Below are 41,472 nucleotides of genomic sequence, written 5' to 3'. Positions count from 1 at the left end.
TGCGGCGAGATCGGCAGGTACATCAGCCACAGGGCACGCTCTCTCACAGTCCCACGAATGTGTGATTCTCAGGACGGGCGGGAAGGAATCGGAGTTCAGTCACGGTAGTCAGGGCGGGCCTGGGGATTCAAGTTGTTGTCCACAGGCTGTGCATAGTGTGTCCTGGCGAGGGGCGTCCGCGCTGCCATAGAGCCGGTTTGACCGGATGGCGTAGCCGCGCGTACCGTGACCAGGTCGAGTTGTCGATGGCTGCTGCCGCCTGCCTCCGATGGGCAAAGATCGCGCTCATAGTGATCGTGTAGCGGTGCACTCAGGCGTTGCGAGCTACTCGTGGGCGCACGGTGACAGCCAGTCGACGCCCCACATCTGTCTCGTAGAGACAACAAGGATTCCTGGAGCCCCCGAGTGAGCAAGCGCACCTTCCAGCCGAACAACCGCCGTCGTGCGAAGACCCACGGCTTCCGTCTGCGCATGCGGACCCGTGCCGGCCGCGCGATCCTCGCGTCCCGCCGTGGCAAGGGTCGCGCCCGCCTGTCGGCCTGAGCAGCCTGAACCTAGGTCCATGACGTGCTGCCTACCGAACATCGGCTGAGGCGGCGCGAGGACTTTGCGACCGCGGTACGCCGGGGACGCAGGGCCGGGCGCCCGCTCCTTGTCGTTCATTTTCGTAGCGGTGCAACGGACCCGCACGCAGCGGGGGAATGTGTTCCCCCGGCGCGTGCGGGTTTCGTCGTCAGCAAGGCTGTTGGCATCGCCGTCGTTCGCAACAAGGTCAAGCGGAGGCTTCGCCACCTCATGCGCGATCGGCTGGACCGGCTGCCCGCCGGTAGCCTGGTTGTCGTACGGGCCCTGCCCGGCGCGGGTGACGCAGATCACGACCAGCTGGCCCGCGACCTGGACGCCGCGCTCGCGCGGCTGCTGGGTGAGGTGTCGAAAGGCTGCAATCCCCCAGGGGCTGTGACCGACGGCGGCTCCGCCGCGGGCCCCCGGAACCCCGGACGGGACCCGGGAGGGAGCGCACAGTGAAGTACCCGCTGCTGCTTTTGATCAAGATTTACCAGTGGACCATCAGCCCTCTGCTGGGGCCGGTCTGCAAGTACTACCCGTCGTGCTCGCACTATGGCTATACGGCCATCGACCGGCACGGCGCGGTGAAAGGGACTGCGCTCACAGCCTGGCGCATCCTGCGGTGCAACCCGTGGTCGCTCGGTGGCGTCGACCACGTCCCTCCCCGGAAGCGTCCGGTTTGGCATCAGCGGCTGAGGAGCCGCCTGGGCGGGCCCACCGTCCCTGAGCCTGTCGCCCAGCCCGAGACTCAGCCCAACGCCCAAGGAGCCTGATTCGTGGACACGATCCTCGGTCCTCTCTATTACGCAGTTTCCTGGATCATCGTCCAGTTCCACTCGTTCTACAGCCTCGTCTTCGACCGGGACAGTGGAGCTGCGTGGGGTCTGTCCATCGTTTCGCTGGTGGTGCTGATCCGTGTCTGCCTGATCCCGCTCTTCGTGAAGCAGATCAAGTCGACGCGGAACATGCAGGCGCTCCAGCCGAAGATGAAGGCGATCCAGGAGCGCTACAAGAGCGACAAGCAGCGCCAGTCCGAAGAGATGATGAAGCTCTACAAGGAGACCGGCACCAACCCGCTCTCCAGCTGTCTCCCGATTCTGGCCCAGTCGCCGTTCTTCATCTCGCTGTACCAGGTCCTCAGCCACATCGCCCAGAACAAGACGGTCGGCTTCATCGACCCGTCGCTGCTGGCGAGCGCGCAGAAGGCGCACATCTTCGGTGCCCCGCTCGCGGCGAAGTTCATGGACAGCGCGGCGAAGATCCAGAGCCTCGGCGCATCGGTGACCGACGTCCGCGTCGTCACGATCATCATGATCGTCCTGATGTCGGCGTCGCAGTTCTACACCCAGCGTCAGCTGATGACCAAGAACGTCGACCTCACGGTGAAGACGCCGTTCATGCAGCAGCAGAAGATGCTGATGTACGTCTTCCCGGTCATGTTCGCCGTCTTCGGTATCAACTTCCCCGTCGGTGTTCTCGTCTACTGGCTGACCACCAACGTGTGGACCATGGGCCAGCAGATGTTCGTCATCCGCCGCAACCCCACCCCGGGCAGCAAGGCGTTCACCGAGCGTCAGGAGCGGCTGCGCGCCAAGGGCAAGATCGTGGAGAGCCCCGCCGAGATCGAGGCGAAGAAGGCCGCCGACGAGGCCCGCCAGAACCGCCAGCAGCCCAAGCGCCAGACGAAGGCCAAGCGGCAGTCCGGTACGGGTGCCCCGACGGGCGGCGCGCAGAACCGTACGCGTGCCGGCTCGGCGTCGGGTGATACGGCAGCCGGGTCCTCGAAGGCGTCCGCGCAGGACAGCGAGGGGACCGGCGACACGTCCGACAAGGGCGGCTCCGCCTCCGGATCTCGTACCACCAAGTCCGGGCAGCGCAAGGGCCAGCAGCGCCCCAAGCACCCGTCCAAGAAGTAAGAAGGAGTCCTGACGTGACGGACACGACCCCTGCCACCAAGGGCACCGACACCCTGACCCGCCTGGAGCAGGAAGGCGAGATCGCGGCCGACTACCTGGAAGGTCTGCTGGACATCGCGGACCTCGACGGTGACATCGACATGGATGTCGAGGCCGACCGCGCCGCGGTGTCGATCATCAGCGACTCGACCAGCCGCGACCTCCAGAAGCTGGTGGGGCGGGACGGCGAGGTGCTGGAGGCGCTGCAGGAGCTGACGCGGCTGGCCGTGCACCGCGAGACCGGTGACCGCAGCCGTCTGATGCTGGACATCGCCGGCTTCCGGGCGCGTAAGCGCGAGGAGCTCACCAAGATCGGCGCGAATGCGGCGGCGGAGGCCAAGAGCACCGGGCAGCCGGTGAAGCTGGACCCGATGACGCCGTTCGAGCGCAAGGTCGTGCACGACGCGGTGGCCGCGGCCGGGCTGCAGAGCGAGTCCGAGGGCGAGGAGCCGCAGCGCTGCGTGGTTGTCCTCCCGGCCTGATCGCTCAGCGCTCAGTCTTTCTTTGGCCCCGTCTGCTCGCAGGCGGGGCCAAAAGTTGTCAGCCTTCTGTGATACCCCCGGGAACAGCCCGGGGCCCCGGCAGGAAAAGCAGTCCAGAGGAAGGGCGGTTCCCGTGACGGAGGCAGCAGCGGAGCTCCCTCCCGCGCCGAAAGCGGCGCAGGAGGTATTCGGCGAGCGCTTTCCCGAGGCCGTACGGTACGGCGAACTGCTCGCCGACGCCGGTGTGAAGCGCGGGCTGATCGGTCCACGCGAGGTTCCGAGGTTGTGGGAGCGGCACCTGCTGAACTGCGCGGTGCTCTCCGAGGTCGTTCCGGAGGGCGTCTCGGTCTGTGATGTGGGTTCAGGGGCAGGGCTGCCCGGTATCCCGCTGGCGCTGGTGCGCCCGGACCTGAAGATCACGCTCCTGGAGCCGCTGCTGCGGCGGACGAACTTCCTTCAGGAAGTGGTCGAGCTGCTCGGGCTGGACCATGTCACGGTTGTCCGGGGCCGGGCTGAAGAGGTCATGGGCAAGCTTCCGCAGGTGCATGTGGTGACTGCGCGGGCGGTCGCGCCGCTGGACCGGCTGGCCGGCTGGGGTGTACCGCTGCTGCGTCCGTACGGCGAGATGCTGGCGCTCAAGGGCGACACGGCGGAGGAGGAGCTCAAGGCGGCCCGTGCGGCGCTGAGCAAGCTCGGTGTGGTCGAGACCTCGGTCGTGCAGGTGGGCGCGGGCGTGGTGGATCCGCCGTCGACCGTGGTGCGGGTCGAGGTGGGCGAGAGCCCGGGCGGGGTGCGCTTCGCTGCGAAGAGGGCGAAGGCTGCGCGTGTCAGCCGGGCGGCGAGGGGCCGCCGGCGTTGATGCCCTGACGCCGGAGACGTCCCGGTCGGCTGCAATGCGGTGGGCGTAGCTATCCGCGAAATAGCGGATAGGGCGAATTCCGCAAGCGCCATAAAAAGCCACAAGACGGAGTGTCGCGACTTAATCGGACGCGGCGCTGGCATCGTGTTTCACGTGAAACGTCGTTCTCTGCTGCAAGGGATCATCGGCCGTGGTCGTGCGGCTGCCGCGCCGCGCGACCGGAAACCCGCAAGGGTCACGAAAGTATCCACAGATGTGGATTCATCCACAGGAGAACGGACCTCACTGGTTCACGGTGCCGAAAGCATGGCAGGCTCTGACCATTGCGAGCCTGATGTCGAGGAGAGTGAATCCTTGCGGTCCGACGCCAACATCGCGGGACCGATGACCGATCCGGTCCCCGGTCCCCGTAGCGAGTCGTTCGGGGACGACGTTTCACGTGAAACGCCGCCCCCGATGGACAACACCCCGATCGGTCGTGCAGCTCAGCTGGCGGTAGAGGCAATCGGCCGCGGGGGTGAGGCGCTGCCCCGACCTGAACAGACCCGGGTCATGGTGGTCGCTAACCAGAAGGGCGGGGTCGGCAAGACCACCACCACGGTGAACCTGGCGGCCTCACTGGCGCTGCACGGAGCCCGGGTTCTGGTCATAGACCTTGACCCCCAGGGCAACGCGTCGACGGCTCTGGGTATCGACCACCACGCCGAAGTGCCGTCCATCTACGACGTGCTGGTCGAGAGCAAGCCACTCTCCGACGTGGTGCAGCCGGTGGTGGAAGTGGAGGGCCTTTTCTGCGCCCCCGCCACGATCGATCTGGCCGGGGCCGAGATCGAGTTGGTCTCACTGGTCGCGCGCGAGAGCCGGCTGGACAGAGCCATCAAGGCATATGAGCAGCCGCTGGATTACATCCTCATCGACTGTCCGCCCTCGCTCGGGCTGCTGACCGTGAACGCCCTGGTCGCCGGCGCCGAGGTCCTGATTCCAATTCAGTGTGAGTACTACGCGCTGGAGGGCCTGGGGCAGCTGCTCCGGAACGTCGACCTGGTGCGGGGGCATCTCAACCCCAAGCTCCATGTCTCGACGATTCTGCTCACGATGTACGACGGGCGTACCCGGCTCGCGTCACAGGTCGCCGATGAGGTGCGTAGCCACTTCGGTAGCGAGGTGCTCCGTACGAGCATCCCGCGCTCGGTGCGCATCTCCGAGGCACCCAGCTACGGGCAGACGGTGCTCACCTACGACCCGGGATCCAGTGGCGCGCTTTCGTACCTCGAAGCGGCCAGAGAGATCGCGTTGCGTGGCGCTCCGCAGACGGGGGGCCAGGGCCTGAGTGTGAACTATGAAGCACAGCACAGCATCTCGGAGGGGACTCAGTGAGCGAACGACGTAGAGGGCTGGGCCGTGGGCTCGGTGCGCTGATCCCCGCGGCACCGCAGAACACGGACCCTGCCGGGCCCACGGTGGGACGGGGAGCGACGTCACCGTCGTCCGTGCCGGTTCTGGCCCCGGATCGAGGAGTAGCGGCTGCCAAGGTCGCTTCGCTGCCGACGCCCGGTGTTTCACGTGAAACAGAGGCACCGGCCGAAGCGGAGAAGACCGCGGAAGCCGTGTCAGAGGTAGCGGGTGCCCACTTCGCCGAGGTGCCGCTGGACGCGATCCGGCCGAACCCGCGGCAGCCGCGTGACGTTTTCGACGAGGATGCCCTCGCGGAACTGATCACCTCCATCAAGGAGGTGGGGCTGCTCCAGCCGGTGGTGGTCCGTCAGACCGCGCCCGGCAGCTACGAACTCATCATGGGCGAGCGGCGCTGGCGGGCATCCCGTGAGGCCGGGCTGGAGAAGATCCCCGCCATTGTGCGGGCCACGGAAGACGAGCGGCTGCTGCTCGATGCGCTGCTGGAGAATCTGCACCGGGCTCAGCTCAACCCGTTGGAAGAGGCTGCCGCCTACGACCAACTGCTGCAGGACTTCAAGTGCACGCATGACGAGCTGGCCGACCGGATCGGGCGTTCGCGTCCGCAGGTCTCCAACACGCTGCGGCTCCTGAAGCTGTCGCCGGCCGTGCAGAAGCGGCTAGCGGCCGGGGTGCTCTCCGCCGGACATGCCCGTGCCCTGCTGTCCCTGGAGGACTCGGAAGAGCAGGACCAGCTTGCGCGCCGGATCGTGGCGGAGGGACTGTCGGTCCGCTCGGTCGAGGAGATCGTCACGCTCATGGGCTCGAACCCCAAGAGCGCGAGCAAGGCGAAGGGGCCGCGAGCCGGTGCCCGGGTGTCCCCCGCGCTCACCGGTCTTGCCTCTCGGTTGTCTGACCGCTTCGAGACCCGGGTGAAGGTCGACCTCGGCCAGAAGAAGGGAAAGATCGTCGTCGAGTTTGCCTCCATGGACGATCTGGAGCGGATCCTCGGCACCCTCGCTCCCGGCGAGGGATCGGTGCTGGGAAAGTCGCTGTCCGAGGAGAGCGGCGAAGAAGAGTGAGCTGATCCATTCGGCCCCAGGGCGGGCCGTGTTCCGGAGTGGATACCGGAACACGGCCCGCCCTTTGCTTTCCGGCAGTACCCGTGCCCGTAAAGGGTGGATACGATGCGATCGGGTATGGCACGCATCCACGTGGAGAGACCTCACACTGAGGAGAGGGCCATGCGATCAGTGAGCCGCACCGGACTGCTGGCGGCGGGCTTCGGCCTTGCAACCATCGGAGGGTTCGTGGGTGGTCTGCTCAGGGAGCAGGCGGCGCTGACTGCGCTGCGTGGTGCGGCAGGCGAGGGAAGCGAGGACCTGGTTCCATGGGCCGTCGGCTCGTACCGCTTACGCTGGACAACCTTCCGGATCTCCCCAAGCGCTGCCGCTCCTGCGTCTTCTGGGAGCTCGACCCCGTCAGCGGCGAAGCCGCGGTAAGGACGGGCCGGCCGGAGCTGGAGAAGGAAGCCTGGATCTCAGCGGTACTGCTGGAATGGGGATCCTGCGGGCGCGTCGTGTATGTCGATGAGGTGCCGGCCGGGTTCGTCATGTACGCTCCGCCGGCCTATGTGCCGCGCTCTCTGGCCTTCCCCACCAGTCCGGTGTCGCCGGATGCCGTGCAGTTGCTGACGGCGTGGCTGACGCCTGGTTACCAGGGGCAGGGGCTGGGCCGGGTGATGGTGCAGACGGTTGCCAAGGATCTGATCCAGCGCGGCTTCAAGGCCATTGAGGCGTTCGGCGATGCTCGCTGGACCGAACCGGCATGTGTGCTGCCCGCCGATCATCTTCTCGCGGTGGGCTTCAAGACGGTCCGCCCCCATCCTCGCTTTCCGCGGCTGCGGCTCGAACTGCGGACCACAATCTCGTGGAAGGAAGATGTGGAGCTTGCGTTGGACCGGCTGCTCGGAGCGGTCCAGAAGGAGCCTGTCCTCCGGCCGCTCTAAGTCGCTCTGAGCGTCGCGTTTCACGTGAAACAGGCCCGCCCCCACGGAGGGGGCGGGCCTGTTTCACGTGAAACGCGACGGCGTACCTCAGGCGAGGTAGTCCTCAAGGTCGCGCTCGATGGCGGCCTTCGGCTTGGCGCCGACGATGGTCTTGACGACCTCGCCGCCCTTGTAGACGTTCATGGTCGGGATGGACATGACGCCGTACTTGGCGGTGGTCGCCGGGTTCTCGTCGGTGTTCAGCTTCGCGATGACGATCTCGTCATGCTCGGCGGCAATGGCCTCCAGGGAGGGGGCGACCTGGCGGCACGGACCGCACCAGGTGGCCCAGAAGTCCACGAGGACGGGCTTGTCGCTCTTGAGGACGACCTCTTCGAAGTTGTCGTCCGTCACGGTCACCGTGGCGCCGGCCATGGCTATCTCCTTCATGGGGTGGGTGGTGGGAAAGCTGGGGGTGGGCGGGTCAGGCGGAGGGGGTCTTCTCCGTCTCGGCCGTGGCCTCGCCATCCGAGAGAGCCGCGAGGAACCGCTCGGCGTCGAGAGCCGCGGAGCAGCCGGTGCCGGCCGCGGTGATCGCCTGGCGGTAGGTGTGGTCGACCACGTCGCCGGCGGCGAAGACACCCGGCAGGTTCGTCCGGGTGCTGGGTGCCTCGACCTTGAGGTAGCCGTCGTCATCCAGGTTCAGCTGGCCCTTGAACAGCTCGGTCCGCGGGTCGTGGCCGATCGCGATGAAGAGCCCGGTGACCGGAAGCTCGGACGTCTCACCGGTCTTGACGTTGCGCAGGGTCAGACCGGAGAGCTTGTTCTCGCCGTGGATCTCGGCAACCTCGCTGTCCCACACGAACTTGATCTTCGGGTCGGCGAAGGCACGGTCCTGCATCGCCTTGCTGGCCCGCAGAGCGTCGCGGCGGTGGACGACCGTGACGGACTTGGCGAAGCGCGAGAGGAAGGTGGCCTCCTCCATCGCGGTGTCGCCGCCGCCGATGACGGCGATGTCCTGGTCCTTGAAGAAGAACCCGTCGCAGGTCGCGCACCAGGAGACGCCACGGCCGGACAGCTCGTCCTCACGGGGCAGACCGAGCTTGCGGTGCTGGGAGCCCGTGGCGACGATGACCGCCTTGGCGTGGTGGACCGTGCCCGCAGTGTCGGTGACGGTCTTGATCTCCTCGGAGAGGTCGACCGAGACGATGTCGTCCGGCACAAGCTCGGCGCCGAAGCGCTCGGCCTGGGCGCGCATGTTGTCCATCAGGTCCGGCCCCATGATGCCGTCGCGGAAGCCGGGGAAGTTCTCCACGTCGGTGGTGTTCATCAGCGCACCGCCGGCGGTGACGGCGCCTTCGAAGACCAGAGGGTTCAGGGACGCGCGGGCGGTGTAGAGCGCTGCGGTATATCCCGCGGGCCCGGAGCCGATGATGATCACGTTGCGGACGTCGCTCACGGGTGTCTTCCTTGTCTCTGCCGACGGCTTGCTGGGGTCTCGGAACTCTCACCCCACCCAACGGATCCTAAGGGGCGAGCATTCCCGGAGTGCCACAGCGCACATCCCGTATCTCAGTCTCGCCGATACGAGTGGGTCAGCAGGACCTTCCCGGGTGCCGGCGGCGTGGCTGAGACACACGAGGCAGTGACGATATAGGCGGAGACACTCTTCGGGTCGGACGGATGCGGCAGCACCACCAAGAAGGCGTCCTTGCCGTCGTACGTGCTGCGGCTCGATGCCAGCGGGGTCTCGGGACGTCCGATGCCCTGGCGCACACAGGACGGGACGGTGTCGGCCTCGCCACGCAGCGGTGTCTGGGGAGAGCTGCGGGTCCCGATCTCGGGCACCTTCTGCGACTGCGCGGAGGTGAGCAGCTCGTGGACATGTGTCCCGAGCGATGCGGCAGTTAGCCCGCCCGAACCACCCGCGCCGGCCGGGGACACGCTGTTCTGGTTTCCGGCCTGGGTGCTGCTGGTGGTGGCGCTCTGGATGAGGAGGCCGCCGATGCCGAGCACCGCTGCCGCCGCAGCGGTGCCGAGCAGAACCCGGGACCAGAGCCGTGAGCGCCCCGGGCGCCGCGGCGTCTGACGGCCCGGCCCGGAGGCACCACGGGGCCGCACGGCGGGTCGGGCGGGCGGGGCTTCGCGTCGGGGAGCTTCCGTGTTCGTTTCACGTGAAACGGCGACGGCGGCGTTCGGTGTTTCACGTGAAACCGTCGAAGTTTCACGTGAAACGAGCGACTCGGACCCAGCAGCGGTGGAGTTCAGCAGTGCTTCGGCTGCGAGGGCCGCATCGATGCGGCCGGCGACATCGGCTGGCATCCGCATAGGCCCCGGAAGTGTGCCGAGCAGCCCTCGGATTTCCTCCAAAGAGGCGTAGACGTCTTCGCACAGCGCGCAGGTCGCGAAGTGATCGCGTAGATCCGCAGTGCGAGAGGGGGACAGCAGTCCATCCGTGAGATCGGAGATCTCGGAGACCTCCGGGTGCTCACCTGTGCCGGTCGTCGACGTCACGCTCGCCCACCTCCGCCCTTCACGGCACCTGTTCCCTTCGGTCCTGCCGTCGGTGGGACGGATGTCCCCTGCGCCCGGTTCCTTCCCCCGCTTGCGGGATTGCTATCCCCGCCATCGGCGCGCAGATGGGTGACCAATGGCAGGAGTCGTGCACGGCCCCGTGCGCAGCGGCTTTTCACGGTTCCGGTCGGGACGTCGAGGATCGTGGCGGCCTCCGCGACGGGGTAGCCCTGCATATCGACGAGGACGAGAGCGGCACGCTGTTCTTCGGGGAGTGTGCGCAGCGCGACGAGCAGTTCGCGGTGCAGGTCTTGGCGTTCGGCGGGGAGCGCCGCGGATTCCTCGGGTTCGAGAAGCTGCTCCAGCCGCTCGGTCTCGGCGACGGGCGAGGTGCGCCGGGAAGCAGCTTTGCGGGCCCGGTCCAGACAGGCGTTGACCGTGATGCGGTGCAGCCAGGTCGTCACGGCTGACTGGCCGCGGAACGTATGAGCGGCGCGATAGGCGGAGACCAGGGCGTCCTGTACGGCGTCGGCGGCTTCTTCGCGATCGCCGAGTGTCCGTAAGGCCACCGCCCAGAGTCGGTCGCGGTGGCGTCGCACGATTTCCCCGAAGGCGTCGGGGTCGCCCTTTACGTGCAGCGCAAGGAGATCGGCGTCGGTTGGTGTCGAAGCCTCGTCGCTGTCGGTGGACACGGGCCCCCCGGCCGTAGCTGCCTGATCTCGGTCCCATTGAAGCCCGCCGGGTCAGGAATGTAAATGCCGTCGAAATGCGGCGCTCCGACCGCTGCGGGCCGGTTGTCTGCCAGTGGGCGTGAAGGCGGGGTTCCGGCCGGCTGACCGGCCGGAACCCCGGCTGCTTGCGGACAGTGCCCCCGCACCGTGTCCTCAGCTGGTGAAGGAAACCTCCGTCACGCCCTGCTTGTAGCCTGCCTCGCTGAACTGGTCGGCCGGTGAGTTGGGCAGCGCGGTGAACCACACAACGACATAACGGGCCATCGCCGGCGTCTTGAGACCGACCTTTGCGGTGGTTCCCGAGGTCTGGGCCGTACCGAGCTTGTGCATGGAACTCAGGGGCTCGGACGGTGAGAGGGAATTGGCCGCGTAGAGCGTCACCGTCGTGTGAGCGCCGCCGTAGTGCAGCCCGATCGAGGCGCTGCTTATCTGCTGCTTCGACCCGAGGTCGTAGACCAGGCCGACGCCCTGCTTGAAGGCCGGGTTCAGGTCGGGGCCTTCCAGGTAGCTCATGGTGCGCCAGTAGGTGCTGGGGTTTCCGTCGTAGGTGTTCTTCGCCTGCTCGGGGTGCTGCGGTTTGCCGTCGGGGTAGTACTCCGAGGCGTCCACGATCTTGATCGGCTTGCCGGTCGGCTTCTTGGCCGGGCCGCCGCTGGTCTGCGAGTTGCCCGAGCCCTCCTGGTCGCCCTCCCGCTTCAGCAGGGTGTCCGCCAGCTGCCAACTGCCCAGGCCCAGCGCCGCGATGAGTAGCGCGGAGACGGACCACTTCAGCGCTCGGCCGGTACGGCTCTGGAGCGGGGGCGGCGGCGTGGTGATGGCCTGCGTCGGCCGGCCGGACTGGCCGTTGCGGGCCGACGACTGGCCGTACGAGCCCTGCTGGTGGCCGTTGCGCGGGTACGGCGGCGGGGTGGAGAACGCCGTCTCCGGAGGCCGGATGCGGGGCATCGCGGCCACGGCCTTGGCCAGCTCCTCCGGGGTGGTGCACGGCTGCTCCTGGCGCGAGGCGGTGGCGCCGTCGTTGTTCACCGCGCGCATGGCGAGCTCGGACAGCCCGCGGTGGACCCCTGCCCGCACCTGGTCGGGTGCGATCAGCCCGACGCCCTTCGGGAGGCCGGTGAGGCCGTAGGCGTCGTTCTCGTACGGCCAGCGCTGGGTCAGCGCGGCGTACAGCAGGGCGCCGATCGCCTCGGTGTCCGTGCGCTGCGGGTGCTCGCACGTGATGCCGCGGAGCGCCGCCATGACCGCGAGGCCGCGGATGCGGTACTGCCCGGACTCCGTGCGCAGCACCGAGCCGGGAGTGAGCCGCAGATGGGCCAAGCCCTCGCGGTGCGCGGCGGCCATGGCCTGGGAGACCTGGCTGACGAGCTGGTAGGCGTCGTGCGGCTCCAGCGGGCCGGAGGCGAGCACGGTCGTCAGCTCGGTGGCGTCCGGCAGCCACTCATGGACGACGTAGACGAGGTCGTTCTCCTCGACGGCGTCGAGAACGTGGACGAACCGGGGGTCGCCGAGGAGTGCGGAGGACCGGGCCGCAGAGAGCACCGGGCGGGCCCGTGGATGGTCGGCGGGCAGGATGTGCACGCCGACGGCCCGGCGCAGCTTCTCGTCGACGGCGCGCCAGCTGCTGAATCCGTCCAGACGGGTGACGCACTCCTCAAGGCGGTAGCGTCTGGCGAGCTTGTGGCCGCTGTGCAGTTCCGGTGGCTTGGAATCGGCCGCCTCGGCACCCTTTTCATCGGTGCGTGCGGCGTGCTGTTCCTTGCCGGATACCTTCTCGGCCTCCGCGCCGTCGCTCGTGGCCTGACCCGCCTTGGCGGTCAGCGGCTCTTCGCCGCTCGTGTCGGCCACGTCGACGGCAGCCGTGCTCCGTTCCGCCACCGTCGTTCCTGCCTCCCCATCCGTTGCAGGCTCAATGAGCCAAGACAATTGTGCCCACAGTCCGCCACTATGCACGACACACGGTGGCAGCCGATGGTTGTGCTCGGTCAGCGCCCCAGCTTGGACCGGACCATGCCGACCAGGGCATTCAGCTCTTCGATCCGCATTTTCCGTGCGGCGACGTAGAACACGGCCAGAAGTGCGGCGGCACCGCCGATGAGACCTGCCAGCGAGCCGAGGAATCCGCTGCCGAGGGTCTGCATGACGCCGTACACCACGGCCCCGGAGATGATCGTGGCAGGGATGCTGGCGCCGGCCAGCCGCGCGTACGTCCGCACGACGTGCGCGGTGTCCAGCTCTCCGCCCATCCGCTTGCTCAGCCGGCGCCAGGCCACGCCGACGCCGATGACGTAGGCGAGACCGTAGGAGGCCGCCATGCCGATCACGGCCCAGCGGGCGGGCAGGACCAGGAAGCAGAGGGCGGAGGCGGCGGCGTTGACGGCAGCGACGATCACCGTGTTGTAGAAGGGGGTGCGGGTGTCCTCGTACGCGTAGAAGGCGCGCAGGACGACGTACTGCACCGAGAACGGGATCAGCCCCACGCCGAAGGCCATCAGCATGTACCCCATCGGGATGCCGGCGCCGGACGAGCCGTAGACCAGCGTGCACAGCGGGATGCCGAGGGAGAGGAAGCCGAACGAGATCGGGACGATGGCGACGGCCGAGGTGCGCAGCCCCTGGGACATGTCGTCCCGGACCGCGCCGGTGTCGCCGTCGTGCGCGGACCGTGCCAGTCGCGGCAGCAGTGCCGCCATCACGGAGACGGTGATGATCGCCTGCGGCATGTTCCAGATCAGCTGGGCGCTGGCGTACGAAATGAAGCCGGTGCCCGGGTGGCCCTGTTGGTCCGCGGTGTTGCCGGCCCAGGTCGAGAGCTGGGTGACGACCAGGACGCCCGCCTGGTTGGCGAGCACGAAAAGGACCGTCCACTTGGCGAGCTTGGCGGCCTTGCCCAGGCCGTGGCCGCGCCAGTCGAAGCGCAGCCGGAGCTTGAAGTCGGCGTCGCGCAGATACGGGATCATCGCCAGCGCCTGGACCACGAGGCCCAGGAGGGTGCCGATGCCGAGCAGCCGGATGCCTTCGGCGGGAATGGTGGTGACGCCGATGTGTGAGGTCTTCGCCGTGCCGTAGACCCAGATGAACAGGCCGAAGGTGGCGATCATGACGATGTTGTTGAGGACCGGGGTCCACATCATCGCGCCGAAGCGGCCACGGGCGTTGAGGATCTGCCCCATCACGACGTGCAGGCCCATGAAGAAGATCGTGGGTACGCAGTAGCGGGTGAAGGCGACGGCGACCTCGTTGGCCGCCGGATCACGGGAGATGTCGAACGAGACGAGCTTCACCAGGAGCGGCGCCGCGAACACGGCCAGCACCGTCAGCGCGCCGAGGACCACGATGACGAGGGTCAGCAGGCGGTTGGCGTACGCCTCGCCGCCGTCTTCGTCCTCCTTCATCGCGCGTACCAGCTGCGGGACGAAGACGGAGTTCAGGCCGCCGCCGATGGTCAAGATGAAGATCATCGTCGGCAGCTGGTAGGCGACCTGCCAGGAGTCACCGAGCACCGCGCCGCCGAGCGCCGCGACGATCAGCGCCGAGCGGACGAAGCCGGTGAGCCGGGACACCATGGTGCCGGCGGCCATCACCGCGCTGGACTTCAGCAGCCCGGAGGCGCGGCCACCGGACTGCTTGCCGGCCGCCGCCACGGGGGCGGGCTCGGGCTCCGCCGGGGTCTGCTGCGGTGCGGGCTCTGCGCCGGGCGGCGCGGCGGCCACCGGCTGCGCCACGGGGGACGTCGCCGGACGCGGTGCCTCGTAGGGCTGCTGCTGATCACGGAAGAGATGCGCGAACGCGTCCTGCTCGGGACGCCCGCTCTCGCCCTGGGCGGTCAGCTCCTCGCCACCGGCGAACTGCATCGTCTCGGCGGCGTCGCCGTACGAAAGATCGTGGGCCGGGGCCTGGGGAGCGGGCGCCGGGGGCGTGGACCACTGCTGCGGGCCGGGAGTGGGCTGAGCGGTGGGCGACTGCTGGTAGAGGGCGTGCGCGGGCTGTCCCGGCGGCGGAGGCGCGGCGTGGTCGTAGAACGCGTCAGCCGGCGGATCCTGGCCCGTCGGGTCCTGCGTGTGCTGGAGGTCGCTGCGGTAGGCATCCTGGACAAAAGGGTCCCGATCCGCGGGAAACGGCGGCGTCGGAGGGACCGCCTCCGAGGGATCGCCAGGGGCGCCCCGGCCGCGGCCACCGTCATACGGCGCATTCATCGCTGCCCCACCTCATCCGTCGCCGGCCATCCGGCCCCGTCATATATCAACGGTCCACTTTCTCACCTGTGCCGGACGGGCCGGACTTTTCCGATCCGGTGTCCGGCGAGCGGTCACCCGGCTGCTCGGGCTTGTCGCCGCCCGTTCCGCCGTTGTCGCCGTTCGCGCCTGCTGTGCCGTCGGAACCGTCGTTGTCCTCGTCGTCGGGCCCTTCCTCGGAGTCCTCGGCGGCGGCTCGCTTGCGCTGGAGGTAGATCCGTACGCCGGCGAGGACGAGCAGCAGCACACCGCCCGCGATGACGAGCATCACAGTGGCGGTGATCTCCGTGACGTTCACCTGGAACGTCATGGGGTCACCGTAGGGCTTGCCGTCCGCGGTGTAGAGCTGGGCCGTCACCCAGGCACGACCGTTGGCGTTCGCCGTGGTGTCGAACTTGAAGGACTGGCTGTGCCCGCCGTCCACCTTGATCTGCTGCGACGGCCCCACGTCCAGGCGGTTGGACTGGGACGAGGTCAGCCGCAGCGTCATGCCCTCGACGCCCTGGAGCAGGTTGTTCTGGACCGTCACCGGAATCGTGGCGCTGCGCCCGGAGAGCGTCGCCTCCGACTTCTGGATCAGGTGCACCTTCTTGGTCAGACCGTCGAGGTAGCTGCGCACGGAGTCGCGGAAGCTCGCGGCTCCCTTGGGGTCACCCCGCCACTCCGTCGACATCTCGCGCATTATGGCGTTGCCGAACGGGGTGACCACGCGCTCGGGCTGGGCCAGGATCACCTGGAAGTCGTCGAGCGCGGCCTGGGTGTCCTGGATCTGCCGGAAGGCGTCCGTGGGGAGCTCCTGGCGGCGCAACGACGACGGGTACGTGGCGCGGCTCGGGATCTGGCGGCTGGCGGCGGGGTCGGGCTTGGCCTTGGCCGCATCGCCGAGCTTCAGCGTCTGGGTCCAGCCCACCGACTCCAGATTCCGCAGTGCGCCGGCCATCGTCTCGGCCTGGCTCGCGGACGGCATGCGCTGCGGCGCGACGACGATGCTGCGTTGCTGCTCCGGGTCCTGGAGGCCGATCATCTGAGCCTGGGCGAGGAACTTCTGGATCGCGCGGCTGGCGTTTCCCGACTTCGACATCTCGCCCTCGAAGGCCCGGGAGAGCTGCTCGTCGGTGACGATGGCGGTGTTGCCGCCGCCGATGGGCCGCGCCGCGGTCGGGGTGTAGGGCAGGCCGCTGTCGCCCAGGCTGTCGCTGCGTGTGATGACGTTGTGGGCGCCGGCCGACGTGGCGACGTCGATGATCGAGGAGTCGATCGCGCCGTTCACCGGCCACGTGAAGTCGGTGCGCGGCTTCACGCCGAGGATGGTGTCCACGGTCTTCGAGGCGAGATCGGTGGCCGGACCGAGGTGGCTGAGCGCGCTGGGCACGCTCTTGCCGTGGTGTGCGAGCGAGGCGAGATCGGGGTCGCCGAACGGCAGGGCGACGACCTCGTGCCCCTTCACGGCGTCTTCGAGGTCGTTCAGCCACTGCTTGGCGACGGCCTGGTTCTTGCCCATCGGGCCGTCCGGGCCGTTGACCCGGTACGGCTTGGTCATCGCGTCGGCGGTCGCGAGCAGGTCGGGATCGATGACGAAGGTCACCGGGAGGTTCTTGCCGAGCGTGACCATCTGGTGGAGCCGGCCGCCGGGCGCGATCTCCGCCGCGAGATCGTCGTTGCGGAAAACCGGGGTCTGCTGGGCGTCGGCGCCGGTCTCCGCGGTGAGGTGGGTGGACGAGATCAGCGGCCACAGGTACGTGAGCTGGGTCTTCTTGGCCGGTGCGGCGTTCTGCCAGGGGAGGAAGGTCCGGTCGATGCCGAGGACCTGCTCGTACGAGGAGCTCTGGGTAAGCCCGGACAGCGTGACGCCGAGCGGATACACACCGTCGTCGCCGAGGCCGAGGTCGTTGACCGGAACGCTGAGGGTGAACGGCTTGCTGGTGCCCGGATCCAGCTTGTCGATCTTCTCGGTGTGCCCGTCGATCTCCTTGCCGTCGGCGCCCGGCAGATATCCGGTGCGCTGGGTCACGGCTTCGATGGAGCTGCGGTCGCTGAGTGCGGCGCCGCGGTGCAGTCCGACGTGTGCGTCGGTGACCGGGGTCTTGCCGTCGTTGGCCAGTGTGCCGGAGACGGTGACCGTGTCGTCCTTCCCGGGGGCGGACGGGGACATCGCGTTGATCGTGACGCTGACCGTGTGGGAGCCAGTCTGGGCCGCCTCGGCGGACGGGCTGTGCGGGAGCTGCAGCATTCCCACGAACAGGGGCACTCCGGTGAGCAGTGTCACGGTCCTGCGCAGCCATCGACCACGCGGCCGTTCAGTCGCCTGGAACCCTGCCGCATCGGCCACGCGCTCGCCCGTCCCTCGTCGTCGTCAGTGGTCGTCGGAATGTGCGTCCACGAATGGTAACGAGGCCCGGCACGCCGTAGTGCCGGGGACTGCTCCACATGATCGCCAAGGCGGGGCCGCTCATGCCTGTCCCCTTTTATTGACGTGACGCCGGCCGCTGCGCGGCCACGTACCCTTTTCTGTTGTGCCGAACGCCAACAATGACTTCCCCACCCCGCGGTCCGAGCGGGCTCCGCAGTCGACGAACGCGCTCAACCACGTGCAGCGCCGTGCCGTGAGCGAGCTGCTGCGGGTGTCCCCCGTCGCGGACGACCTGGCCCGTCGCTTCCAGGAGGCCGGGTTCACGCTTGCCCTGGTCGGCGGATCGGTCCGGGACGCGCTGCTCGGCCGGCTCGGCAACGACCTCGACTTCACCACGGATGCCCGGCCTGAGGACGTACTGAAGATCGTCCGGCCGTGGGCGGACGCGGTCTGGGAGGTCGGCATCGCCTTCGGCACGGTCGGCTGCAAGAAGGAATCGTTCGACATCGAGGTCACGACGTACCGCTCCGAGGCGTACGACCGCACCTCACGCAAGCCCGAGGTCTCCTACGGTGACTCCATCGAGGACGATCTGGTCCGCCGGGACTTCACGGTGAACGCCATGGCGGTACTGCTGCCGCAGAAGGAGTTCGTCGATCCGCACGACGGCCTGGAGGACCTGGCGGCCCGTGTGCTGCGAACCCCGGGGACGCCGCAGGAGTCGTTCTCCGACGACCCGCTGCGGATGATGCGCGCGGCGCGCTTCGCCGCCCAGCTGGACTTCGAGGTCGCCCCGGACGTCATCGCCGCGATGAAGGCGATGTCGGACCGTATCGAGATTGTGTCCGCGGAGCGGGTGCGCGACGAGCTGAACAAGCTGATCGTGGCGGCGAACCCGCGCAAGGGGCTGCGGCTGCTGGTGGAGTCCGGGCTGGCGGACCGGGTACTGCCCGAGCTGCCGGCGCTGCGCCTGGAAAGTGACGAGCATCACCGCCACAAGGATGTCTACGAGCACACGCTGACGGTCCTGGAGCAGGCCATCGACCTGGAGGAGAACGGGCCTGATCTGGTGCTGCGGCTGGCGGCGCTGCTGCACGACATCGGCAAGCCCAGGACGCGGCGCTTCGAGAGCGACGGCCGGGTCTCGTTCCACCACCACGAGGTGGTGGGGGCGAAGATGACCAAGAAGCGTATGTCCGCCCTGAAGTACTCGAACGACATGATCAAGGACGTTTCGCTTCTGGTGGAGCTGCATCTGCGCTTCCACGGATACGGAACAGGTGAGTGGACGGACTCCGCGGTCCGCCGCTACGTGCGCGACGCCGGCCCGCAGCTGGAGCGCCTGCACAAGCTGACACGCTCGGACTGCACCACACGCAACAAGCGCAAGGCCGCGGCCCTGTCACGTGCGTATGACGGGCTGGAGGAACGCATCGCGCGACTCCAGGAGCAGGAAGAGCTGGACGCGATCCGCCCGGACCTGGACGGCAACGAGATCATGCAGATCCTGGGCATCGGCCCGGGGCCTGAGGTCGGCAAGGCGTACAAGCAGATGCTGGAACTGCGGCTGGAGCACGGCCCCATGGAGCGGGAGGCCGCGGTGGCCGCGCTCAAGGAGTGGTGGGCCGCCCAGGGCTGAGACCGCTCAGGCCGCGCGCGTGAAACCGTCGATGTTTCACGTGAAACGGGGCGATGTTTCACGTGAAACGGCCGGTCGTGAACCGCCGTGTTTCACGTGAAACATCGCCCCGCGGTGTCCCGGGAGCGGACTCGTCGCTACTTGATGTCCTGAAGGCAGAGCACAAAGCGGGTGGTGCCGCCGTGGCGGCGGTGCTGGGTCTCCGCATAGGTTGTGTCGGTCTTGGGGCAGAGAGACCTGTCCGTGGTGTTGGAGTGGACTGCCGTCACCTTGAACTTGGCTTCTGCGGTGCCGCAGTCGACGACCTTGAGATCGGGATTGATCTCGTTGCCGTTGTTCTTCATGCAATCACCGACCTTGGCGGTGTCGGCGTCGTTCCACGAGCTCACCCAGGCCACGCCGATACCGATCAGGGCGACAGCGACGAAGATGCCCTTCACGATCGCCTTGGGCGAGCGCTGCGGCCGGGACGGCTGCGGCGGTATGGGCGCTCCGCCCTGCATGTAGGGCTGCTGCGACGCCTGCGGATACCCCTGCTGCGGCTGACCGTACGGGGTCTGCGGCTGCTGGGGATAGGCGTATCCGCCCTGCGGCTGGCCGTAAGGAGCCTGCGGTGCCTGGGGAGTCTGCGGGTAGGGGGCCTGGCCGTACGGTTGCTGACCGTATGGCTGCTGGCCGTACGACGGACTCTGGCCGTAAGGATTCGGGCCCTGAGGCGGCGTGGTCATGGGAGTTCCCCCGATAAGGAAGTGTCCGGAAGTGACGTGTCCGGACGCGTGAATGACGCCCGTACGGTATCTGCTCCGGCGCCGCCGCACAGGCGAGGGGCGCCAACTGGCAAGGGAGGGACGGCCAGGGCCCCTCTGACCCCGACCCACCGGACAGCCCTAGGGTCGTCCGAATCCCCTGCGGGCCAGCGTCGCGGCGACCGCGGCGTAGAGAACGGCCACCATGGCGATGAGTGCGGCTGACTTCCCGCCGGGCGGCAGCATCAGCGCGGCGACCGCGGCGGCGCCGACGAAGGCGATGTTGAACAGCACGTCGTAGATGGAGAAGACCCGGCCGCGGAAGGCATCGTCGACCGACGACTGGACCACCGTGTCTGTGGTGATCTTGGTCCCCTGTGTGCCCAGGCCGAGGACGAACGCGGCGACCAGCATGGGTGCCGGGTGGAAGAAGAGGCCGAGTGCGGGCACCAGGATCGCGCCCATCGCGGCGCAGAAGGCGATCCAGCCGAATGGCGAGAGGCGCCCGACCGCCCACGGGGTGATCACGGCAGCCGCGAAGAAGCCGGCTCCTGACACGGCGACGGTTATCCCGAGCAGCGCCAGACCCTGGGATTCGGTACGGGCCCAGGCGTACCGGCACAGCATCAGCACCATGACCGTCAGCGCGCCGTAGCAGAAGCGGATCACCGTCATCGCGGCCAGCGCGCGGGTCGGGGTGGGCCGCTCGGCGAGGTGGCGCAGACCGTCCACCAACCCCTTGACGGTGCTCAACAGGGCCTCGCCGAGGTGGGGTTGGAGCACCGAGGGGTCGGGGCCGAGGAGCTGCGGGGGCATCCGCAGGGCGGTGAGGGCGGAACAGAAGTAGAGGAACGCGGCGAGCAGCACGACGAACGTATCCACGTCCGAGCCGGCCAGTCGGACGGCGAGGGCGAGCGCACCGCCGACCGTCATGGCGAGCGTTCCTGCCGTCGGGGCAAGGGAGTTGGCCATCACCAGCTGTTCACCGCCGACGACGCGGGGAAGCGACGCGGAAAGCCCCGCCAGGACAAAGCGGTTCACGCCCGTGACGGAGAGGGCCGAGGCGTAGAAGAGCCAGTCCGGGACCTTCACCGCGATCAGCACGGCGGTCGCCATCGCGAGCAGGGCCCGCAGCAGATTGCCGTACAGCAGGACCTGACGCCGGCGCCAGCGGTCCAGCAGCACTCCGGCGAACGGCCCGAGAAGGGAGTACGGCAGCAGCAGAATCGCCATGGCGGAGGCGATCGCCTCGGGCGACGCCTGCTTTTCGGGCGAGAAGACGACGAACGCGGCGAGCGCGACCTGGAACACCCCGTCGGCGGCCTGGGACAGGAGCCGTGCGGCCAGGAGCGTCCGGAAGTCGCGCAGCCGCAGTAATACGCGGAGATCGCGCACAGCATGCATGAGGCACAGCCTCACACAGCACGCCGGCCTCCGGGCGGAATACCCGGAGGCCGGCGAAGCAGGGAGAGCGGCGAGTGCCTCAGCGCTCGACGTCGCCCCTGATGAACTTCTCGACGTTCTCCCGTGCCACGTCGTCGAAGTACTGCACCGGCGGCGACTTCATGAAGTACGAGGAAGCGGAGAGGATCGGGCCACCGATCCCCCGGTCCTTGGCGATCTTCGCGGCGCGCAGCGCGTCGATGATGACGCCCGCGGAGTTCGGGGAGTCCCAGACCTCAAGCTTGTACTCAAGGTTCAGCGGGACATCGCCGAAGGCGCGGCCCTCAAGGCGGACGTAGGCCCACTTGCGGTCGTCCAGCCAGGCGACGTAGTCGGACGGGCCGATGTGGACGTTCTTCTCGCCCAGCTCGCGGTCGGGGATCTGCGAGGTGACGGCCTGCGTCTTGGAGATCTTCTTGGACTCCAGGCGGTCGCGCTCCAGCATGTTCTTGAAGTCCATGTTGCCGCCGACGTTCAGCTGCATCGTGCGGTCCAGGATGACGCCCCGGTCCTCGAAGAGCTTGGCCATCACGCGGTGCGTGATCGTGGCGCCGACCTGCGACTTGATGTCGTCACCGACGATCGGCACACCGGCCTCGGTGAACTTGTCCGCCCACTCCTTGGTGCCGGCGATGAAGACCGGGAGGGCGTTGACGAACGCGACCTTGGCGTCGATGGCGCACTGGGCGTAGTACTTCGCCGCGTCCTCGGAGCCGACGGGCAGGTAGCAGACCAGGACGTCGACCTGCTTGTCCTTGAGGACCTGGACGATGTCGACCGGGGCCTCCGCGGACTCCTCGATCGTCATGCGGTAGTACTTGCCCAGGCCGTCGAGCGTGTGGCCGCGCTGGACCTGCACGCCGGTGTTCGGCACGTCGCAGATCTTGACGGTGTTGTTCTCGCTGGCGCCGATGGCGTCCGAGAGGTCGAGGCCGACCTTCTTGGCGTCCACGTCGAAGGCGGCCACGAACTCGACGTCGCGGACGTGGTAGTCGCCGAACTGCACGTGCATGAGGCCGGGCACGCGGCTGTCGGGGTCGGCGTCCTTGTAATACTCGACGCCCTGTACCAGCGAGGCGGCGCAGTTGCCCACGCCGACGATGGCTACGCGAACCGAACCCATTCCGGTTGCTCCCTGTGTTCTCGATGAGGACCTGCACGGCAGGGCCCCATGTGGTGGTGTCATTCGGACGGATCCGGCCGGGAACCACCCCGGTGCCGGGGCAGGCCGTCCGCATCTCCTGACGGGGTGTTCTTGTCCCGCTCCGTGGGACCCGGGGCGCGCTGATCGCGCCCGGCGCGCTCACTCTCGATGAGCTCGTTCAACCAACGGACCTCGCGCTCCACGGATTCCATGCCGTGCCGCTGCAGTTCGAGGGTGTAGTCGTCCAGCCGCTCGCGGGTCCTGGCCAAGGAGGTGCGCATCTTTTCGAGGCGCTCCTCCAGCCGGCTGCGGCGGCCTTCCAGCACGCGCATCCGTACGTCCCGCGATGTCTGGCCGAAGAACGCGAAACGGACGCCGAAGTGCTCGTCCTCCCACGCATCCGGCCCGGAGTGGGTGAGCAGCTCCTCGAAGTGCTCCTTGCCCGCTGCGGTCAATCGGTAGACGATTTTGGCCCGGCGCCCGGTGAGCGCCGCGGCGGGAACGCCCTCCGGGGCGCCGCCTGTTTCCTCGACGAGCCAGCCGTTCGCGACCAGCCCCTTGAGGCAGGGGTAGAGGGTGCCGTAGCTGAACGCACGGAAGACCCCGAGCGAGGTGTTGAGCCGCTTGCGCAACTCGTAACCATGCATCGGGGATTCGCGGAGCAGGCCGAGGACGGCGAATTCGAGGACGCCGGAACGCCTGTTCATCCTCCGCCTCCTTGGCCCTGTGCGGTCTTTATCTCGTGCTGATGTATCGACTCGATACATCCAGACGATAGAACGGCGCCCTGGGCGGAACAAGGGTGGGGACGGTGAACGGCATCACATCACTTATTCGTGCGACGTAACCTGACTGTTTTGGAGTGAATTTCAACACTGGGCAGGTTTTGGCCGTGCGTAGTCTGTGCGGCATGCAGACTGCCGGGAACCGTGGGCCGATACGTGGCGTCCCTGACCTCGGTGTAGTGCGGCCCGCGCGTCAGGAGCGGGTCGTGCATCGGGGGGACCTGAAGACAACTGCCGCCTTCAGGCGACGAGAAAGCGCGCCTGCCCGAGGAGTATTCGTTCCATGAGCGAGCACCGTCGCAAACCGCCACAGCCACAAGGTGGCGGACGTGCCGCGGCCAGACGTGCCGCACAGCAGCCATCAGGGCGGCGTGCGGCCCCTCCGCATGGCGCTGTTACGGGGTCTATGCCCCAGTCCCCCGAGGACCGGCCGCCGGGAGGGCGTGCCGAGGCCCGGCGGGCCGCGCAGCGCGGCGGACGCCGGCGGGCGTCCGACTCCGCGGCGATGGCTTCCGGAGGGTCCGCCGGCGATTACGGCGGCGGTGGCCGCCGTGGTGGCGGTGGCGGTGGCGGCGGTGGCGGCGCTGATGGAGGCCGGGGGCGCGGTCGTGGTGGTGGAAATCCCGCCAAGAAGCGCTTCATTGACTATCCGCGCACCAATCGCACCGGCTGGCGCCGGTTTGTGCCGTCCTGGAAACAGGTGGCCGGCATGTCCGTCGCGGTCATCGGCCTGATCGTCGGCGCGGCCGGTGTCGGCCTCGCGCTGGTGCAGGTGCCGGATGAGAACAAGGCTGCCACGTCGCAGAACAACGTCTACCTCTGGGCCGATGGCAAGGTCATGGCGCGCGATGGTGAGACAAACCGGCAGAACATCAAGATAAGCGAAATTCCGATGTCCATGCAGAACGCAGCGATCTCCGCGGAGAACGCCTCGTTCCGGACGGACTCCGGCGTGGACCCGATGGGCATCCTCCGCGCCCTGGTCAACATGGCCAAGGGGGGTGACACCCAGGGTGGGTCGACCATCACTCAGCAGTACGTGAAGAACGCGATGCTGAGCCAGGAGCAGACCATCACCCGTAAGTTCAAGGAGCTGTTCATCTCCATCAAGGTCGGCTCGTTGATGGACAAGCCCAGTATCTTGCAGGGGTACCTGAACACCAGCTACTTCGGTCGTGGTGCCTACGGCATCCAGGCGGCGGCCCAGGCGTACTACGGGAAGAACGCCTCCCAGCTGAAGCCGGACGAGGGCGCGTTCCTGGCGTCCCTGCTCAAGGGCGCGAACCTCTACGACCCTGCGGGCGGTACCGGACCCGGCGCCACCCCCGAGCAGAACACCCAGCGCGTCAAGGCTCGTTGGTCCTGGATCCTCGACCGTGAGGTGGACAATCACCTCATGCCGAAGGACGAGCGGGCCACCTACACGAAGTTCCCGATGCCCAAGGCGCCGAAGCCGGTGGCCAGCAAGAGTGGCCAGATCGGGTACTTGATCGACGTGGCCAAGAAGTACGTGCTCAAGCAGGGGAACATCAGCGAGGCACTGTTCGACAAGGGCGGCTACACGGTCCAGACGACCTTCGACGAGAAGAAGACCAACGAGCTGGCAGCCGCGGTGCAGAAGGTCGACAAGCACTACATCGACCCGCAGAAGCGGCCGGAGAAGGACAAGTACGTCCAGTTCGGTGGCGCCTCAGTGGTGCCGGGAGACGGCAGGATCGTCGCCCTGTACGGCGGTGACGGCTACGACAAGGGCCACTTCAGCAACAACGCCGACACCTACGGCGTGCCGGTCGGCTCGACCTGGAAGCCGTTCGTGCTCGCCGCGGCGATGAAGTACGGGACGATCGCGCACAGCGGCACGCCGGTCTCGCCGGACAGCAAGTACAACGGCGATGACCATCTCAAGGTGAGGAACCCGGACGGTTCGATTGTGCTGAAGAAGGACAACTCGCCCTTCTACCAGGTCAACGAGAGCAATTACCCCTGGGGCTACATCACCTTGCGGAAGGCGATGGAGCAGTCCGTCAACACCCCGTACGTCCAGCTCGGCATGGATGTCGGCATGGACAAGGTGAAGGAGATGGCGCAGGCCGCGGGGATCGCGCCGGGCAGCTTCGACAAGAACCTCAACCCGTCCTTCGCGTTGGGCACCTCGACGCCGAGCGCGATTCGCATGGCCGATGCCTACGGCACCTTCGCCGCCTCCGGTACGAGCGTGGAGCCGTATTCGGTGACCAAGGTGATGTCCCAGGGCGAGGAGGTGAAGGGCTTCGACAAGCCCAAGCCGCAGACGGCGATGGACGCCAACATCGCCAACAACGTCACCGACGTGCTGAAGAACGTGATCGAGAACGGCACCGCGACGACGGCCAAGAAGCTGGGTATGCCGGCCGCCGGCAAGACCGGTACCACCGACGAGAACAAGTCGGCGTGGTTCGTCGGCTACACCAAGCAGCTCTCGACGGCCATCACCATGTTCCGTGAGGATGCACAGAACCCCCGTCAGCTGTCCATGAACGGCGTAGGCGGCTTCGACTCGATCCACGGTGGCGCGCTGCCGACCGAGGTGTGGACCCAGTACATGCTCCAGGCGATGGAGGGTGTTTCCCCGCAGGACTTCCCGGCCGCCACGCCCATCGGGCAGGTGCAGAACGAGCAGGGGATGCCCTCGCCCACGCCGACCCCGACGCCGAGTGCCGCGCCGACGGTGACTCCGTCCGGTACGCCCAGCCAGTCCGCGTCGCCGTCGAATACTCCGACTGCCACCCCGACCAAGTCGTGCTCCCCGTGGGACTTCCACTGCAAGCACAACGGCGGGAACGGCGGGGCAAACGGCGGCGGGCCGGGCGGCGGTAATGGCGGTAACGGCGGTACGAGTCCGACGCCTGACCCGACGAGCGGCGGGAACAGCGGAGGAGGAATCTTCGGCGGGCCCACCGGCGGCTAGGACCGCTGATCGTTTCACGTGAAACGGCGCTCGTTTCACGTGAAACACGGCTCCACGAAGCCCCCGACCCGGTGCGACCGGGCGGGGGCTTCGTCGTGTTCGTCCCATGCGTGTACGGCAGGATGGGGCCATGACGAGCCTGCGACAGGACGAGCCGGTACGGCCGACGCAACGGGATGAGGTGGCGGCGGCCGGCAGCGAGCTGATCGGAGGGCCGATCGGCCGGCGGGTGCTTCTCGGTGCGAACTGGATGACGCCGGTGCGGGTCATCGTGCTCGTCGCCATCGGTGTGTTCGCGCTCGGCATGGTGCAGAAGCTGCCCTGCTACAACGGCGGATGGTTCTTCGGCGCCACCAGCCAGTACGTCCACGCCTGCTACTCCGACATCCCCCATCTCTACACCGGGCGGGGTTTCGCCGACGGGCTGATCCCGTACTTCGACCGGCTGCCGGGCGATATGCAGTATCTGGAGTACCCGGTGCTGACCGGCGTCTTCATGGAGGTCGCCTCCTGGATGACGCCGCACAGCGGGGCGATCCAGGACCGCGAGCAGATCTACTGGCTGGTCAACGCCGGGATGCTGATGGTCTGCGCCGCCGTCATCGCGGTGTGTGTGGCGCGTACTCACCGGCGGCGTCCTTGGGACGGTCTGCTGGTGGCCCTGGCTCCCGCCTTCGCCCTCACCGCCACCATCAACTGGGACCTGCTGGCGGTCGCCCTGACCGCCGCCGGGATGCTGTTGTGGTCACGCAGCCGCCCGCTGGCGTCCGGAGTCCTGATCGGGCTGGCGACGGCGGCGAAGCTCTACCCCGTCCTGCTGCTGGGTCCGCTGCTGCTGCTGTGCTGGCGCGCGGGGGCCTGGCGCGCGTACGGGAGGGTCGTCACCGGTGCGGTGGCGTCCTGGCTGGTGGTGAACCTGCCGGTGATGATCACGCACGACGCGTCCGGATTCCATATCCGGGAGGGCTGGGCGAAGTTCTACACCTTCAGCCAGGAGCGGCCCATCGACTTCGGTTCCGTGTGGCTGCTGATCTCGCAGCGCACCGGGGACCCACTGGAGAACGCCAACCTCTACGCGACGGTGCTGATGATCCTCGGCTGCGGCGGCATCGCGCTGCTGACGTTCTACGCGCCGCGCCGGCCGCGCTTCGCCCAACTCGCGTTCCTCGTCGTCGCGCTGTTCATCCTCACCAACAAGGTCTACTCGCCCCAGTACGTGCTGTGGCTGGTCCCGCTCGCCGCGCTGGCCCGGCCGCGCTGGCGGGACTTCCTGATCTGGCAGGCGGGCGAGGTCATGTACTTCCTCGGGATCTGGATGTACCTCGCCTACACCGGCAGCGGCGACAAGCACCAGGGGCTGCCGCCGGAGGGCTACCAACTCGCCATCGCACTACACCTGTTGGCCACCCTCTACCTCTGCGCGGTGGTCGTCCGCGACATCCTGATGCCGGAGCGGGACGTGGTCCGCAGGGACGGTGACGACGACCCGTCGGGGGGCGTCCTGGACCGCAGTCCGGATGTGGTCGTGCTCGGGCGGGCGTATCACGAGCCGCGCCACGCGGTGCACTTCGCGGGGACGCCGCGGGTGCGCTGGGGCGTCGTACGGGACTGATCCGCCGGCGGACACACAACCAGGGCCCGGTGCCGCGGAGATGACCGGCGGCACCGGGCCCTGGTGCGGGGGTGTGGGGGATCCGGCCGGATCAGCGGTCCACCATGCGGTCGTACTGCGTGGTGGTGTGCCGCAGATGGGCCACCAGCTCCTCGCCGACCTTCGGCTCGGGGGCGTCCCCTGGGACGAACAGGATCGACACCTGCATGTGCGGGGGCTCCGCGAACCAGCGCTGCTTCCCGGCCCATACGTACGGCGCGAGGTTGCGGTTGACGGTCGCCAGACCGGCCCGGGCCACGCCCTTGGCGCGCGGCATCACGCCGTGCAGTGCCTTGGGCGACTCGAGGCCGACGCCGTGCGAGGTGCCCCCCGCCACGACGACCAAGTAGCCGTCCGAAGCCGCCCGTTGCTGGCGGTAGCCGAACCGGTCGCCCTTCTTGACGGGCGTGACGTCGAGGACAGAGCCGCGGTACTCGGTGGCTTCGTGGTCGCCCAGCCACAGCCGCGTGCCGATCCGCGCGCGGAAGCGGGTCTGCGGGAACTGCTGCTGGAGACGGGCGAGTTCGTCGGCCTTGAGGTGGCTGACGAACATGGTGTGCAGCGGGAGGCGGGCGGCCCGCAGCCGGTCCATCCAGCCGATGACCTCTTCCACCGAGTCGGATCCGTCGGTGCGGTCCAGCGGGAGATGGATCGCGAAGCCCTCCAGCCGGACGTCCTCGATGGCCGCGGCCAGCTTCGGCAGGTCCTCCGGCAGGACGCCGTGCCGCTTCATGCTGCTCATGACCTCGATGACGACCCGGGCGCCGACCAGCCCGCCGACGCCCTCGACCGAGGAGACCGAGCGGATCGCCCGGTCGGGCAGCGGCACCGGCTCCTCGCCGTGCCGGAACGGGGTCAGAACGAGCAGGTCGCCGCTGAAGAAGTCCTTGATACGGGCCGCTTCGTAGGTCGTGCCGACCGCGAGGATGTCGGATCCGAGCCGGGTGGCCTCATCGGCGAGCCGCTCGTGGCCGAAGCCGTAGCCGTTGCCTTTGCAGACCGGGACCAGCCCGGGGAACTGCTGGAGAACGCTCTGCTGATGCGCCCGCCAGCGCGCGGTGTCGACGTAGAGGGTGAGCGCCATGGCCGGCCCGGAACCTTTCTCGTGGCTGGGGTGTGTCGGGGGTACGAACGGTGCGGTGGAGCGGTCAGCGCCGCGACATGTAGATGTCGAGTGCCTTGTGCAGCAGCTTGTTGAGCGGGAAGTCCCATTCGCCGAGGTACTCCGCCGCCTGCCCACCCGTGCCGACCTTGAACTGGATCAGGCCGAAGAGGTGGTCGTTCTCGTCCAGCGAGTCGCTGATGCCGCGGAGGTCGTAGACGGTGGCGCCGAGCGCATAGGCGTCCTGCAGCATCCGCCACTGCATGGCGTTGGAGGGGCGGACCTCACGGCCGATGTTGTCCGAGGCGCCGTAGGAGTACCAGACGTGCCCGCCGACGACGAGCATCGTCGCGGCGGACAGGTTGACGCCGTCATGACGGGCGAAGTAGAGCCGCATGCGGTTGGGGTCCTCGGAGTTGAGGGCCGTCCACATCCGCTGGAAGTAGCCGAGCGGGCGGGGCCGGAAGCGGTCGCGCTCCGCGGTGATCTCGTACAGCCGCTGCCATTCGGCGAGGTCGTCGTAGCCGCCCGGGACGACCTCGACGCCGGCCTTCTCGGCCTTCTTGATGTTGCGGCGCCACAGCTGGTTGAAGCCCTTGTGGACGTCCTCCAGCGAGCGGTCGGCGAGCGGTACCTGGAAGACGTAGCGGGGCTGCACATCTCCGAAGCCGGCGCCGCCGTCCTCGCCCTGCTGCCAGCCCATGCGGCGCAGCCGGTCGGCGACCTCGAAGGCGCGCGGCTCGATGTGGGTGGCCTCGATGTCCCGCAGGCGCTTGACGTCCGGGCTCTGGATGCCGGACTTGATCGCGGCGGAGTCCCAGCGGCGGATGATGACCGGCGGGCCCATCTTCACGGAGAAGGCGCCCTGCTGCTTGAGGTGGCTGAGCATCGGCTGCAGCCAGTCCTCCAGATTCGGCGCGAACCAGTTGATGACCGGGCCCTCGGGGAGGTACGCCAGGTAGCGCTTGATCTTGGGCAGCTGACGGTAGAGGACCAGGCCGGCGCCGACCAGCTCGCCGGTGGCGTCGAACCAGCCCAGGCTCTCCGACCGCCACTCGGCCTTCACGTCCGCCCAGGCCGGGACCTGCATGTGGCTCGCCGCGGGCAGGCTCTGGATATATGCCAGGTGCTGCTCTCGGCTGATGGTCCTCAGGGTCAGGCTCATGCGGGGTGCTCCTCGGCTGGTGTGTCCCCCTTGGTCGGGGCTCCGGCTCTCGCGCCGAAGCCTACTGTGACCGGGGAGCACCCCGTCTGGGCCGTACGGGGCAGGGCTCCGTATGCCGCAGTGCGGCGGCGCCTAACCGATGACGCCGCCGAAGAGGCCGCCGTGTGCCAGGCCGATGTAGAAGCCCAGGGCGGCTCCCCCGAGCCCGATGATCAACAGGAAGCGTTCACCCGTCGTCGACGAGATGAACTGGCCCCAGAGGCCCGTTCCGATTCCGATCAGGCCCACCCAGGAGCTGACCAGGTGCAGGCTGGGAGAGAGAGCCGTGAGAACGGCGATCACACCCAGGACGAGGGTGGTGACCGCGAGGGTGTTCTCGACGGGATGGGATTGGCCGTCGCTGTTGAGAAGCGCGAGCAGGTTCCGCTGGGTCCGTGCTGCCTGTGCCATACGGCACCTCCGACTGGACAGGGCGGCGCACTGTAACGCCGCTCACACCCGTTGTGTTCCAGATTGCGGGGTGCGGCGGCCGGATTTCAACCGGAAGCTCGGATGCAGGTACTCTGTACGGTCTGCGCCCATGTCTGCCCGGAGACTCCGGCAGGCCGGTGCGGAACGCATTACGACCCTCCTGCCACGGAACGACCGTGGCCGCTGAGTCCAAAGGAGGTGGGTTCACCATGCGTCACTACGAGGTGATGGTCATCCTCGACCCCGATCTGGAGGAGCGCGCTGTCTCCCCGCTGATCGAGAACTTCCTCTCCGTCGTCCGTGAGGGCAACGGAAAGGTCGAAAAGGTCGACACCTGGGGCCGTCGTCGTCTCTCGTACGAGATCAACAAGAAGCCCGAGGGCATCTACTCGGTCATCGACCTGCAGGCCGAGCCTGCGGTCGTCAAGGAGCTCGACCGTCAGATGAACCTGAACGAGTCGGTCCTCCGGACCAAGGTCCTCCGTCCCGAGACCCACTGAGCGCGTCAGCGCCCAGCGGTAACCGGGTTCGAGTAGCAGCAACACCAGCAGCCAGCAGCACACCCGCCGAGAGGTTCCCCTAATGGCAGGCGAGACCGTCATCACGGTCGTCGGCAATCTTGTCGACGACCCCGAGCTGCGCTTCACCCCGTCCGGTGCGGCGGTCGCGAAGTTCCGCGTCGCGTCCACTCCCCGCACCTTCGACCGCCAGACCAACGAGTGGAAGGACGGCGAGAGCCTGTTCCTGACCTGCTCGGTGTGGCGTCAGGCGGCGGAGAACGTCGCCGAATCCCTGACGCGGGGTACCCGCGTGGTCGTCCAGGGCCGCCTCAAGCAGCGGTCGTACGAGGACCGCGAGGGCGTGAAGCGCACGGTCTACGAGCTCGACGTCGAGGAAGTGGGCGCGAGCCTGAAGAACGCCACGGCCAAGATCACCAAGACCGGCGGTCGCGGTGGTCAGGGCGGCGGCTTCGGCGGTGGTCAGCAGGGCGGTGGCCAGGGTGGCGGCGGCTGGGGCGGCGGCCCCGGTGGCGGTCAGCAGGGCGGCGGCGGTGCGCCCGCCGACGACCCGTGGGCGACCAGTGGTCCTGCCGGCGGTGGCCAGCAGGGTGGCGGTAGCTGGGGCGGTAGCTCCGGCGGTGGCTACTCGGACGAGCCGCCCTTCTAGGTCCGTACAGCCGATCCGGTTCTGCGGTGTTTCACGTGAAACCGCGTGTTTCACGTGAAACGGCGACCGGAGCGGCCGGGGCCTTGAGGGCGTCAGCACACACTTCTTGAACTCACTGGAGAGAGACAATGGCGAAGCCGCCTGCTCGCAAGCCTAAGAAGAAGGTTTGCGTGTTCTGCAAGGAGAAGATCTCCTACGTCGACTACAAGGACACGAACCTGCTGCGGAAGTTCATCTCCGACCGCGGCAAGATCCGTGCCCGCCGGGTCACCGGTAACTGCACTCAGCACCAGCGTGACGTCGCCACGGCCGTGAAGAACAGCCGTGAGATGGCGCTGCTGCCCTACACGTCCACCGCGCGATAAGGGAAGGGTGACCGACCAATGAAGATCATCCTCACCCACGAGGTCTCCGGCCTCGGCACCGCCGGTGACGTCGTGGACGTCAAGGACGGGTACGCCCGTAACTACCTGGTTCCGCGTGGTTTCGCGATCCGCTGGACCAAGGGTGGCGAGAAGGACGTCGAGCAGATCCGCCGCGGTCGCAAGATCCGCGAGATCGCCACGATCGAGCAGGCCAACGAGATCAAGGGCCAGCTTGAGGGCGTCAACGTGAAGCTGGCCGTTCGTGCCGGCGACGCGGGCCGCCTGTTCGGCTCCGTCACCCCGGCTGACGTCGCCTCGGCGATCAAGGCTGCCGGTGGTCCGGACGTCGACAAGCGCCGTGTTGAGCTCGGTTCGCCGATCAAGACCCTGGGCGCGCACCAGGTCTCCGTGCGTCTGCACGCCGAGGTCGTCGCGAAGCTCGGCGTCGAGGTCGTCGCCGCGTAATCGCAGCACAATGCCGAAGGGCCGTACCCCGTCGCGGGGTACGGCCCTTCGGCATGCGCGAGGGGCGCGGGAGGCCGGGGTCAGTCTCCGTCCTCGTTCTGGGCGCGCTGGTAGAGCTTGGCGATGTCGTCGTCGAAGTACGCGGCGTAGGAGACGTCGTCCTCGTCGCCGCCGCCTTCATGGCCGCCCAGAACGCCGATGACGGTGCCGGTGTGGCTCTTGGGGTCGTAGTCGGCGAGCCAGGGGCTGCCACTCGTGCCGCCCTCGAAGTCGGTGCACTGGATGCGCAGTTGGGTGTCGCTGAATTTCGTGGTGCGGTTCTGGCAGGAGATCGGGGTGTCACGGCTGGTGGGGTAGCCGGTGATCTTGACGTCGTTGTTGAAGCCGCGGTCTATGCCGAGGCTGTTGCCGCCCAGGACGTCCTGGATGTTCTTGCCGTCCTTCGGGTCGACCGTGAGGAAGGCGACGTCGAGGTCCTCGTCCTGTGATTTGGCCCAGCGGTCGTCGACGACGACCTTGCTGACCTTCCACAGGCCTGTGGGTTCGTCGCCGTTGCGGTAGTCGGGGGCGAAGACCAGGTCGTCCACCGGCTTCCCGGCGTCCGCGTCGAAGGCGCAGTGGGCCGCAGTGATCAGCATGTCCCGGCCCGGGCTCTGCACCACGCTCGCGGTGCAGAAGTGGGCGCCGTGGTCGTCCTTCTCGAAGACCGCGCCGATTCGGGCGTTCTCCGCGGTCCTGCGCGGGGTATACGCGGTGCCGTCCTGGGCGGGGGCGGTCGCCGAGGGGTCCTGGTCCGGGGGAGCCTCGCCCGGCTCGCCGGACTTGCCGTAGCTGCTGCGACCGCCGCCTCTGCTCGTATGGGTCTCCTCCGCGGCGTAACCCACCACTGCGGCTGCCCCCACGATGACCAGCGTCAGGGGCAGTACGGACTTTCTGGCAAGCGAGCGCACAAGGTCATTATCGATGCGGGCCGGAAATTCGGGAGCCGATTCAACGGGAGGCTCCCGTCACAATCCACCGTCCGGAGCGGGCGCGCAGCCACAGGGTCAGCATCCGCGCGGTCATCATGAGGGCCATTGCCCACCACAGGGCGACCAGACCGCCGCCCAGGGCCGGTACGGCGAGCGCCGCCGGGGCGAATACGGCGAGTACCACGACCATCGCGCCGGCGAGATACGGGCCGTCCCCGGCGCCCATCAGCACCCCGTCGAGTATGAAGACGACGCCGGCCACCGGCTGGGTGACCGCTACGACCAGAAGCGTGGTGTGCAGCGGGCCCTGGACGGCGGGGTCGGCGGTGAAGAGGGGGATGAACAGCGGGCGGGCGAGGACCACCAGCGCGCCGAGGACGACGCCGGAGGCGATGCCCCACTGGACCATGCGGCGGCAGGCGTCGCGGGCGCCGGCGCGGTCGTCGGCGCCCAGGTACCGTCCGATGATGGCCTGCCCGGCTATGGCGATGGCGTCCAGCGCGAAGGCCAGCAGGGACCAGAGGGTCAGGACGATCTGGTGGGCGGCGACCTCGGCGTCCCCGAGCCGGGCGGCGACCGCGGTGGCGATCATCAGCACCGCGCGCAGCGAGAGCGTACGGACCAGCAGAGGGGCGCCGGCCTGTGCGGAGGCGCGGATACCGGCGGGGTCCGGGCGGAGCGAGGCGCCGTGGCGGCGGGCGCCGCGGATCACGACGGTGAGGTAGAGGAAGGCCATACCGCACTGGGCGATGACGGTGCCCCAGGCGGAGCCGGCGATGCCCAGCCCGGCGCCGTAGACCAGGGCGGCGTTGAGGGCGGCGTTGGCGGAGAATCCGCCGATGGCGACGTAGAGCGGGGTCCTGGTGTCCTGGAGGCCGCGGAGGACGCCGGTGGCGGCCAGGACGACCAGCATCGCGGGTATGCCGAGCGCGCTGATGCGCAGGTAGGTCGCGGCGTACGGGGCGGCGGTCGGCGAGGCGCCGAAGGCTTCGACGAGCCAGGGGGCGGTGGGCAGGACGGCGGCGATGACGGCCGCGCCGAGCAGCAGGGCGAGCCAGATGCCGTCCATGCCCTGGCGTATCGCGGCCGGGAGGTCGCCGGCACCGACCCTGCGGGCGACCGCGGCGGTGGTGGCGTAGGCGAGGAAGACGAAGGCGGAGACGGCGGTTGTCAGGAGGGCGGCGGCGATGCCGAGGCCGGCGAGCTGGCGGGTGCCGAGGTGGCCCACGACGGCGCTGTCGACCATGACGAAGAGCGGTTCCGCGACCAGCGAGCCGAAGGCGGGCAGGGCCAGTGCGAGGATCTCGCGGTCATGGCGGCGATGGGCGCGCCGTGGCGTCGCGGGAGCCTGTGTCATGAGGGGCAATCTAATCTTCCACAGGTAAGAGATGCAACTGGCTAGTGGTCCTTACTTTCCGCTGCGTGGAGGTGCCTTCTGTGTGCCGTTTGCGACGATCATGAACAGGTTGCCGAAGTTTTTCTCCCCCACAGCCTATGGATGAGAAATGTGCAGGTCAGAGGCTCGTTGCTGGCGTGATTGTGTGCTTGTCCACAGAAGTTTCCCCCGTGCCGTGCACAGGATCCGGGGACTTCTCCACAGCTGTAGGGCAGTCATCCACATGGCCTGTGGATAACCAGATTGGCGGACGGTGCGCGCGGGCCTACCGTGGTCCGGCACCCGCCGCCTGTTCCGGCCTGAGACCTCGTCCGAACTCGACGCGCCGTAACCGGAGTCGGGCGTCTCGAATGTCAGAGCTGTGCCGTAAGAAAGAACAGCACAGCAAGGTCCGCGTCGCGGACGGGAGGAGGTGCCGGGGTGAGCATTCCCGAGCCCATGGACGATCCCTGGGCGGACTCCGGTCCCAGTGACCTGCTGCCGGCCGCCCGCTCCCGCCGGGGCGACGGAAAGGGCCGCGGCCGAGGCGAGCGCCAGGACCGTGACGATGACGGAGGCGGCTGGTCCGGCGGCTTCGAGCGCGTCCCCCCGCAGGATCTGGACGCCGAGCAGTCCGTGCTCGGTGGCATGCTGCTCTCCAAGGACGCCATCGCGGATGTCGTCGAGGTCCTGAAGGGCGAGGACTTCTACCGCCCCGCTCATGAACTGGTCTTCCAGGCGATCCTCGACCTGTACGCCAAGGGCGAGCCGGCCGACCCGATCACCATCGCGGCGGAGCTGACCAAGCGCGGCGAGATCGGGCGCGTCGGCGGCGCCTCGTATCTGCACACCCTCGTCCAGTCCGTCCCGACGGCCGCCAACGCCGAGTACTACGCCGAGATCGTCCATGAGCGGGCCGTGCTGCGCCGCCTCGTCGAGGCGGGCACCCGGATCACGCAGATGGGATACGCGGCCGACGGCGATGTCGACGAGATCGTCAACAGCGCCCAGGCGGAGATCTACGCCGTCACCGAGCAGCGGACCAGCGAGGACTACCTCCCGCTCGGCGACATCATGGAGGGCGCGCTCGACGAGATCGAGGCGATCGGCTCCCGTCAGGGCCAGATGACCGGTGTGCCGACGGGCTTCACCGACCTGGACGCGCTGACGAACGGTCTGCATCCGGGCCAGATGATCGTGATCGCGGCTCGTCCGGCGATGGGTAAGGCCCTCGCGCTGGACACGCCGCTGCCCACTCCTGGCGGGTGGACCACCATGGGCGAGGTCCAGCCCGGTGACGATCTGCTCGACGCGACGGGGAAGCCCACGCGTGTGGTGGCCGCCACCGAGGTCATGACGGGGCGCCCCTGCTACGAGATCTCGTTCGACGACGGCACCTCCGTGATCGCCGACGCCGATCACCAGTGGCTCACCCACACCCGCGACTCCCGTGCGGTGGCCGGTGACAGCGGTTCCGGCGACGGGCGGGCCCCCGCCGCGGTCCGGACGACCAAGGAGATCGCTGCGACGCTGCACGACATCGCGGCCGGCCGGCGTCCGCACCACAGCGTGCGGAACGCGGGCGCGCTCGACCTCCCCCACCGTGATCTGCCGGTTCCGCCCTACGTCCTCGGTGCGTGGCTGGGCGCCGGGCAGCACGACGCCTCGGAGTTCGCCCCGGCCGACCCGGAGATCGTGCGGCGCCTGGAGGCCGAGGGCTGCCGGACCCCGGGCGATGACCTGCTTCCGTTGCTGCGCACTCTGGGTCTCCTGGGCAACGGCCATCTCCCTCAGGAGTATCTGCGGGCTTCCGTTGCCCAGCGGAGGGAGCTCCTCGCCGGGCTTCTCGACGCACACGGAACGGTCACCGAGACCGGCTCGGTGCAGTTCACGGCCGCCGGCACGGCGCTGTCCGAAGGATTCCGCGAGCTGGTGGTGAGCCTCGGCCACTGCTGCGCGCTGCGCGCCGAGCAGGTCGCGGAGCGCTCCGGGGAATCCTCCGCCGGCCACCTGATCACCTTCACCACGACCGACGACGTCTTCGGCATCGAGCGGAAGCGGCGCCTGCACGAAGAGCGCCGGCGCCCCGACGGCCCGGAGTCGGCGCAGCGCTTCATCACCGACGTCCGGGAACTGGCGAGCGTCCCGGTCCGCTGTGTCCAGGTGGACAATCCCGAGCACCTGTATCTGGCCACGCGGTCGATGGTCCCCACGCACAACTCGACGCTCGCGCTGGATTTCGCGCGAGCCTGCTCGATCAAGAGCAATCTGCCGAGCGTGATCTTCTCGCTCGAAATGGGGCGCAACGAAATCGCGATGCGTCTGCTGTCCGCCGAGGCCCGGGTGGCGCTGCACCACATGCGGTCCGGCAGCATGACGGACGAGGACTGGACGCGGCTGGCGCGCCGGATGCCGGATGTCTCGGCCGCGCCGCTCTATATCGACGATTCGCCGAACCTCTCGATGATGGAAATCCGCGCCAAATGCCGCCGGTTGAAACAGCGCAACGAGCTGAAGCTGGTCGTCATCGACTATCTGCAGCTGATGCAGTCCGGTGGCTCCAAGCGCGCCGAGAGCCGTCAGCAGGAGGTCTCGGACATGTCCCGAAACCTCAAGCTGCTGGCCAAGGAACTGGAACTCCCGGTTATCGCGCTCTCCCAGCTCAACCGTGGCCCCGAGCAGCGTACGGACAAGAAGCCGATGGTCTCCGACCTGCGAGAGTCCGGCTCGATCGAGCAGGACGCGGACATGGTCATCCTGCTGCACCGCGAGGACGCGTACGAGAAGGAGTCGCCGCGTGCGGGCGAGGCCGACCTGATTGTCGCGAAGCACCGTAATGGTCCTACGGCGACGATTACGGTCGCTTTCCAGGGGCACTATTCGCGGTTTGTGGATATGGCGCAGACGTGAGGTGAGGCTGTAGGGTCTCAGATTTCGTGGCCAAATCTCGCGAGCGATGGCCAAACGATGGCATATCTGACATGAATCTGAGACTGGCAGGCCAAGCCGCTCACTCGTATGGGTGGTTGGGCTCTGATGCTGGTGCCCCTGGTGGAAGCTCGCTGACACTGTGTGCTCACGGGGCATCGCTCGTGGGCTTGGGGGTGTGCGGTGGGGGAGATCGCCGCGACGGTGAGCGTTCGGCGGCAACGCGGCGCTGTTGTCGAAGATCGGGATTGGGGTACGGCACCCGTTGATCTTCTGCGGTCGGCTTGTCCGTGGCGGACGTTCCGTTGGTAAAAGGGCCAGAAGCACTACTCGGGGACCTACTGGTCGGCGACGACGCGCGACCACGTGATCTACGAGTCGCGCCTGGAACTGTCCTGTTTACACTTCGCCGACTTCGATCCGTCCGTACGCGGCATCGTGGCCCAGCCCCTCCTGCTGAAGACGGTGCTGGAGGGGAAGGTACGCCGTCACATCCCGGACTATCTCCTGCTCACCGGGCAGGTTCCGGTGGTTGTCGACGTCAAGCCGTTGCCCCGGTTGTCCAAGCCAGAGGTGGAGTTCACCTTCGACTGGACCCGGCAGACGGTGGAGTCGCGGGGATGGAAGTACGAGGTCTGGAGCGAGCCTCCGGCCGTGGAACTGGAGAACATCCGGTTCCTGGCGGGTTACCGCAGGGACTGGCTGTTCAGCCCTGAAGTCTTGGAGGAGCTCCGGGAGGTGGACCTCGACGGGGTCGTCCTGGGGCAGGTTGCGGGCTGCCTGCCGGGCCGTTCGGAGCCCCAAGTTCGTTCCGCTGTCCATCATTTGCTCTGGACGCAGACTTTCGTCACTGATCTTGACCGACCGCTCGGCCCTTCGCACGTGTTGAGGCGGGCGGCATGAGCAGGGCGGGAGTCCGAGTCGGAGTCGGTACGTCCTTCCACTACGACGGGGAGACCGTCGAAGTGGTGGAGATGGCCGCGACCACTGCGGGCAACGAAGTGGTCTTGAAGGACGGGCGAGGGCGTCTCCTGCGGCTGTCGCTCAAGGAGTTGCTGTTCTCCGACCGGGCTGCCATCAATCCTGATGATCCGGGACCGTCGGCAGGTGACGAGGGCGAGATCGCCTCCGTGGTGCTGGGGCAGCTTGACGAGGCGGAGAGACGGGAGATTCTGGAACGGGCTGAGCATGTCCGTGAACTTCTGACGGGGTATCGCTCCGGGAGTCCGGAACTTGCGCGCGAAGGCGACCCCCGTGATGAGTACGCACCGCCGACATCGCTGGAAGCCAGATACGCGGCGAAGGCTGCGGAGCTGGGGGTCTCCTCGCGTTCGGTGAGGAGATGGGTCACCGCGTTTCGGGAACAGGGCGAAGCGGGGCTTGCGCCGAGCCAGGGATCGACCCGGAAGTCGCAGATCGCGGTCGATGAGCGGTGGGTGGAGACCGCGGTGGAGGTGATGGTCGAGCACGCCGACCAGTCGCGGCCGTCGAGGACGATGGTGATCGAGCGGACCCGGGCTCGGGTGATCGCGCGGTTCGGCGAGGGAGTGGTGCGGCAGCCGAGTCGGGCGACGGCGTTTCGGCTGCTGGAGAGTTGGAGCGACGCCATCCGCTGTTCCGCCTGAGTACGAAGCGCAACCGGGATATCGCCGGTCGGCCGGAGGGCCCGTACGGGAAGCTGCGGCCGACGCGGCCGGGTGAGTACCTGCTGATGGACTCCACCCGGCTGGACGTCTTCGCGTTCGACCCGCTGACGCTCAAGTGGGTGCAGGCCGAGTTGAGTGTCGGGATGGACTGGTACACCCGCTGCATCACGGGGATCCGGCTCACGCCGGTCTCGACGAAGGCGGTGGATGTCAGCGCGGTGCTCTTCCAGTCGTTCCGGCCGAGGCCGGCGGGGCGGGACTGGCCGCGAAACGCGGTCTGGCCAGAGCACGGCATCCCCCGCACTGTCCTGGTCGACGTCGAGGGCGCCAGCGGACCGGGGCTGGCCTCGCCTCCTCTGGTCCCCGAGGCGCTGGTGGTCGACCACGGCAAGGTCTACGTCTCGGAGCATCTGACCAGCGTCTGCCGCCGGATGGGCATCTCCATCCAGCCGGCCCGGCTCCGGACGGGCCGCGACAAGGGGCCGGTTGAGCGCTATTTCCGGACCCTGCGGGAGGGGCTGCTGCAGGTGCTGCCCGGCTACAAGGGGCCCGACATCCACTCGCGGGGCGAGAGCCCGGAGGACGACGCGTTCTTCTTCCTCGACGAGCTTGAGGCGATCATTCGGGAGTGGACCGCGACGGTCTATCACTGCAGGCCGCACGCCAGCCTGGTCGATCCGGGCCTGCCGGGTCTGCGAATGTCCCCGGCGAAGATGTTCGAGCACGGCGTGGCGCGGGCGGGCTACATCGAAGCACCCCGCGACCGGGACCTGGCCTTTGAGTTCCTGCAGACGCAGTGGCGCACGGTCCAGCACTACGGGGTCGAGATCGGGCGGCGCCGCTACAGCGGTTCTGGTCTGCCCGAGCCGGGCATCCGCAGCCCCTACGACAGTCCCGTCAAGAACGGCTGGCCGTTCCAAGTGGACCCCGACGACATCACCAAGATCTACTTCCGCGACCCCACAACCCGCGAATGGCACACCCTGACCTGGGAGCACGCACCGTCGGCCGAGATGCCACTGAGCGAGGACGCGTTGACGTTCGCCCGGCAGCTGGCGGCCTCGAAGTATCGCTTCCCCGATGACCGGCTCGCCGTCGCCGATCTCCTTCAGCGGTGGAACCTCGGACTGGGCACCACGATCGCCGAGCGGCGCATGGCACTGCGGCTCTCGCGCGAGCAGGCCGCTATCGAACTCCCAGAGGAGGAGGCGGAGACGGTCGTCTCGCTTCCGTCCGTACGCAAGGCCCTCGGCCAGGACGAGCAGACCGCAGAACCGCAGGAGCCCGAGGCAGCGACGGAGACGGGGGATGACGACGAGGCCGACCTCGATGACCTCGCCGAGGAGAACGACTTCTACGCCGATGCTCTGGAGGACGTGTGAGCGAGGACAGTGTTCCGGAGCCGGACAATCTCGCCCTGTCGCGGAAGGAGGACTTCAAGGCGTTCGCTGAGAGCCCTCGCCGCAGTCGGCCCGATCTGCTGACCTACAAGCAGCTGAAGTCCCTGGCCACGCAGGCACGGGCGGACTACGACCGGCAGCGCCGGAAGTGGCACGCGAACATCGGCCCGGTCAAGACACCGCAACTGGCCGAGCTCCACGAGGACTTGTGGGACATCGTCGACAGCAACGAGCAGGACGGTGACAAGGCCAAGGGGGCGGTGGCCGTCGACGCGTTCCCGGGGCTGGGCAGGACGACCTCGGTGCTGGCCTTCGCCCGTGACTTCCATCAGCGGCAGATCGCGGAGTCGGGTCCGTTCACGAGCCAGGGGCACGAGCGGATTCCCGTCTGCCGGGTCGGGCTGACCGGGAACACCGGGATGAAGGACCTCAACCGGGCCATGCTGGAGTTCTTCGGCCACCCTGGACAGGGGCGGGGCACCACTGCTCAGTTCGGACGGCGGGTGCTGGACTGCGTGTTGTCCTGCGATGTCCAACTGGTTGTTCTGGACGATCTGCACTTCCTGAAATGAAATGGGGACAGAAGAGCGGCATCGAGGTGAGTAATCACCTGAAGTGGATCGCCAACGAGTTCCCGGTGACGTTGCTGTTGGTGGGGGTCGAGCTCGCGGAGAAGGGCCTGTTCGGCGAGGGAACGAACGGGCGTGACACCGCTCTGGCCCAGACCGGCCGCCGCACCACCCGCCTCGGGCTTCGCCCGTTCACCATTGATACGGAGGCCGGGCGACGGGAATGGCGGCAGATGCTGCTGGCCCTGGAACAACGTGTCGTGCTCACCGACAAGCACCCGGGAATGATCGCGGACGACCTGTCGGACTACCTCTTCGCCCGCAGCACCGGGCACATCGGCTCGCTGATGACGCTGATCAACCGCGGTTGTCAGCGGGCGGTCCGCACCGGCGCTGAACGGCTGGACCAGGAGCTGATGGACCG

General features: G+C 68.0%; 37 protein-coding genes and 1 pseudogene (1 of these 38 running past the window's edge). 22 read left to right on the top strand and 16 right to left on the bottom strand.

Annotated elements, in window-relative coordinates; translation table 11 throughout:
• Positions 1-405: 405 nt before the first annotated feature.
• The 9 genes and pseudogenes from rpmH to GR130_RS39540 all read left to right on the top strand — a co-directional run bounded on the left by rpmH (position 406) and on the right by GR130_RS39540 (position 7,263).
• The gene (rpmH, locus tag GR130_RS39580) at positions 406-543 is read left to right on the top strand and encodes a 50S ribosomal protein L34 (protein WP_003949374.1); all 138 of its coding nucleotides are present in this window, start codon (positions 406-408) and stop codon (positions 541-543) included.
• Positions 544-567: 24 nt separating this feature from the next.
• A pseudogene (rnpA, locus tag GR130_RS39575) lies at positions 568-924 on the top strand (ribonuclease P protein component); the annotation flags it as partial.
• A 98-nt stretch (positions 925-1,022) separates the two neighbouring features.
• Positions 1,023-1,340: a membrane protein insertion efficiency factor YidD gene (gene yidD, locus GR130_RS39570; protein WP_006604423.1), complete on the top strand. Its 318-nt coding sequence runs from the start codon at positions 1,023-1,025 to the stop codon at positions 1,338-1,340.
• A 3-nt stretch (positions 1,341-1,343) separates the two neighbouring features.
• Positions 1,344-2,483 carry a membrane protein insertase YidC gene (gene yidC / locus GR130_RS39565; RefSeq protein WP_159509554.1) on the top strand — a complete coding sequence of 380 codons (1,140 nt, stop codon included), beginning with the start codon at positions 1,344-1,346 and terminating at the stop codon, positions 2,481-2,483.
• A 14-nt stretch (positions 2,484-2,497) separates the two neighbouring features.
• The gene (locus tag GR130_RS39560; protein WP_159509552.1) at positions 2,498-3,004 is read left to right on the top strand and encodes a Jag family protein; all 507 of its coding nucleotides are present in this window, start codon (positions 2,498-2,500) and stop codon (positions 3,002-3,004) included.
• 133 nt (positions 3,005-3,137) lie between these two features.
• Positions 3,138-3,863 carry a 16S rRNA (guanine(527)-N(7))-methyltransferase RsmG gene (gene rsmG, locus GR130_RS39555; protein WP_159509550.1) on the top strand — a complete coding sequence of 242 codons (726 nt, stop codon included), beginning with the start codon at positions 3,138-3,140 and terminating at the stop codon, positions 3,861-3,863.
• Positions 3,864-4,169: 306 nt separating this feature from the next.
• Complete coding sequence (locus GR130_RS39550; protein WP_159509548.1) at positions 4,170-5,240, top strand: AAA family ATPase; 1,071 nt, start codon at positions 4,170-4,172, stop codon at positions 5,238-5,240.
• A complete protein-coding gene (locus tag GR130_RS39545) occupies positions 5,237-6,337 on the top strand; it encodes a ParB/RepB/Spo0J family partition protein (RefSeq protein WP_159509546.1) in 1,101 nt (366 codons plus the stop codon). The genes GR130_RS39550 and GR130_RS39545 overlap by 4 nt, the downstream gene beginning before the upstream one ends.
• A gap of 308 nt (positions 6,338-6,645) precedes the next feature.
• The gene (locus GR130_RS39540) at positions 6,646-7,263 is read left to right on the top strand and encodes a GNAT family N-acetyltransferase (protein WP_159509544.1); all 618 of its coding nucleotides are present in this window, start codon (positions 6,646-6,648) and stop codon (positions 7,261-7,263) included.
• A gap of 87 nt (positions 7,264-7,350) precedes the next feature.
• On the opposite strand, the gene trxA is transcribed toward GR130_RS39540, so the two are convergent.
• The 7 genes from trxA to GR130_RS39505 form a co-directional block, all read right to left on the bottom strand.
• On the bottom strand, positions 7,351-7,677 hold the full coding sequence (gene trxA, locus GR130_RS39535) for a thioredoxin (protein ID WP_159510534.1): 327 nt from the start codon (positions 7,675-7,677) through the stop codon (positions 7,351-7,353).
• Positions 7,678-7,726: 49 nt separating this feature from the next.
• Positions 7,727-8,701, bottom strand: a complete 975-nt coding sequence (gene trxB / locus GR130_RS39530) for a thioredoxin-disulfide reductase (protein WP_159509542.1) — start codon at positions 8,699-8,701, stop codon at positions 7,727-7,729.
• A gap of 113 nt (positions 8,702-8,814) precedes the next feature.
• Positions 8,815-9,756, bottom strand: coding sequence for a hypothetical protein (locus GR130_RS39525; protein WP_159509540.1), 942 nt, complete (start codon positions 9,754-9,756; stop codon positions 8,815-8,817).
• Positions 9,753-10,448, bottom strand: a complete 696-nt coding sequence (gene sigM, locus GR130_RS39520; protein WP_159509538.1) for an RNA polymerase sigma factor SigM — start codon at positions 10,446-10,448, stop codon at positions 9,753-9,755. The genes GR130_RS39525 and sigM overlap by 4 nt, the downstream gene beginning before the upstream one ends.
• A gap of 192 nt (positions 10,449-10,640) precedes the next feature.
• On the bottom strand, positions 10,641-12,362 hold the full coding sequence (locus GR130_RS39515) for a protein kinase family protein (protein ID WP_159509536.1): 1,722 nt from the start codon (positions 12,360-12,362) through the stop codon (positions 10,641-10,643).
• Positions 12,363-12,469: 107 nt separating this feature from the next.
• Positions 12,470-14,680 carry a murein biosynthesis integral membrane protein MurJ gene (gene murJ / locus GR130_RS39510; RefSeq protein WP_159509534.1) on the bottom strand — a complete coding sequence of 737 codons (2,211 nt, stop codon included), beginning with the start codon at positions 14,678-14,680 and terminating at the stop codon, positions 12,470-12,472.
• A 46-nt stretch (positions 14,681-14,726) separates the two neighbouring features.
• Positions 14,727-16,985, bottom strand: coding sequence for a DUF6049 family protein (locus GR130_RS39505; protein WP_159509532.1), 2,259 nt, complete (start codon positions 16,983-16,985; stop codon positions 14,727-14,729).
• 247 nt (positions 16,986-17,232) lie between these two features.
• Here GR130_RS39505 and GR130_RS39500 point away from each other — a divergent pair, with 247 nt between their 5' ends.
• Complete coding sequence (locus tag GR130_RS39500; protein WP_159509530.1) at positions 17,233-18,708, top strand: CCA tRNA nucleotidyltransferase; 1,476 nt, start codon at positions 17,233-17,235, stop codon at positions 18,706-18,708.
• Between the two features lie 137 nt (positions 18,709-18,845).
• On the opposite strand, the gene GR130_RS39495 is transcribed toward GR130_RS39500, so the two are convergent.
• From GR130_RS39495 to GR130_RS39480, 4 genes are all read right to left on the bottom strand, one after another.
• Positions 18,846-19,436 carry an LppU/SCO3897 family protein gene (locus GR130_RS39495; protein WP_159509528.1) on the bottom strand — a complete coding sequence of 197 codons (591 nt, stop codon included), beginning with the start codon at positions 19,434-19,436 and terminating at the stop codon, positions 18,846-18,848.
• A gap of 159 nt (positions 19,437-19,595) precedes the next feature.
• On the bottom strand, positions 19,596-20,858 hold the full coding sequence (locus GR130_RS39490; protein ID WP_159509526.1) for an MFS transporter: 1,263 nt from the start codon (positions 20,856-20,858) through the stop codon (positions 19,596-19,598).
• Between the two features lie 79 nt (positions 20,859-20,937).
• On the bottom strand, positions 20,938-22,020 hold the full coding sequence (locus tag GR130_RS39485; protein WP_159509524.1) for an inositol-3-phosphate synthase: 1,083 nt from the start codon (positions 22,018-22,020) through the stop codon (positions 20,938-20,940).
• Between the two features lie 59 nt (positions 22,021-22,079).
• Complete coding sequence (locus GR130_RS39480; RefSeq protein WP_159509522.1) at positions 22,080-22,748, bottom strand: PadR family transcriptional regulator; 669 nt, start codon at positions 22,746-22,748, stop codon at positions 22,080-22,082.
• A gap of 361 nt (positions 22,749-23,109) precedes the next feature.
• On the opposite strand from GR130_RS39480, the gene GR130_RS39475 reads away from it, so the two are divergent.
• On the top strand, positions 23,110-25,773 hold the full coding sequence (locus GR130_RS39475; protein WP_443043746.1) for a transglycosylase domain-containing protein: 2,664 nt from the start codon (positions 23,110-23,112) through the stop codon (positions 25,771-25,773).
• Between the two features lie 130 nt (positions 25,774-25,903).
• The gene (locus GR130_RS39470; protein WP_159509518.1) at positions 25,904-27,385 is read left to right on the top strand and encodes a glycosyltransferase family 87 protein; all 1,482 of its coding nucleotides are present in this window, start codon (positions 25,904-25,906) and stop codon (positions 27,383-27,385) included.
• A 91-nt stretch (positions 27,386-27,476) separates the two neighbouring features.
• On the opposite strand, the gene GR130_RS39465 is transcribed toward GR130_RS39470, so the two are convergent.
• The 3 genes from GR130_RS39465 to GR130_RS39455 all read right to left on the bottom strand — a co-directional run bounded on the left by GR130_RS39465 (position 27,477) and on the right by GR130_RS39455 (position 30,141).
• A complete protein-coding gene (locus GR130_RS39465; RefSeq protein ID WP_159509516.1) occupies positions 27,477-28,508 on the bottom strand; it encodes an alanine racemase in 1,032 nt (343 codons plus the stop codon).
• 64 nt (positions 28,509-28,572) lie between these two features.
• Positions 28,573-29,691: a lipid II:glycine glycyltransferase FemX gene (locus tag GR130_RS39460; protein ID WP_159509514.1), complete on the bottom strand. Its 1,119-nt coding sequence runs from the start codon at positions 29,689-29,691 to the stop codon at positions 28,573-28,575.
• A 132-nt stretch (positions 29,692-29,823) separates the two neighbouring features.
• Complete coding sequence (locus GR130_RS39455) at positions 29,824-30,141, bottom strand: hypothetical protein (RefSeq protein ID WP_159509513.1); 318 nt, start codon at positions 30,139-30,141, stop codon at positions 29,824-29,826.
• Positions 30,142-30,371: 230 nt separating this feature from the next.
• Here GR130_RS39455 and rpsF point away from each other — a divergent pair, with 230 nt between their 5' ends.
• The 4 genes from rpsF (at position 30,372) to rplI (ending at position 32,159) form a co-directional block, all read left to right on the top strand.
• Positions 30,372-30,662, top strand: a complete 291-nt coding sequence (rpsF, locus tag GR130_RS39450) for a 30S ribosomal protein S6 (protein ID WP_003978891.1) — start codon at positions 30,372-30,374, stop codon at positions 30,660-30,662.
• 82 nt (positions 30,663-30,744) lie between these two features.
• Positions 30,745-31,329 (top strand): single-stranded DNA-binding protein, encoded by a 585-nt coding sequence (locus GR130_RS39445; protein WP_159509511.1) that lies wholly within the window; start codon positions 30,745-30,747, stop codon positions 31,327-31,329.
• A 128-nt stretch (positions 31,330-31,457) separates the two neighbouring features.
• Positions 31,458-31,694 (top strand): 30S ribosomal protein S18, encoded by a 237-nt coding sequence (gene rpsR / locus GR130_RS39440; RefSeq protein ID WP_003978893.1) that lies wholly within the window; start codon positions 31,458-31,460, stop codon positions 31,692-31,694.
• An 18-nt stretch (positions 31,695-31,712) separates the two neighbouring features.
• Entirely contained in the window at positions 31,713-32,159 is a 447-nt protein-coding gene (gene rplI, locus GR130_RS39435; protein ID WP_159509509.1) for a 50S ribosomal protein L9, read from the top strand.
• Between the two features lie 80 nt (positions 32,160-32,239).
• Here the strand turns inward: rplI and GR130_RS39430 are convergent, their stop codons facing one another.
• Together GR130_RS39430 and GR130_RS39425 are read right to left on the bottom strand one after the other, a co-directional pair.
• On the bottom strand, positions 32,240-33,109 hold the full coding sequence (locus GR130_RS39430; RefSeq protein ID WP_159509507.1) for a trypsin-like serine peptidase: 870 nt from the start codon (positions 33,107-33,109) through the stop codon (positions 32,240-32,242).
• Positions 33,110-33,149: 40 nt separating this feature from the next.
• Positions 33,150-34,487, bottom strand: a complete 1,338-nt coding sequence (locus tag GR130_RS39425; RefSeq protein WP_159509505.1) for an MATE family efflux transporter — start codon at positions 34,485-34,487, stop codon at positions 33,150-33,152.
• Positions 34,488-34,964: 477 nt separating this feature from the next.
• Between GR130_RS39425 and dnaB the strand changes: the two genes are divergently transcribed.
• From dnaB to GR130_RS41240, 6 genes are all read left to right on the top strand, one after another.
• Positions 34,965-37,415 carry a replicative DNA helicase gene (gene dnaB, locus GR130_RS39420; protein WP_159510533.1) on the top strand — a complete coding sequence of 817 codons (2,451 nt, stop codon included), beginning with the start codon at positions 34,965-34,967 and terminating at the stop codon, positions 37,413-37,415.
• A gap of 384 nt (positions 37,416-37,799) precedes the next feature.
• Positions 37,800-38,336, top strand: coding sequence for a TnsA-like heteromeric transposase endonuclease subunit (locus GR130_RS39415; protein WP_236573882.1), 537 nt, complete (start codon positions 37,800-37,802; stop codon positions 38,334-38,336).
• 71 nt (positions 38,337-38,407) lie between these two features.
• A complete protein-coding gene (locus GR130_RS41250; protein ID WP_443043795.1) occupies positions 38,408-39,058 on the top strand; it encodes a helix-turn-helix domain-containing protein in 651 nt (216 codons plus the stop codon).
• Positions 39,028-40,461, top strand: a complete 1,434-nt coding sequence (locus GR130_RS39410; RefSeq protein ID WP_236573880.1) for a hypothetical protein — start codon at positions 39,028-39,030, stop codon at positions 40,459-40,461. The genes GR130_RS41250 and GR130_RS39410 overlap by 31 nt, the downstream gene beginning before the upstream one ends.
• Positions 40,458-41,051: an ATP-binding protein gene (locus tag GR130_RS41245; protein WP_236573879.1), complete on the top strand. Its 594-nt coding sequence runs from the start codon at positions 40,458-40,460 to the stop codon at positions 41,049-41,051. Before GR130_RS39410 ends, GR130_RS41245 begins: the two co-directional genes overlap by 4 nt.
• Positions 41,048-41,472, top strand: partial view of a hypothetical protein gene (locus GR130_RS41240; RefSeq protein WP_236573878.1) — the 5' portion only. The gene runs 109 nt beyond the window's last position; the window shows 425 of its 534 coding nt (coding positions 1-425); it begins with the start codon at positions 41,048-41,050; its stop codon lies off the right edge, out of view. The genes GR130_RS41245 and GR130_RS41240 overlap by 4 nt, the downstream gene beginning before the upstream one ends.

It is taken from the genome of Streptomyces sp. GS7, assembly GCF_009834125.1.
Taxonomy (GTDB): Bacteria; Actinomycetota; Actinomycetes; order Streptomycetales; family Streptomycetaceae; genus Streptomyces.
Note: the sequence above shows the minus strand (reverse complement) of the source record. Positions and strands in the feature narration are given on the sequence as shown.

What these genes read in the sequence shown, in the direction of transcription:
- GR130_RS39550 (WP_159509548.1), top strand. Translation starts at nt 4,170, where the DNA reads ATGGCAGGCTCTGACCATTGCGAGCCTGATGTCGAGGAGAGTGAATCC.
- GR130_RS39540 (WP_159509544.1), top strand. Translation starts at nt 6,646, where the DNA reads ATGGGCCGTCGGCTCGTACCGCTTACGCTGGACAACCTTCCGGATCTC.
- trxA (WP_159510534.1), bottom strand. Translation starts at nt 7,677, where the DNA reads ATGGCCGGCGCCACGGTGACCGTGACGGACGACAACTTCGAAGAGGTC.
- murJ (WP_159509534.1), bottom strand. Translation starts at nt 14,680, where the DNA reads ATGAATGCGCCGTATGACGGTGGCCGCGGCCGGGGCGCCCCTGGCGAT.
- GR130_RS39495 (WP_159509528.1), bottom strand. Translation starts at nt 19,436, where the DNA reads ATGACCACGCCGCCTCAGGGCCCGAATCCTTACGGCCAGAGTCCGTCG.
- GR130_RS39490 (WP_159509526.1), bottom strand. Translation starts at nt 20,858, where the DNA reads ATGCATGCTGTGCGCGATCTCCGCGTATTACTGCGGCTGCGCGACTTC.
- GR130_RS39485 (WP_159509524.1), bottom strand. Translation starts at nt 22,020, where the DNA reads ATGGGTTCGGTTCGCGTAGCCATCGTCGGCGTGGGCAACTGCGCCGCC.
- GR130_RS39480 (WP_159509522.1), bottom strand. Translation starts at nt 22,748, where the DNA reads ATGAACAGGCGTTCCGGCGTCCTCGAATTCGCCGTCCTCGGCCTGCTC.
- GR130_RS39475 (WP_443043746.1), top strand. Translation starts at nt 23,110, where the DNA reads ATGAGCGAGCACCGTCGCAAACCGCCACAGCCACAAGGTGGCGGACGT.
- GR130_RS39470 (WP_159509518.1), top strand. Translation starts at nt 25,904, where the DNA reads ATGACGAGCCTGCGACAGGACGAGCCGGTACGGCCGACGCAACGGGAT.
- GR130_RS39465 (WP_159509516.1), bottom strand. Translation starts at nt 28,508, where the DNA reads ATGGCGCTCACCCTCTACGTCGACACCGCGCGCTGGCGGGCGCATCAG.
- GR130_RS39460 (WP_159509514.1), bottom strand. Translation starts at nt 29,691, where the DNA reads ATGAGCCTGACCCTGAGGACCATCAGCCGAGAGCAGCACCTGGCATAT.
- GR130_RS39455 (WP_159509513.1), bottom strand. Translation starts at nt 30,141, where the DNA reads ATGGCACAGGCAGCACGGACCCAGCGGAACCTGCTCGCGCTTCTCAAC.
- rpsF (WP_003978891.1), top strand. Translation starts at nt 30,372, where the DNA reads ATGCGTCACTACGAGGTGATGGTCATCCTCGACCCCGATCTGGAGGAG.
- GR130_RS39445 (WP_159509511.1), top strand. Translation starts at nt 30,745, where the DNA reads ATGGCAGGCGAGACCGTCATCACGGTCGTCGGCAATCTTGTCGACGAC.
- rpsR (WP_003978893.1), top strand. Translation starts at nt 31,458, where the DNA reads ATGGCGAAGCCGCCTGCTCGCAAGCCTAAGAAGAAGGTTTGCGTGTTC.
- rplI (WP_159509509.1), top strand. Translation starts at nt 31,713, where the DNA reads ATGAAGATCATCCTCACCCACGAGGTCTCCGGCCTCGGCACCGCCGGT.
- GR130_RS39425 (WP_159509505.1), bottom strand. Translation starts at nt 34,487, where the DNA reads ATGACACAGGCTCCCGCGACGCCACGGCGCGCCCATCGCCGCCATGAC.
- dnaB (WP_159510533.1), top strand. Translation starts at nt 34,965, where the DNA reads ATGGACGATCCCTGGGCGGACTCCGGTCCCAGTGACCTGCTGCCGGCC.
- GR130_RS41250 (WP_443043795.1), top strand. Translation starts at nt 38,408, where the DNA reads ATGGCCGCGACCACTGCGGGCAACGAAGTGGTCTTGAAGGACGGGCGA.